Origin of the sequence: Rhodococcus sovatensis, from assembly GCF_037327425.1 — a bacterium.
Taxonomy (GTDB): domain Bacteria; phylum Actinomycetota; class Actinomycetes; order Mycobacteriales; family Mycobacteriaceae; genus Rhodococcoides; species Rhodococcoides sovatense.
In genome coordinates this window covers 2,991,257-3,048,927 of record NZ_CP147846.1, presented here as the reverse complement: position 1 = coordinate 3,048,927, position 57,671 = coordinate 2,991,257, and the positions used below count along the sequence as shown (strand labels likewise).

13 protein-coding genes (2 of these 13 running past the window's edge) are annotated in these 57,671 nt (G+C 63.4%); 6 read left to right on the top strand and 7 right to left on the bottom strand.

Features of this window, described 5'->3' with window-relative positions:
* From WDS16_RS14105 to WDS16_RS14095, 3 genes are all read left to right on the top strand, one after another.
* Positions 1–618, top strand: partial view of a non-ribosomal peptide synthase/polyketide synthase gene (locus tag WDS16_RS14105; RefSeq protein ID WP_338885886.1) — the 3' portion only. 20,349 nt of this gene lie to the left of the window's left edge; the window shows 618 of its 20,967 coding nt (coding positions 20,350–20,967); its start codon lies off the left edge, out of view; the stop codon is at positions 616–618.
* Positions 619–743: 125 nt separating this feature from the next.
* Positions 744–22,766 carry a non-ribosomal peptide synthase/polyketide synthase gene (locus tag WDS16_RS14100; protein WP_338885885.1) on the top strand — a complete coding sequence of 7,341 codons (22,023 nt, stop codon included), beginning with the start codon at positions 744–746 and terminating at the stop codon, positions 22,764–22,766.
* Between the two features lie 311 nt (positions 22,767–23,077).
* Positions 23,078–30,466 carry an amino acid adenylation domain-containing protein gene (locus WDS16_RS14095; protein ID WP_338885884.1) on the top strand — a complete coding sequence of 2,463 codons (7,389 nt, stop codon included), beginning with the start codon at positions 23,078–23,080 and terminating at the stop codon, positions 30,464–30,466.
* 274 nt (positions 30,467–30,740) lie between these two features.
* On the opposite strand, the gene WDS16_RS14090 is transcribed toward WDS16_RS14095, so the two are convergent.
* Complete coding sequence (locus WDS16_RS14090; RefSeq protein ID WP_338885883.1) at positions 30,741–31,016, bottom strand: hypothetical protein; 276 nt, start codon at positions 31,014–31,016, stop codon at positions 30,741–30,743.
* On the opposite strand from WDS16_RS14090, the gene WDS16_RS14085 reads away from it, so the two are divergent.
* The 3 genes from WDS16_RS14085 to WDS16_RS14075 all read left to right on the top strand — a co-directional run bounded on the left by WDS16_RS14085 (position 31,000) and on the right by WDS16_RS14075 (position 52,021).
* Entirely contained in the window at positions 31,000–36,687 is a 5,688-nt protein-coding gene (locus tag WDS16_RS14085) for an amino acid adenylation domain-containing protein (protein ID WP_338885882.1), read from the top strand. The two genes, WDS16_RS14090 and WDS16_RS14085, sit on opposite strands and share 17 nt — an antisense overlap.
* A 275-nt stretch (positions 36,688–36,962) precedes the next feature.
* Positions 36,963–50,756 (top strand): amino acid adenylation domain-containing protein, encoded by a 13,794-nt coding sequence (locus tag WDS16_RS14080; protein ID WP_338893212.1) that lies wholly within the window; start codon positions 36,963–36,965, stop codon positions 50,754–50,756.
* 188 nt (positions 50,757–50,944) lie between these two features.
* A complete protein-coding gene (locus WDS16_RS14075) occupies positions 50,945–52,021 on the top strand; it encodes an alpha/beta hydrolase (protein WP_422395800.1) in 1,077 nt (358 codons plus the stop codon).
* Positions 52,022–52,117: 96 nt separating this feature from the next.
* Here the strand turns inward: WDS16_RS14075 and WDS16_RS14070 are convergent, their stop codons facing one another.
* The 6 genes from WDS16_RS14070 to WDS16_RS14045 all read right to left on the bottom strand — a co-directional run.
* Complete coding sequence (locus WDS16_RS14070) at positions 52,118–53,086, bottom strand: esterase/lipase family protein (RefSeq protein ID WP_338893211.1); 969 nt, start codon at positions 53,084–53,086, stop codon at positions 52,118–52,120.
* Between the two features lie 200 nt (positions 53,087–53,286).
* Complete coding sequence (locus tag WDS16_RS14065; RefSeq protein ID WP_338893210.1) at positions 53,287–54,138, bottom strand: ABC transporter permease; 852 nt, start codon at positions 54,136–54,138, stop codon at positions 53,287–53,289.
* Entirely contained in the window at positions 54,135–54,992 is an 858-nt protein-coding gene (locus tag WDS16_RS14060; RefSeq protein WP_338893209.1) for an ABC transporter permease, read from the bottom strand. Before WDS16_RS14060 ends, WDS16_RS14065 begins: the two co-directional genes overlap by 4 nt.
* Positions 54,989–55,996 (bottom strand): ATP-binding cassette domain-containing protein, encoded by a 1,008-nt coding sequence (locus WDS16_RS14055; RefSeq protein ID WP_338893208.1) that lies wholly within the window; start codon positions 55,994–55,996, stop codon positions 54,989–54,991. The genes WDS16_RS14060 and WDS16_RS14055 overlap by 4 nt, the downstream gene beginning before the upstream one ends.
* A 125-nt stretch (positions 55,997–56,121) precedes the next feature.
* Entirely contained in the window at positions 56,122–57,075 is a 954-nt protein-coding gene (locus WDS16_RS14050) for a diiron oxygenase (RefSeq protein ID WP_338893207.1), read from the bottom strand.
* On the bottom strand, positions 57,072–57,671 hold the 3' portion of the coding sequence (locus tag WDS16_RS14045) for a prephenate dehydrogenase dimerization domain-containing protein (RefSeq protein WP_338893206.1). The gene runs 411 nt beyond the window's last position; 600 of the gene's 1,011 nt are visible here — the last part of the coding sequence; its start codon lies off the right edge, out of view; its stop codon occupies positions 57,072–57,074. The genes WDS16_RS14050 and WDS16_RS14045 overlap by 4 nt, the downstream gene beginning before the upstream one ends.

Here is a 57,671-nt window from a genome sequence, read left to right as displayed (position 1 = left end):
TTCCAGAACCTCGCCACCGGCACCTTCGCGCTGCCGGATCTGGAGGTCTCGGCGTTGGAGAGCGGTCTCGAGCAGGCCAAGGTCGACCTACAGCTGACAGCGACGGAACGCTTCGACGACTCGGGTGATCTCGTCGGAATCGATGCCGTGTTCAACTACGCCACGGCGTTGTTCGAGCCCGCGACGATCGAACTGTTCGCGCAGCGTTTCGTCCGCCTTCTCGATCTGCTGACATCGGATCCGGGCAGCATCCTGCGTGGCGTCGACATGCGTTCGGAGGCCGAGCGGGCACGGCCGGCACCGAAGCCGAAGACGATCGACGACCTGCCCGAACTGGTGTCGGCTGCGGCCGTCGCTGCCCCCTCGACCGTCGCGGTCTCGTTCGGTGACAAGAGCGTGACGTTCGGCGAGCTCGACGAGAAGCTGTCGGCCGTGTCCGCTTCGACGGGTGGTGCGCTCAAGCCCGAGGCCGTGCTGTCGGTTGCCTTGACGGGCCTGTTGCCGGGGATTTTGCCTGCCCTCGGTGCCGACGGCTTCGCCGCGACCGTGGCCTCATTGATCGAGGAAGCACAGGCCCTTGCGGCCGAGCCCGGAGGAGCCGGTGCTTCCATGCAGTGACCTACATACGCTCGATCGTGAATGTGGAGTCGAAGCCGGTTCGAGTCGCAGCGTTTCGTAGTGTGTCTCGTGTACGCGATGCATTTCGGCGCGTACCGCGGCGGTAAGTAGGAGGAACACCGAAGATGTCGAATGGTCGGCCGAACACTCGGAGTCAGGGCGCTGCTGGCGGCGTAGCAGTGGAAGAACTTCCGGGCGTGATCGCTTCAGTCGTCGATGCTGCGCCTGATCGCATCGCCATGACCCATGGCGAGACGGCTGTGAGCTACACGACTCTGCACGCCGAACTGACCGCACTCGAAGCGGCCATGGGAGGTGCACTCGGAACCGAGGCTCTCGTCACTGTCGTGCTGTCGAACGTCGTTCCGGGCGCTCTCGAATCCATCGGTCTCGCAGGCATCGTCGATTCGATCGTCGCCGACGCGTCAGAGGTGTTGGGAGATCTCACTCCGGCAGGTCCGCCGACTCTCGTGTCCAGGTTCGAGGAACAGGTCGCTCGTACCCCGGATTCGATCGCCATCGAGTTCGACGGTGAATCGCTGACGTATGCGGAATTCGATGCGCGTGCCAATCGACTCGCCCGACACCTCGTGTCGATGGGGATCGGCCCCGAGTCTCTCGTCGGGCTCGGTATCCGACGCTCAATCGACCTCCTAGTCGGCATGTACGCGATCGTGAAATCCGGCGCGGCCTACGTTCCTCTCGATCCTGATCACCCGGCCGACCGGCTCGCCTACGTACTCGACGTCGCACAACCCGCCGCGGTACTCGGAGTTTCCACACAGCCGCTCGATCTTCCCGTCGATGTCGAGGTGCTGTCGATCGACCTACTCGACCTGGACGATCTCGAGTCGACCCCACTCACCGACGACGACCGGGTCCGGACACTCACCGACGACGCCCTGGCCTATGTCATCTTTACTTCCGGGTCCACGGGACGCCCCAAGGGGGTGGCGGTAACCCATCGCGCGATCGTCAGCAATGTCCAGTGGCGTCAGGACGAGTACACCCTGACCCCGCACGACGTCGTGCTGCAGAAGACACCGTTCACGTTCGACGTGTCGGTGTGGGAATTCTTCTGGCCGTTGCAGATCGGTGCGCGGCTCGTCGTCGCGGCACACGACGGCCATCGTGATCCGGCGTATCTCGCCCGGGTCATGACCGAACGCAACGTGACCGTTGCCCACTTCGTCCCGTCGATGCTGGCGGTCTTCGTCGCTGAACCGACGATCAGCGAAATCCGCACTCTGCGCTACGTGTTCGCGTCCGGTGAGGCCCTTCCCGCCCAGACCACGACACGATTCCATGCCGTCAGCTCCGCCGAACTGCACAACCTGTACGGTCCGACCGAAGCTGCCGTCGACGTCACCTACTACGAGACCGCTGCAGTGGAATCCGGGTCGGTACCGATCGGCAGGGCCGTGGTCGACACGCAGCTCTACGTGCTGGACGACGGCCTGCGTCCGGTGACAACCGGCGCCGAGGGTGAGCTCTATCTCGCGGGCGTGCAGTTGGCGCGCGGGTACGTGGCCCGACCGGACCTCACCGCGGACCGCTTCGTGGCCGATCCGTTCGAGAACGGCCAGCGGATGTACCGGACCGGCGACCTCGTACGGTGGGTGCCGCGCGCGGGCGTCGAAATGCTGGAATACGTGGGACGCACCGACTTCCAGGTGAAACTCCGTGGTCTGCGCATCGAGCTCGGTGAGATCGAGACTGCGATTCTCGAACACGAGTCGGTCTCGCAGGCGGTGGCTCTCGTCCACGCGGATGCGACGCTCGGTGACGTCCTCGTTGCGTACGTGGTACCTGCGTCGGGTGCGGACGTCGAGCAGAACAGCCTCGCCGAGGTCGTGGCGGCTCGGCTACCCGAGTACATGGTTCCCGCGTTGTTCGTTTCGGTCGGGGAGTTTCCACTCGGTTCGAGCGGAAAGCTCGACCGAAAGGCACTGCCGGCGCCCGAGTTCTCGTCGCTGGCAAACGAATACCGAGAACCGTCCACCGAGACCGAACTGGCTCTGGCAGCTGTGTTCGGTGAGGTGCTCGGCTCCGAGACCATCGGCGCCGACGATGACTTCTTCGCGATCGGCGGCAACTCGCTGATCGCCACCCGGGTCATCTCTCGCATCAATGCGCGCTTCGACATCCGCACCGATGTCCGCGACTTCTTCGATGCGCCGACTATTGCCGGACTCGCAGTGCTCGTCGACAAGGCGGTCGCGCAGGGCGAGGGAGGCGCGGCGCCTCTGGTACCGCAGGAGCGGCCGGAGATCATTCCGTTGTCGCTTGCGCAGCAGCGTATGTGGTTCTTGAATCGGTTCGATACTGCGTCTGCGGTGAACAATATTCCGGTGGCGATTCGTCTGACGGGTCAGCTCGACGTGTCGGCGCTCAATCTTGCTATTCGCGATGTTCTCGTCCGTCACGAGTCCGTGCGAACGATCTATCCCGAAATCGACGGCGTCGGATCGCAATTGGTCCTCGACGCGGACGCGGTCGCCCCGACGTTGTCGGCCGAGCCGGTGTCGGAAGCCGACGTGCTCGGCCGTGTCGTCGAATTCGTTTCCGTTGGTTTCGATGTGACTGCGGAGGTGCCGTTTCGGGCTGGTTTGTTCGAGGTGGTGGGTGCGGGTTCTGGTGTTTCTGAGTTTGTTGTGGTGTTTGTTGTGCATCATATTGCGGCTGATGGTTTTTCGATGGGGCCGTTGACGCGGGATGTGATGGGTGCGTATGTGGCGCGGGTTGGTGGTGAGGAGCCGGGGTGGGCTCCTTTGGCGGTGCAGTATGCGGATTATGCGTTGTGGCAGCGTGCGGTGTTGGGTTCGGAGTCGGAGCCGGATTCGTTGTTGTCGCAGCAGGTGTCGTTTTGGCGGTCGGCGTTGGATGGGTTGCCGGATCAGTTGGATTTGCCTGCTGATCGGGTGCGTCCGGTGGTGGCGTCGAATCGTGGTGCGAATGTTGTGTTTTCGGTGGATGCGGGTGTGCATCGTGGGTTGGGTGTGGTGGCTCGTGAGTTGAATGCGTCGTTGTTCATGGTGGTGCATTCGGCGTTGGCGGTGTTGTTGTCGCGGTTGTCGGGTGTCGATGATGTGGCGGTGGGTACGCCGGTGGCGGGTCGTGGTGAGGCTGCTCTCGATGATGTGATCGGGATGTTCGTCAATACGTTGGTGTTGCGGTCGGTGTTCGGGTTGGATTGGTCGTTTGCTGATGTGGTGCGGGATGTGCGGGAGCGTGATTTGGGGGCGTTCGGGCATGCGGATGTGCCGTTCGAGCGGTTGGTGGAGGTGCTCAATCCGGCGCGGTCGCAGGGGCGTCATCCGTTGTTTCAGGTGATGTTGTCGTTCCAGAATTTGGAGCGGACGTCGTTGGAGTTGCCGGGGTTGTCGGTGTCGGCGGTGGAGTTCGATGCTGCGGTGGCGAAGTTCGATGTGCAGGTGACGGTGACGGAGTTGTTCGATGTCGATGGTGGTCCTGCGGGGTTGTCTGCGACGTTGACGTATGCGACGGATTTGTTCGACGAGTCGACGATGGTGTTGTTCGGGGAGCGGTTTGTTCGGGTGTTGGAGTCGGTGGCTTCGGATTCGTCTGTGGTGGTGGGTGATATTGGTGTGTTGGGTGAGGTGGAGCGTTCGGTGGTGGTGTCGGGGTGGAATGACACTGTGCGGGTGTTGGATTCGGGTGTGGGTTTGGGTTCGGGTGAGGTGTCGTTGGCGTCGTTGTTTGTCGATCGGGTGGGTGTGTCGTCGGATGCGGTGGCGGTGGTGTTCGAGGGTGAGCGGTTGTCGTATGGGGAGTTCGGTGGGCGGGTGTTTCGTTTGGCTCGGTGGTTGATCGGTGAGGGTGTGGGTCCTGAGGTGTTGGTGGGGTTGGGTATGCGGCGTGGGGTGGATTTGTTGGTGGGGATGTATGCGGTGGTGGTGGCGGGTGGTGCGTATGTTCCGTTGGATCCTGATGTGCCGGTGGAGCGTAATGGGTTCATTGTGTCGGTGTCCTCGCCGGTGTTGGTGTTGGTTTCTGGTGGTGTGGATGTGGGTGTGTTCGGTGAGGTTGTGGGTGTTGCTGGTGGTGGTGTGCGGGTGGTGGATGTGTCTGGGGTGGATGTGTCGGGGTTCTCGGGTGGTCCGGTGGGTGATGGTGAGCGGTTGTCGGTGTTGCGGGGGTCGAATACGGCGTATGTGATTTTCACGTCGGGGTCGACGGGTCGGCCGAAGGGTGTGGCGGTCTCGCACGAGGCCATCGTCAACCAGATCGCTTGGCTCACCGATAGATTCGAGATGGGACCTCAGGATGTGGTGTTGCAGAAGACACCCGTCACATTCGACGTGTCGCTGTGGGAGCTGTTCGGCACCCTGCTTACCGGTGGACGAATGGTGCTGGCTGCGCCCGACGGGCACCGCGATGCTCGGTACCTCGCCCAGGTGATCGCGGACGAAGCGGTCACCATGACGTCGTTCGTCCCGTCGATGCTGTCGGTGTTCGTCGCCGAAACATCAGGATTCGACACCGAGTCGTTCCGATCGTTGCGTGTCGTCCTTGCGGCAGGCGAAGCGTTGTCGATGTCGGTCGTGCGCGCCTTCGAGCGCGCCCTGCCGGGGGTGGCGTTGCACAACCTCTACGGCCCGACCGAGTTCACGGTGCATGCAACCGAGGGAATGGTGCACTCTGCACAAGAGTCGATCACCATCGGTTCGCCCGTGTGGAACACCCGAGCTCTCATCCTCGATCAGCGTCTGCACCCGGTTCCAGTCGGTGTCGCAGGTGAGCTGTATCTATCGGGCCCGCAGGTCGCGCGGGGATACGCGTCGCGTCCCGACCTGACCGCCAGCGCATTCGTCGCCGACCCGTTCGCGGATCAGGGTGCATCGACGCCGTCGCGTCTCTACCGCACAGGTGACCTCGTGCGGTGGACGAAGAACGGTGAGATCGAATATGTCGGGCGTACCGACTTCCAGGTCAAGGTGCGTGGCCTGCGTATCGAATTGGGCGAGATCGAAGCTGTTCTGACGGACGATGACTCGGTCGCGAGCGCTGTCGTTCTCGTGCGCAACGATCGCCTGGTCGGGTACCTCATCCCCGAGCCCGGTACCACTGTCGAGCTCGACGAAGTCACGGCTGCGGCTGCAGCGAAGTTGCCGGCGTACATGGTGCCGTCGACCTTGTTGGTGCTCGAGAAGTTTCCGCTCGGTGCGAGCGGAAAGCTCGATCGAAATGCTCTGCCAGACCCGGTGTTCGAGGCCACGCAGTTCAGGGCACCGACCACGCCTGTGGAAGAGATCGTCGCCGACACCTTCGCCGGAGTCCTCGGACTCGAACGAGTCGGTCTCGACGACGACTTCTTCGAACTCGGCGGCAACTCGCTGATCGCTACGCAGCTGGTGTCCCGACTGGGCACGGCACTCGAGACGCAGCTTCCGGTGAGGATTCTGTTCGATGCGCCCAAGGTGAGTGCCTTGGCTTCGCTGGTGGAAACGCAGGTCGGGCGGGGCGCTCGCCGTGCGCTCGTGGCGCAGGAGCGGCCGGAGATCATTCCGTTGTCGCTTGCGCAGCAGCGTATGTGGTTCTTGAATCGGTTCGATACTGCGTCTGCGGTGAACAATATTCCGGTGGCGATCCGTCTGACGGGTCAGCTCGACGTGTCGGCGCTCAGTCGAGCTGTCGACGACCTGCTCACCAGGCACGAGTCGCTTCGTACCGTCTATCCCGACATCGACGGTGCAGGAATGCAAGAGATCCTGCCGACCGCCGTCGTCAGTCCCGATATGTCGGCGCGCTCTATCGACGCGGCCGACCTCCCGGAGACGCTGCGTCGCTTCGTATCGTCCGGTTTCGATGTGACTGCGGAGGTGCCGTTTCGGGCTGGTTTGTTCGAGGTGGTGGGTTCGGGTTCTGGTGTTTCTGAGTTTGTTGTGGTGTTTGTTGTGCATCATATTGCGGCTGATGGTTTTTCGATGGGGCCGTTGACGCGGGATGTGATGGGTGCGTATGTGGCGCGGGTTGGTGGTGAGGAGCCGGGGTGGGCTCCTTTGCCGGTGCAGTATGCGGATTATGCGTTGTGGCAGCGTGCGGTGTTGGGTTCGGAGTCGGAGCCGGATTCGTTGTTGTCGCAGCAGGTGTCGTTTTGGCGGTCGGCGTTGGATGGGTTGCCGGATCAGTTGGATTTGCCTGCTGATCGGGTGCGTCCGGTGGTGGCGTCGAATCGTGGTGCGAATGTTGTGTTTTCGGTGGATGCGGGTGTGCATCGTGGGTTGGGTGTGGTGGCTCGTGAGTTGAATGCGTCGTTGTTCATGGTGGTGCATTCGGCGTTGGCGGTGTTGTTGTCGCGGTTGTCGGGTGTCGATGATGTGGCGGTGGGTACGCCGGTGGCGGGTCGTGGTGAGGCTGCTCTCGATGATGTGATCGGGATGTTCGTCAATACGTTGGTGTTGCGGTCGGTGTTCGGGTTGGATTGGTCGTTTGCTGATGTGGTGCGGGATGTGCGGGAGCGTGATTTGGGGGCGTTCGGGCATGCGGATGTGCCGTTCGAGCGGTTGGTGGAGGTGCTCAATCCGGCGCGGTCGCAGGGGCGTCATCCGTTGTTTCAGGTGATGTTGTCGTTCCAGAATTTGGAGCGGACGTCGTTGGAGTTGCCGGGGTTGTCGGTGTCGGCGGTGGAGTTCGATGCTGCGGTGGCGAAGTTCGATGTGCAGGTGACGGTGACGGAGTTGTTCGATGTCGATGGTGGTCCTGCGGGGTTGTCTGCGACGTTGACGTATGCGACGGATTTGTTCGACGAGTCGACGATGGTGTTGTTCGGGGAGCGGTTTGTTCGGGTGTTGGAGTCGGTGGCTTCGGATTCGTCTGTGGTGGTGGGTGATATTGGTGTGTTGGGTGAGGTGGAGCGTTCGGTGGTGGTGTCGGGGTGGAATGACACTGTGCGGGTGTTGGATTCGGGTGTGGGTTTGGGTTCGGGTGAGGTGTCGTTGGCGTCGTTGTTTGTCGATCGGGTGGGTGTGTCGTCGGATGCGGTGGCGGTGGTGTTCGAGGGTGAGCGGTTGTCGTATGGGGAGTTCGGTGGGCGGGTGTTTCGTTTGGCTCGGTGGTTGATCGGTGAGGGTGTGGGTCCTGAGGTGTTGGTGGGGTTGGGTATGCGGCGTGGGGTGGATTTGTTGGTGGGGATGTATGCGGTGGTGGTGGCGGGTGGTGCGTATGTTCCGTTGGATCCTGATGTGCCGGTGGAGCGTAATGGGTTCATTGTGTCGGTGTCCTCGCCGGTGTTGGTGTTGGTTTCTGGTGGTGTGGATGTGGGTGTGTTCGGTGAGGTTGTGGGTGTTGCTGGTGGTGGTGTGCGGGTGGTGGATGTGTCTGGGGTGGATGTGTCGGGGTTCTCGGGTGGTCCGGTGGGTGATGGTGAGCGGTTGTCGGTGTTGCGGGGGTCGAATACGGCGTATGTGATTTTCACGTCGGGGTCGACGGGTCGGCCGAAGGGTGTGGCGGTCTCGCACGAGGCCATCGTCAACCGGCTGCTGTGGATGCAGGACACGTATCGACTCGCCGAGAACGACGTAGTGCTGCAGAAGACGCCGTTCACGTTCGACGTATCCGTCTGGGAGTTCTTCTGGGCCCTGCAGGTTGGCGCATCGGTCGTCGTCGCCATACCCGACGGCCACCGCGATCCGCACTACCTGGCTCGCGTCGTGGCCGAAGAGTCCGTGACCACTGTGCACTTCGTCCCGTCGATGCTGTCGGTATTCGTCGCTGAGCTCGAAGCTCGCCAAGTTCAGTTGCCCACGGTGCGACAGGTGTTCGCGTCGGGCGAGGCACTACCGGCGGCCACTGCTCAGCGCCTGTTCGGAGCTCTGCCGAACGTCCGGCTGCACAATCTGTACGGACCGACCGAAGCTGCCGTCGACGTGACGTTCCACGAGGTGCTGGAGGGGGAGACGGTCGTTCCCATCGGCGCCCCGGTGTGGAACACCCGAGTGTTCGTCCTGGATCGTCGTCTCGCTCCTGTCCCGGTCGGTGTCGAGGGTGAGCTGTATTTGGCGGGTGTTCAACTTGCCCGCGGCTATGTCGGTCGTCCGGATCTGACGGCCGACAGGTTCGTCGCCCACCCCGTGCCGGAAGCGCGTTCCCGCGGTGAGCGGCTGTACCGAACGGGCGACGTCGTCCGTTGGACCGCGAGCGGCGAGCTCGACTACGTGGGCCGCAGCGACTTCCAGGTCAAACTCCGTGGTCTGCGTATCGAACTCGGCGAGATCGAAACGATCCTGCTCGAGCAGGATTCGATCGCCCAGGCAGCGGTGCAGGTTCGCGACGAGCAACTCGTTGCATACGTCGTGGTGAACACCGAGGACTTCGACAGAGCGGCAGTTCGCTCTGCACTCGGCACGAAGCTCGCCGAGTACATGGTGCCGTCCGTCTTCGTCGTGCTCGAGGAGTTCCCTCTCGGCTCGAGCGGCAAGCTAGATCGCAAGGCGCTGCCTGCACCCGTGCTGGCGGCGAAGGAATTCCGAGCACCTACTACACCGGTCGAAGAGATCGTCGCCGACACCTTCGCCGGGGTCCTGGCACTCGAACAAGTCGGTCTCGACGACGACTTCTTCGAACTCGGCGGCAACTCGCTGATCGCTACGCAGCTGGTCTCGCGGTTGGGGCAGGTCCTGAACACGAAGATCGGCGTGCGCGAACTGTTCGAGGCATCCACGGTCGCAGAACTTGCGGTGCGGATCGCGAGCCAGGTCGGTAGCGGCGGGCAGCGAGAACTTGTCGCCGTCGATCGGCCCGCACGCATTCCGTTGTCGTTGGCGCAGCAGCGGTACTGGTTCCTCAACCAGTACGACACGACCTCCGCCGTGGACAACATTCCGTTCGCTGTGCGACTGAGTGGGCAACTCGACGTCTCCGCACTGGAAGCAGCGGTGGCCGACCTCATCGCACGCCACGAGTCTCTTCGAACGATCTACCCCGACTCGATGGACGGTCCGCATCAGGAGATTCTGCGCGTCGACGATGCCGATGCCGTCCTGGCGGTCGACGACGTCGAGGAGGCGGACATTCGTCGGCGCGTCATCGATTTGATGATGACCGCGTTCGATGTCACGACCCAGATTCCACGAGCCGCGCAACTGTTCCGGCTGGCCGACGACGAGTACGTGCTCGCGTTCGTCATCCACCACGTCTCGGCGGACGGCGCGTCCATGGCACCGCTCGTGCGTGATGTGATGGTGGCCTACGCGGCGCGTTCGGCTGGTGAGGCGCCTGGTTGGGCTCCGCTCGAGGTGCAGTACGCGGATTACGCGTTGTGGCAGCGTGAGGTTCTCGGTAGTGAGGACGATCCGGATTCGATTGCTTCGCAGCAGGTTGCGTATTGGAAGAGTGCGCTGGCCGGTCTACCGGACCAGCTCGACCTGCCCTCGGATCGACCTCGGCCGGCGCATCAGAGCTTCCGAGGCGACTCGGTTCGCTTCACGATAGACGCGAATCTGCACAGTGCTCTTCTCGATCTGTCACGTAAGCACCACGCGACGTTGTTCATGACGATGCATGCCGCGTTCGCGGTCTTCCTGTCCCGCATGTCCGGAGTCGACGACATCGCAGTCGGAACCCCTGTTGCCGGTCGCGGAGACAAGGCGCTCGACGACATGATCGGGATGTTCGTCAATACGTTGGTCTTCCGTACGCGGGTGGATTCGTCGATGACATTCGAGGAGTTGCTTGCGCAGGCACGGGAAGCGGATCTGCAGGCGTTCGCTCATGCGGATGTGCCGTTCGAGCGGTTGGTGGAGGTGCTCAATCCGGTCCGATCGACGGCACGGAACCCGTTGTTCCAGGTGGGGCTGTCGTTCCAGAACATGACACGGGCCAGCCTCGAGCTGCCCGGTCTGACGATCGCTCCCGTCGATGTCAACTCACCGCTCGCGAAGACCGATCTTCAGCTGACGATCTTCGACGGTACGACAGCGGATGGTCGACCGGCAGAGATCCATGCGGAGTTCACGTTCGCGACGGATTTGTTCGATGTGGTGACGGTGGATGGTTTTGTGGAGCGGTTTGTTCGGGTGTTGGAGTCGGTGGCTTCGGATTCGTCTGTGGTGGTGGGTGATATTGGTGTGTTGGGTGAGGTGGAGCGTTCGGTGGTGGTGTCGGGGTGGAATGACACTGTGCGGGTGTTGGATTCGGGTGTGGGTTCGGGTGAGGTGTCGTTGGCGTCGTTGTTTGTCGATCGGGTGGGTGTGTCGTTGGATGCGGTGGCGGTGGTGTTCGAGGGTGAGAGGTTGTCGTATGGGGAGTTCGGTGGGCGGGTGTTTCGTTTGGCTCGGTGGTTGATCGGTGAGGGTGTGGGTCCTGAGGTGTTGGTGGGGTTGGGTATGCGGCGTGGGGTGGATTTGTTGGTGGGGATGTATGCGGTGGTGGTGGCGGGTGGTGCGTATGTTCCGTTGGATCCTGATGTGCCGGTGGAGCGTAATGGGTTCATTGTGTCGGTGTCCTCGCCGGTGTTGGTGTTGGTTTCTGGTGGTGTGGATGTGGGTGTGTTCGGTGAGGTTGTGGGTGTTGCTGGTGGTGGTGTTCGGGTGGTGGATGTGTCTGGGGTGGATGTGTCGGGGTTCTCGGGTGGTCCGGTGGGTGATGGTGAGCGGTTGTCGGTGTTGCGGGGGTCGAATACGGCGTATGTGATTTTCACGTCGGGGTCGACGGGTCGGCCGAAGGGTGTGGCGGTCTCGCATGAGGCTGTGGTGAATCAGTTGGTGTGGAAGCGTGCGGAGTTCGGTTTGGGTGTGGGGGATGTGGTGTTGCTCAAGACTGCGGCGACGTTCGATTTGTCGGTGTGGGAGTTTTGGTCGCCGTTGGTGTCGGGTGCGTCGGTGGTGGTGGCGTCGGTGGACGGTCATCGGGATGCGGCGTATTTGCATGAGTTGATGGTGGCGGAGTCGGTGACGACGTTGCATGTGGTTCCGTCGTTGTTGTCGGCGTTGTTGGCGGTGTCGGGTGGGGTGTTGTCGGGGTCGTTGGTGCGGGTGTTGGCGATCGGTGAGGCGTTGCCGGGTGCGACGGCGCAGTGGTTCCGTCGGGGTAATGCGGGTGCGTTGTTCAATTTGTATGGTCCGACCGAGGCTGCGGTGTCGGTGACGGTGCATGAGGTGGGTGCGGGTGATGTGTCGGGTGTGCCTATTGGTGTGCCGGAGTGGAATACGGGTGTGTTGGTGCTCGATGAGCGGTTGCATCCGGTGCCGGTGGGTGTGTCGGGTGAGTTGTATTTGGCGGGTGTGCAGTTGGCGCGTGGGTATGTGGGTCGGGTGGATTTGACGGCGGAGAGGTTTGTGGCGAATCCGTTTGTGGGTGTTGCGGGTGTGGGTGTGGGTTCGCGGTTGTATCGGACGGGTGATGTTGTGCGGTGGAGTGGTTCTGGTGAGTTGGAGTATGTGGGGCGTAGTGATTTTCAGGTGAAGGTGCGTGGGTTCCGGATCGAGTTGGGGGAGATCGAGTCGGCGTTGCGTGGTGTGGCTGGGGTGGGTGATGTTGCGGTGGTTGCTCGGGTGGATGAGTTTGCGGGGGATCAGTTGGTGGCGTATGTGGTGGGTGTGGAGGGTGTGGATGGGTCGAGTGTTGCGTTGGATGTGGGTGCGGTGAAGGCGGAGTTGGGTGGTCTTGTGCCGTCGTACATGGTGCCGTCGGCGTTCGTTGTGTTGGATGCGTTGCCGTTGAACGCGAATGGGAAGTTGGATCGTGCGGCGTTGCCGGATCCGGTGTTCGAGGCTGTGGTGTTTCGGGCTCCGTCGACTCCGGTGGAGGAGGCGGTGGCGCGGGTGTTTTCCGAGGTGTTGGGTGTGGATCGGGTGGGTGTGGATGATGATTTCTTTGCGTTGGGTGGTAATTCGTTGATTGCGACGCAGGTGGTGTCGCGGTTGGGTGTGGCGTTGGATGCGGTGGTGCCGGTGCGGTTGGTGTTCGAGGCGCCGTCGGTGGGTGCGTTGGCGGTTCGGGTGGAGCAGTCGGTGGGGTCGGGTGTGCGGGTTCCGTTGGTGGCGCGGCAGCGTCCGGAGATGGTTCCGTTGTCGTTGGCGCAGCAGCGGATGTGGTTCCTCAACCGCTTCGATTCAGGTTCTGCCGCCTACAACGTGCCGGTGGCGATTCGGTTGACGGGTGCACTGGACGTGGCGGCGGTGCAGGCTGCCGTGTCGGACGTGATTTCTCGGCACGAGTCTCTCCGCACGATGTACCCCGAGACCGAGAACGGTCCGATACAGCTCGTCGTCCCGGTGGAGCGCGTCGTACCCGACATCCAGATCATCGACGTCGAGGTTGCGGATGTCGAAGATCGTGTCCGTGAGCTGGCGTCGACGACGTTCGATGTCACGACGGAGATTCCTCTGCGCGTGCGCCTGTTCACCTTGTCTGCGACCGAGCACGTCTTGGCTCTCGTGGTCCACCATATTTCCGCAGACGGATCGTCCATGGGTCCGCTGACCCGCGATGTCATGATCGCGTACGCGGCGCGTTCGGCTGGTGAGGCGCCTGGTTGGGCTCCGCTCGAGGTGCAGTATGCCGATTATGCGTTGTGGCAGCGTGAGGTTCTCGGTAGTGAGGACGATCCGGATTCGATTGCGTCGCAGCAGGTTGCGTACTGGAAGGGTGCGCTGGCCGGTCTGCCGGACCAGCTCGACCTGCCGACAGATCGTCCGCGCCCGGCCGTGCAGTCCTACGCCGGTGGTAGAGCCGACTTCGTCGTCGATGCCGAGCTGCACGCACAGTTAGTCCAGCTCGCACGCCGGACGAACAGCACGTTGTTCATGGTCATGCACACGGCGATGGCGGTGTTCCTGTCCCGCATGTCCGGTACCGACGACATCGCCATCGGCACCCCGTTCGCCGGCCGTAGCGACAGGGCACTCGACGACATCATCGGGATGTTCGTCAATACGTTGGTCTTCCGTACGCGGGTGGATTCGTCGATGACGTTCGAGGAGTTGCTGGCGCAGACGCGAGCCAGTGATCTGCAGGCGTTCGCTCATGCGGATGTGCCGTTCGAGCGGTTGGTGGAGGTGCTCAATCCGGCGCGTTCGACAGCACGGCACCCGTTGTTCCAGGTGGGGCTGTCGTTCCAGAATCTCGCGCAGAGTTCGCTCGAGTTGTCGGGGTTGTCGGTCAGCGGTCTGGATGCGGATACCGGGATCTCGCAATTCGATCTGCACCTGATCGTGACGGATCGCTACGACGACGCTGGGCGTCCGCTGGGTGTGGGCGGATATGTGTCGTTCGCGACGGATTTGTTCGATGTGGTGACGGTGGATGGTTTTGTGGAGCGGTTTGTTCGGGTGTTGGAGTCGGTGGCTTTGGATTCGTCTGTGGTGGTGGGTGATATCGGTGTGTTGGGTGAGGTGGAGCGTTCGGTGGTGGTGTCGGGGTGGAATGACACTGTGCGGGTGTTGGATTCGGGTGTGGGTGGGGTGTCGTTGGCGTCGTTGTTTGTTGATCGGGTGGGTGTGTCGTCGGATGCGGTGGCGGTGGTGTTCGAGGGTGAGCGGTTGTCGTATGGGGAGTTCGGTGGGCGGGTGTTTCGGCTTGCTCGGTGGTTGATCGGTGAGGGTGTGGGTCCTGAGGTGTTGGTGGGGTTGGGTATGCGGCGTGGGGTGGATTTGTTGGTGGGGATGTATGCGGTGGTGGTGGCGGGTGGTGCGTATGTTCCGTTGGATCCTGATGTGCCGGTGGAGCGTAATGGGTTCATTGTGTCGGTGTCCTCGCCGGTGTTGGTGTTGGTTTCTGGTGGTGTGGATGTGGGTGTGTTCGGTGAGGTTGTGGGTGTTGCTGGTGGTGGTGTTCGGGTGGTGGATGTGTCTGGGGTGGATGTGTCGGGGTTCTCGGGTGGTCCGGTGGGTGATGGTGAGCGGTTGTCGGTGTTGCGGGGGTCGAATACGGCGTATGTGATTTTCACGTCGGGGTCGACGGGTCGGCCGAAGGGTGTGGCGGTCTCGCATGAGGCTGTGGTGAATCAGTTGGTGTGGAAGCGTGCGGAGTTCGGTTTGGGTGTGGGGGATGTGGTGTTGCTCAAGACTGCGGCGACGTTCGATTTGTCGGTGTGGGAGTTTTGGTCGCCGTTGGTGTCGGGTGCGTCGGTGGTGGTGGCGTCGGTGGACGGTCATCGGGATGCGGCGTATTTGCATGAGTTGATGGTGGCGGAGTCGGTGACGACGTTGCATGTGGTTCCGTCGTTGTTGTCGGCGTTGTTGGCGGTGTCGGGTGGGGTGTTGTCGGGGTCGTTGGTGCGGGTGTTGGCGATCGGTGAGGCGTTGCCGGGTGCGACGGCGCAGTGGTTCCGTCGGGGTAATGCGGGTGCGTTGTTCAATTTGTATGGTCCGACCGAGGCTGCGGTGTCGGTGACGGTGCATGAGGTGGGTGCGGGTGATGTGTCGGGTGTGCCTATTGGTGTGCCGGAGTGGAATACGGGTGTGTTGGTGCTCGATGAGCGGTTGCATCCGGTGCCGGTGGGTGTGTCGGGTGAGTTGTATTTGGCGGGTGTGCAGTTGGCGCGTGGGTATGTGGGTCGGGTGGATTTGACGGCGGAGAGGTTTGTGGCGAATCCGTTTGTGGGTGTTGCGGGTGTGGGTGTGGGTTCGCGGTTGTATCGGACGGGTGATGTTGTGCGGTGGAGTGGTTCTGGTGAGTTGGAGTATGTGGGGCGTAGTGATTTTCAGGTGAAGGTGCGTGGGTTCCGGATCGAGTTGGGGGAGATCGAGTCGGCGTTGCGTGGTGTGGCTGGGGTGGGTGATGTTGCGGTGGTTGCTCGGGTGGATGAGTTTGCGGGGGATCAGTTGGTGGCGTATGTGGTGGGTGTGGAGGGTGTGGATGGGTCGAGGGTTGCGTTGGATGTGGGTGCGGTGAAGGCGGAGTTGGGTGGTCTTGTGCCGTCGTACATGGTGCCGTCGGCGTTCGTGGTGTTGGATGCGTTGCCGTTGAACGCGAATGGGAAGTTGGATCGTGCGGCGTTGCCGGATCCGGTGTTCGAGGCTGTGGTGTTTCGGGCTCCGTCGACTCCGGTGGAGGAGGCGGTGGCGCGGGTGTTTTCCGAGGTGTTGGGTGTGGATCGGGTGGGTGTGGATGATGATTTCTTTGCGTTGGGTGGTAATTCGTTGATTGCGACGCAGGTGGTGTCGCGGTTGGGTGTGGCGTTGGATGCGGTGGTGCCGGTGCGGTTGGTGTTCGAGGCGCCGTCGGTGGGTGCGTTGGCGGTTCGGGTGGAGCAGTCGGTGGGGTCGGGTGTGCGGGTTCCGTTGGTGGCGCGGCAGCGTCCGGCGATGGTTCCGTTGTCGTTGGCGCAGCAGCGGATGTGGTTCCTCAACCGCTTCGACACGGAGTCCGCGGTCAACAACATCCCCGTGGCGGTCCGGCTGTCGGGATCGTTGGATATCGAGGCTCTCAATGCTGCCGTACGGGACGTGCTGGCGCGCCACGAGTCGCTGCGCACGGTCTATCCGGAGACGGATGGTATTGCCGCACAGGTAATTCTGCCGGTTTCGGCTGCGGCGCCGACCTTGGCGCCCAAGCCGGTCGATCCGGTCGACGTCGCTGCAAAGGTGGAAGCGGTCATTTCGGCTGGATTCGACGTGACCACCGAGTTGCCGATGCGAGGCGAACTGCTTCAGGTCGCTGAGGACGAGTACGTTCTCGTCTTGGTCGCGCACCACATCTCGGCCGATGGATGGTCGATGGGTCCGCTGACCCGCGATGTCATGATCGCGTACGCGGCGCGTGCGGCTGGTGAGGCGCCTGGTTGGGCTCCGCTCGAGGTGCAGTATGCGGACTATGCGCTGTGGCAGCGAGAGGTTCTCGGTAGTGAGGACGATCCGGATTCGATCGCGTCGCAGCAGGTTGCGTACTGGAAGAGTGCGCTGGCCGGTCTGCCGGACGAACTCAATCTCCCCACCGACCGTAGTAGGCCGTCGGTGCGCGACTACGTGGGCGGAAAAGTCCCATTCCGCATAGACGCGGACACCCACCGGGCTCTGGTGGACGTAGCACGGACAACGTCGAGCACGCTGTTCATGGTCGTACACACAGCGATGGCAGTGTTCCTCGCCCGGATGTCCGGGACCGATGACATCGCCATCGGCGCGCCCATCGCGGGTCGAGGGCAGTCCGAACTCGACGACATGGTCGGCATGTTCGTCAACACTCTGGTGTTGCGGACTCACGTCGAGCCCGACCGGTCCTTCACCGAGATTCTCGCGCGAGCGAAAGAGGCAGATCTGCAGGCCTTCGCTCATGCCGACATCCCGTTCGAGCGGCTCGTGGAGGTACTCAACCCCGAACGGTCGACCGCGCGTCATCCGCTGTTCCAGGTTGCGTTGTCGTTCGAGAACCTTCCGTCGACCGATCTGCAACTGCCGGATCTTCATGTCAGCGGTGTTCCGTTCGAGGCTCACATCGCAAAATTCGACCTCTCACTCACGCTGCGCGAGCACGTGCTCGGTGACGGAGGTCTCGACGGTATATCAGCCGAGTTCTCCTATGCCGCAGATATGTTCGACGAATCGACGATCGCTGATTTCGCGGTACGGTTCGTCCGCTTGCTCGACGACGCGATCGCGAACCCATCTCGACCGGTCGGCGATCTCGCTCTCCTCGATGCCGGCGAGGCCGATGCTCTGACTCATGTGTTCGGTGGTGACGCCGGTTCGGCCACCACACTGCATGAGATCCTGACAGCGGGTGTCGCCCTCGCCCCTGACGCCGTCGCAGTTCGGATAGCGGGCAGATCGGTGACCTACCGCGAACTCGACGAGTCGTCCTCGCAGCTGGCGCGGACGCTCATCGAACGAGGCGTCGGGCCGGACACTGTTGTCGCTCTGGCGTTCCCTCGCTCGTACGAGATGCTCGTATGCGTCTGGGCGGTGGCCAAGGCCGGCGGTGCGCACATGCCCGTCGACCCGAACTACCCGACGGATCGAATCGAACACATGCTGTCCGATTCGGCTGCCGTCGTAGCGATCACGGCGTCGATGTACGTCGATGCGTTGCCGGGCAAGTCCTGGATGCTGCTCGACGACGACGCGCTTCGCCTAGAAGTCGACGCACGGTCCGTCGAACCGATCGCAGACGGAGAACGTCGGTCGACGCTGACGACCGATCACCCGGCGTACGTCATCTACACCTCGGGCTCGACGGGACTGCCGAAGGGCGTCGTCGTCACCCACGCGAGCCTGCGCGGCGTGCTCGATTCCGCGGTCGAGTTGTACGGGGTGACCTCGGAGAGTCGCTTCCTGCACATCTGCTCGCCGAGTTTCGATCCATCGGTTCTCGAATGGATGGTCGCGTTCTCCACCGGTGCTCGACTGGTGATCGTTCCCTCCGACGTCATCGGTGGGCCGGACCTGGCTGAAATCCTGATCTCCGAGAAGGTCACGCACTCGATCATCACTCCGGCGGTGCTGGGAACGATGGATGCAGACGGCATGGACGATCTCGAGGTCCTCTCCGTCGGCGGAGATGTGACGACGCCTGAGCTCCTTGCACGGTGGGCGCAAGGCCGACGCTACTTCAACGGCTACGGCCCGACGGAGACGACGATCATCTCGTCCTACGCCGAACTCGAGCCGGGGCGACCGATCACCATCGGTTCACCGGTCCGGGGCACGGCAGCGCTCGTTCTGGACGGACGACTACGACCTGTCCCCGTCGGCGTCGCGGGTGAGCTGTATCTCGCGGGCGAGGGACTCGCTCGCGGTTACCACGAACGCGGCGGACTGACCGCTTCCCGGTTCGTCGCTGATCCCTACGCGGGGACAGGTGCGCGGATGTACCGCACCGGGGACCTCGTTCGGTGGACCATGCGCACAGGTGCCCGTGAGCTCGAATTCGTCGGTCGATCGGACTTCCAGGTCAAGATCCGTGGATTCCGTGTCGAGCTCGGTGAGGTCGACGCGGCGCTGACCGCTCACGACACGGTTGCGTTCGCGGCGACCCTCGGTAAGGATCTGCCCTCGGGTGCAACGGTTCTCGTGTCGTACGTCATGCCGTCGGTCGGTGCAACGGTGGATCAGGCCGTGCTGACGGAGTTCGTCGGGCAGACATTGCCTTCGCACATGGTGCCTGCGTCGATCGTCGTCCTCGACGAGATCCCGTTGACTCCGGTCGGCAAGCTGGACCGACGCGCGCTCCCGGAACCGGTGTTCCAGGAGCAGGTGTATCGCGCAGCGGAGACCGACCTCGAAGAGATCATCGCCGAGGTGTTCGCCGATGTTCTGCGCGTACCGCGGGTAGGTGTGGACGAGTCCTTCTTCGCTCTCGGCGGCGACAGCATCGTGTCCATCCAGCTCGTCTCGCGAGCCAAGGCCCGGGGTGTGTCCTTCACTCCGCGCGACGTGTTCGAGCGACGATCGGTTGCCGGGCTCGCCGAAGTCGCTGTGCGGGTGAGTGATGCGGACCGCCCCGCGGTACTGACCGAATTGCCGGGCGGCGGCGTCGGCTCGATGCCTCTGACGCCGATCATGCGCAAGGTGACGGCAGCGGGCGGGGGCCTCGACAGGTTCTCGCAGTCGGTCTCGGTGTCTCTGCCAGTCGGAATCGACGAAGATGTGCTGACTGCGACCCTGTCGGCAGTGATCGACCACCACGACATGTTCCGGGCGGTGTACGCGGGCGGCGAACTGAGCGTCCGGGCTCAGGGCACTGTCGACGTGGGCGCTGCACTCGAACGGGTTCGCGTCGATGCGTCGATCTCCGGGGCCGACCTGGAGGCCCTCGCCTCCGACCGACTGAACGCCGCGATGGGGCGCCTCGACCCTGCTACGGGAGTAATGGTCCAGTTCGTCTGGTTCGACTTCGATTCCGAAACCGAGGTCGAAGGGGAGGGTCGACGCGGGGTCCTGCTCATCGTTGCCCACCACTTCGTCGTCGACGGCGTCACGTGGCGCATCCTGCTCCCCGACCTTGCGGTCGCGTGGTCGCAGCTCGCTGCAGGACAGGCGGTTTCGCTGCCGGCCGTCGGCACTTCGATGCGTCGGTGGGCGCACGGATTGGTCCAGGCCGCTGCGTCGCCTGCGCGCCGCGAGGAGTTGCCGATGTGGACATCGTTGGCCGACATCGACGACCCACTTCTCGGTCGCCGACCCTTCGATCCGGCTGTCGATGTGTCCCGCACCGTCGAACGCGTCGAGGTCGACATCTCCGCGGATGTCACCGACGCTTTGCTGACCACTGTCCCGCGTCTGTTCCGGGGAGGTGTCAACGACGGCTTGCTGGCAACCCTGGCGTTGGCGCTCGTTCGATGGCGCGAGAACCGCGGGATTCACACTACGAGTTCGCTGTTCGCTCTCGAAGGGCACGGACGCGAGGAAGCGGTGGTTCCCGGGGCTGATCTGTCGCGGACGATCGGTTGGTTCACCAGCGCCTACCCGCTGGCGCTTCGTCTGGACGCCCTGGATATCGGCGAGGCGTTCTCCGGCGGGCCCGCTATCGGTTCTGCGGTCAAGGCCGTCAAGGAGCAGATCCTTCAGGTGCCTGATCGCGGAATGGGCTACGGCATCCTGCGGTATCTCGATGAGGAGACGGCCGCAGCGCTGGTATCCGTCCCGGAGGGGCAGGTCAGCTTCAACTATCTGGGTCGAATCTCGGCCACCGAGATCCCGGCCGAGCTCGCGGATATCGGATGGGCACCCACCGGCACGCTGGGTTCGCTCACTGCGTCGATGGACGACGACATGCCTGCGAACTCGACGATCGACATCAATGCCATCGTCACTGACAGTCCGGACGGTCCGAAGTTGGGCGCCACGTTCGCGTTCCCGACCGGACTTCTCGACCGGGCCGACGTCAGCGAGTTGGCCGATCTGTGGACCGACGCGATGCGTGCTCTGGCCGGACATAGTAGGACCGCCGAAGCCGGTGGATTGACGCCGTCGGATCTGCCGCTGATCGAGTCGACTCAGGCCGAGATCGATACGTGGGAGTCGAAATACCCGACTGTCGAAGATGTCTGGCCGTTGACACCGTTGCAGTCGGGCTTGTTGTTCCACGCGATGATGACCGAGTCGACGGTCGACGTCTACACGATGCAGGCGGTGCTCGACCTTTCCGGAGTCGTCGACACCGAGAGACTGCGCGCATCCGGGCAGGCGTTGCTCGACCGCCACGCCAACCTCCGAGCTGCGTTCGTGTCCGACAGTGACGGACGGCCGGCTCAGGTGGTTCTCGGCGAGTTGACACTGCCGTTCCGCGAGATCGATCTGACGCACCTGGACGAGGCCGAACGCCGTGCCGAGGCCAAGCGGATACTCGTTGCTGCACAAGCGGAGCGCTTCGACATGTCGGCGCCGCCGCTCATCAGGTTCACGCTCATCAAGGTGGCTGCAGATGCCTGGCACCTCGGGATCACCAGTCACCACATCCTGCTCGACGGATGGTCGATGCCATTGCTCATGCAGGATCTGTTGGTGTTGTACGCCGTGCGTGCGGATTCGTCCGTGCTTCCGCGGGTGCGTCCGTTCCGCAACTTCCTGTCGTGGCTCGACAGCCGGGACCGGGGTGACTCGCTCGATCGATGGGCGGACGCTCTGCACGGAGTAGCCGAACCGACATTGCTCACCGAGAGTGTGCGGCGTTCCGATGGGGCACCGGTCATCGACAAGGTCGAGGTGTCGCTCTCGGAAGAGCGGACCGCTGCGCTGAGTGCGATGGCTTCGGATCTGGGCGTCACCGTCAACACTGTGGTGCAGGCAGCGTGGGGAATTCTCCTCGGTCGCCTCACCGGGCGTTCCGATGTCGTGTTCGGTGCCACCGTATCGGGGCGTCCGGCCGACCTTGCCGGCGTGGAATCGATGGTCGGTCTCTTCATCAACACGTTGCCGGTCCGGGTCGACATCGGTGATCGACGTTCGAGGGCCGAGACCCTCGTTCGACTGCAAGGTCAACAGGCGGACCTGCTCGATCATCATTACGTGGGCCTCACCGAGATCCAGCAGCGAATCGGTCTCGACAGGTTGTTCGACACCCTGCTCGTGTTCGAGTCGTATCCCATCGACCGTGATGCGATCGCAGCGGCGAGTTCGGTGGACGGGCTGCAGATCACCGGTGTCGGTGTCAACGACGCCACGCACTACCCGTTGACCGTGCTGACCGTGGTCGAGGCACAGCTCGAACTGACGTTCAAGTACCTGGACACGTTCCTCGACGGGCGGTACGTGAGCGAACTGAGTCGATGGTTCCTGTCGATTCTCGACGCGTTGATCGACGAGCCGAACGGGCAGGTCGGGACGATCGACATTCTCGATGCGGGTGAGCGGGAGCGCATTGTTACGGCCTCCACGGAACCCGAGTCGGGCACGCTCGCCGCCGGAGGATCCTTCGGATCGGACCTGCAGATACTCCCGAAGGTATTGGCGGAGGTCGTCGAGGACGATCCCGAGGCCCCAGCGCTCGTGTCGGGCGAGAACGAGATCAGCTATCGAGCACTCGACGTCGCCTCGTCGAAACTCGCTCGTTCGCTGATCGAACGGGGCGTCGGACCGGGAACGTCGGTAGTGGTGCACCTGACGCGTTCGACGACGGCGATCGAGGCGTTGTGGGCAGTGGCCAAGACGGGTGCGGCAGTGATTCCGTCGCAACCCGGTTCGAATCGCGCGGTCGGTCACGCGCAGTTCGGTGTGACCGTCGGCGCTCACCTGGCAACGGCAGCGGACGGACCGACCTGGGTCGTCGTGGACAGCGTCGACTTCGAGCTCGAAACGGCCGACCGTCCAGGGCATCCGGTGTCGTACACCGACAGGCTCCAACCGCTGTCCGGAGACCACACAGCGATCACGCTGTCCTCGGGTTCGCTCACGCAATCGGAGTTGATGCACCGCCTCGGTGAGTACGCCGAACGGTTCGAACTGGCCTATGACTCACGCAGCTTCCTCTACGGCTCGTTCGACTCGGATGCGTCGATGCTCGAGGCGCTTGCGGTGACATCGCGTGGAGGCGCGCTGATCATGGGCGAACCGGATGTCGGCGCCGACTCGGTGGTCGACCTTCTGTTCGACTCGTGGGCGACGCACGCGTTCGTGCCGATCGAAGTACTCGAGGTATCAGGTCCGGACGACCTGGACGATCTCGTAGTGGTCGTCGTCACAGACGGCCCAGCCACGGGTGACGCAGTCGACACGTGGGCAGACGGGCGCACTGTGACCAACCTGTGAGTGCCTGTTCGTCCTCGGGACTTCCGTAACGATTTCGCCCGAAACCGGGATAGATCCCTGAGGCGAAGAAGCAGATCTCGAGTCTGCTCTTTCGTCCGCGTGGGGAGAACTGAGGACGGCTCGGTAAACTTGGCTGTTCTCGTTCCCTGCCCGGAACGGGCGCCCGAACGTCGCTCGTGGGATCCGATCGTGTGTCCTCGACGGCGGTTACGGGGAACGCGTGGACCGAGACCAACGAATTGTCGACAACGAAGGTGATCCGCATACATGACGTGCCGCACTCCTGGAAGATCGAACACGGACTCGGCGACATGAGTGCTAGTGATTCGCGCGCTCGCGTCCCAGGCGCGACTCGTAGCGCCGGTCGCCGGTCGCGAGGAGAACGTCCGACGCGTCGGCAGGGTGTTCGTACGGAGCTGCTGTCTCAACTGCTGACCGGTGCTGTCGAGACGGCGGGGGAGAAGACTGCGCTGGCGTGTGCGGGCGCGGAGCTGACCTACCGTGAACTCGACGAACGGTCGTCGCAGTTGGCTCGGGCTTTGATCGATCGAGGCGTCGGGCCAGGCGACAGAGTGGCCCTTGCACTGCCGAGATCGATCGAATCGGTGCTTGCGGTGTGGGCGGTCGCCAAGACGGGCGCTGCATTCGTACCGGTAGATCCGAACTATCCCCTCGATCGCATACGGCACATGGTGTCGGATTCGGGAGCGGTCCTCGGCCTCACCGTTGCTCATCACACCTCGGATCTCCCCGGCGGCGTGGACTGGCTTGCACTGGACGATTCGGCACTGTTGTCGGACGTCGACCTACTGCCTTCGCATCCGATCTCCTACGCGGATCGAGTGCGTCCGCTGCTCGAATCGCACGCGGCCTACATCATCTACACCTCCGGTTCTACCGGAATGCCGAAGGGCGTCGTCGTCACCCATTCCGGGCTCGGTCCGCTCGTGGCTGCGGAGCGCCCGCACTACGGGCTCACGTCCGACTCCCGAATGCTGCACATCTGTTCGCCCAGCTTCGACGTCTCGGTTCTCGAATTGCTTCTGGCGTTCACGTCCGGAGCAACGCTCGTCGTGGCACCGCCCTCGATCAAGGGAGGCCAGGAACTGGCCGACCTTCTGCGTGCCGAACGGGTCACGCATGTGCTCATCACTCCGGGGGCACTGGGATCGGTCGATCCCGTAGGACTGCCGGATCTCGCTGTGGTCGTCGTCGCAGGTGACTCGTTCACCGGGGAGCTCGTCGCGAGATGGGTGGAAGCAGAACGCGGTGAGGGATTGCCTGCACGGCAATTCTTCAACGGATACGGGCCCACCGAGGCAACTGTTCTCGCGACCAGCACTGCGCCGCTTCCGGCTGGGGAGTCGCCTGTCATCGGCACCCCGATCGCAGGAGTCGGTGCCTTTGTACTCGACGCCCGGCTTCGTCCGGTGCCGGCGGGCGTCAGCGGCGAGCTCTACCTTGCAGGTGCCCAGCTCGCCGAGGGGTACAACGACCGCGCGGCGCTGACGTCGGAGCGGTTCGTGGCCAACCCGTTCGCAGACACGTCGGCGGCGAGCGCCGGAGCGCGCATGTACCGCACCGGCGATGTCGTTCGACGCGACGTCGACGGCGTCATCCACTACCTCGGCCGGTCCGATTTCCAGGTCAAGATCCGTGGTTTCCGGATCGAGCTGGGTGAAATCGACAGCGTGCTCACGGCACATCCACGGGTACAGTTCGCGGCCACTGTCGGGCACGAATTGCCCTCGGGTGATGCCGCATTGGTGTCCTACGTGCAGTCGATCGACGGCGGCGCACTCGACAGCGAAGCGCTCGATGTCGATGAACTCGTCGACTACTTGGGCCGCACTGTGCCTGCGCACATGATCCCGGCTCAGATCATCGAATTGGACTCGGTTCCGCTTACTCCCGTCGGCAAGCTCGACCGCGCAGCCCTCCCCGCCCCCGTTTTCGCGGCCAGGGAGTTCGTGGCGCCGGCGACCGAGCTGGAACAGACCGTCGCGGACATCTTCGCCGAGGTCCTCGGAATCGAACGCGTCGGCAGAACCGACTCCTTCCTCGACCTGGGTGGCAATTCACTCGCCGCCACCAGGCTTGTTGCGCGTCTCGGCGCCGCACTCGACGTCCGAGTCCCGGTTCCGTTGCTGTTCGGCAACCCTGTCGTCGCAGATCTTGCGCGCGAGATCTCCTCTCGGACTCTCGGCGATGCGCGCGCCGCATTGGCACCTCGGGTGCGCCCCGACGCCATCCCGCTCTCGCTGGCCCAGCAGCGAATGTGGTTCCTCAACAGGTTCGACACCGAGTCCGCTGTGAACAACATTCCGGTGGCGATTCGGTTGTCCGGCAGCCTGGACGTACAGGCGCTGTTTCACTCCATTCGCGATGTGATCGAGCGGCACGAGTCGCTGCGTACCTCTTACCCCGACGTCGATGGTGTCGGGTATCAGGTCATCCAGTCCGTCGACGACGTCTTTCCCGAGCTGACACCGGTAGTCGTCGAACCGAGCGATGTGGCCACGGCAGTACAGGACATGGTGTCGACCGGCTTCGACGTCACAACACAGGTGCCCCTTCGTATTCGGCTGCTGCAGGTGTCGGACGAGGAGCATGTTCTGGTCCTCGTCGTGCACCACATCTCCGGTGACGGAGTCTCGATGGGCCCGCTCACCCGTGATGTGATGACGGCGTATCACGCGCGTAGTCAGAACGCACTGCCGAGCTTTGCGCCGTTGTCGGTTCAGTACGCGGACTACACACTGTGGCAGCGCGACGTCCTCGGTTCCGAGCTCGAGCCCGGCTCGGTCATCGCCGATCAGATCGAGTACTGGACCTCGGCGTTGGCAGACCTGCCGACCGAACTGGGTCTGCCGTTCGACCGACCGCGGCCCGCTGTCGCATCGAACGTCGGTGCTACGCATACGTTCACGATCGATGCCGATACGCACCGACGGCTGAAGGCGTTGGCGACTCAGTCGGGTGCCAGCGTGTTCATGGTCGTGCACGCGGCCCTCGCGGTTCTGTTGTCACGCCTCTCGGACTCCGCAGACATCGCAGTCGGAACGCCCGTGGCGGGCCGCGGTGAGGAAGCACTCGACGACCTCATCGGCATGTTCGTCAACACCCTCGTACTCCGAACCGACGCGTCGCCGAATCTCGGCTTCCGTGAGTTCTTGAACGATGCGCGCACCACCGATCTCGAAGCATTCGCACATGCCGATCTGCCGTTCGAGCGTCTGGTGGAGATTCTCGATCCGGAACGAAGTGCAGCACGCCACCCGATCTTCCAGGTAATGCTGACGTTCCAGAACATGGAACCGACACGGTTCGCCCTCCCTGGGCTGACGGTGGCGGGCGTCGACCTCGATCTCGCGATCGCGAAATTCGATCTGCAGTTCGCGATCACCGAGATGCTGTCGGACACGGGCACGGACGGTCCGTTGGTAGTCGAACTGACCTACGCGCGAGACATCTTCGACGAAGACACCGCGGTGAGTTTCGCTCGGAGACTGACCGCTGTCGTGAACGCGGTCGTCGCCGATCCCGATGTCGTCATCGGAGATATCGACATCCTGGACGCGAACGAGCGAGCACGTCTGAGCGACATCCGCTCCGAAGCCGTCGATTCCGGTGAGCTCACTCTCGCTGCACGTTTCGAGGCCGTTGCAGCCGCGAACCCGGGGGCTCCGGCCGTCACCAGTGGCGACGTCACACTGAGCTACGCCGAACTCGACAGCGCTGCCAATCGAGTTGCACGTGCGCTGTCGCACAAGGGAATCGGTTCCGAAAGTCTCGTCGCGGTGGCCCTCCCTCGATCGGCCGAGCTGATCGCGGCGATCCTCGGCGTCCTGAAAGCCGGCGCGGGATACCTGCCCGTCGACACGAGCAATCCGACCGAGCGCCTGTCGTACATCCTCGGGGATGCGGCGCCGAGCGCGGTGATCACGTCCTCGGGAGAGGCGGAGTCGCTCGGTGCGATCGAGTGCCCGACCATCTTCGTCGACGGTGCCGATCTCGCGGAGTACGACGGGTCAGCGCTCTCCGGTGACGAACTTCCCGCCGGTATCTCTGCAGACAACGTTGCGTACGTGATCTACACATCGGGCTCGACGGGGCAGCCCAAGGGCGTCACCGTCACCCACCGAAATGTCACGACGTTGTTCGCGGCTGCGGCTCAGAGGTTCGAGTTCGGGCGCGACGACGTGTGGACGATGTTCCACTCGTATGCATTCGACTTCTCGGTGTGGGAGATCTGGGGCCCGTTGTTGGCGGGAGGACGGCTGGTGACTGTGGACTACTTCACGTCGCGCTCGCCCGACATGTTTCTCGAACTGCTCGCACGCGAACGGGTCACCGTCCTCAACCAGACGCCGTCTGCATTCGCACAGCTGGCCGAGGCCGAACGGGCCGCGGGAGACCGTGCGGCCGATTTGTCATTGCGCTACATCGTATTCGGTGGTGAAGCGCTCGATTTGGGGTCCCTCGATCGCTGGTACGCCCGCCATCCGGATGGACCGCTGCTGGTCAACATGTACGGCATCACCGAAACCACCGTGCACGTGTCGTACCTGGCGCTTTCACGCGAGCTCGCCCGTCGCGCAACCGCCAGTGTCATCGGCGACGCGTTGCCAGGATTGACTGTGCGAGTTCTGGATTCGAGGCTCGGCCTCGCTCCGGTCGGTGTCGACGGAGAGCTGTACGTCAGCGGTGCGCAACTTGCGCGAGGGTACCTGGGTAAACCCGATCTGACGTCCACTCGCTTCGCCGCCGATCCGTTCGGGCCGAGCGGATCGGTGATGTACCGCACTGGCGACCGCGGCCGCTGGAACGCGTCCGGGCAGCTCGAGTACGCGGGTCGTAGTGATTCACAGGTGCAGCTTCGCGGCTTCCGAATCGAACTCGGTGAAGTCGAATCCGCGCTGCTACGTGACACCGACGTCGCTCAGGTGGTGGCAATCGTGCGTCGTGACGTGCGCGGCCCCGCCGACACTCGTGACGTGAACGGCACAGGGGAGCGGGCAACGGACTCGTTGGTCGCCTACGTCGTACCGTCGGCGGGCGCGAGTATCGATGTCGCCCGATTGCGGTCCGGTGCCGCCGAATTCCTCACCGACTACATGGTTCCGGACGTCATCGAGATCCTGGACGAGCTACCGCTGACGATCAACGGCAAGCTGGATCGTCGGGCTTTGCCGGTTCCGGTGTACGCATCTGCTTCGGCCTTCAGCGCGCCCAGCACTCCCGCCGAGAAAGCGGTCGCCGAGGTGTTCGGCCAGGTTCTCGGCCACGACTCCGTGGGCGCGGACGACTCGTTCTTCGAACTCGGTGGCAACTCGCTCGACGCAACCCGGGTCATCGCGAGACTGAACGCAGCGCTCGGTAGCGACGTGACGGTACGTGAGCTGTTCGAATCACCGACGGTCGCCGCTCTCGCGTCGTGCGCAAGTCGGCGTCTCGGCGTCGGTGGCCGTCGAACACTCGTCGCTGCCGAACGGCCGTCGCGCATTCCACTGTCGCTGGCTCAGCAACGAATGTGGTTCCTCAATCGACTCGACCCTGGCTCGTCCGTCTACAACATCCCGCTGGCGATCCGGTTGACGGGTGAGCTCGATCTCGGTGCACTCGATCACGCCATCGCAGACGTGATCGACAGGCACGAGAGCCTGCGCACGAGCTACCCCTCGGACGAGGACGGGCCGTTCCAACAGATCGGCGACGTGGCTGACGTCGGACTCGATCTGGCGCCGGTCGCTTGTGCGAGCGAGATGGAACTGATCGACCGAGTTCGCGAGACGATCACGCGTGGTTTCGACGTGTCTACCGGCGTACCGGTTCGCGTACAGCTGTTCGCGCTTGCCGAGGCCGATCATGTCCTCGCCGTCTCCGTGCATCACATCTCCGCAGACGGGGTGTCGATGGCTCCGTTGGCGCGTGATGTGATGACCGCTTACGTGGCGCGGACCTCCGGTTCGTCGCCTGCCTGGACTCCGCTGCCCGTGCAGTACGCCGACTACGCGCTCTGGCAACACGACGTTCTGGGTACTGCCGAGGACGTCGACTCCCTCGCGGCAGCGCAGCTTCGCTACTGGACGGAGCAGCTGTCCGGTGTCCCCGACGAGTTGGACCTGCTCACCGACAGGCCGCGTCCGCCGAGGCAGTCGATGCGTGGACGTTCGTGGTCGACCGAACTGTCCCCGGAATCGACCGATTCACTCGGCGCGATCGCGCGAGAGAACAACGCCTCACTGTTCATGGTCGTGCACAGTGCGTTGGCGGTGCTGCTCGCGCGCATCAGCGGCGGACGGGACATCGCGATCGGCACCGCGGTGGCCGGCCGCGGTGATGCCGCCCTCGACGGACTTGTCGGAATGTTCGTCAACACCCTCGCGTTGCGAGTCGATGTCGATCCCGCCGATAAATTCGGGAATCTGCTCGACCGAGTCCGCGACGTGGACCTCGGTGCCTTCGCCAACGCGGACGTCCCGTTCGAGCGGGTGGTGGACGCAGTAGCCCCGGCGCGATCGGTGGCCCGACACCCGATCTTCCAGGTGGTCTTGTCGCTGCAGAACCAGGAGCAGGCCAGCCTCGAACTGCCGGGACTGTCGGTTGCCGTGCTCGATGGCGCCGAACTGGCGGCCAAGTTCGATCTTCAGATCACGGTCGAGGGAGTCGGCGATCGACTCCGCATCGTCTTCACGTACGCGACGGATCTCTTCGACGAAGAGTCGATCGCCCGCCTCGGCGAGCGGTTCACGATGGTGCTCGATGCTGTCGGCCGCGACACCGAACTGATCGTCGGGGACATCGACATGCAGTCCGAGACCGACGCCGACGCCGGGCATGTTCTGACCGCTGCGTCACCCGCCGACGTCGCGACGCCGTCGGTCGTAGAGGGCGTGACTCTGGCCCAGGTGCTGCGTACGGTGGTCGACGACGATCCCGACGCCCCTGCCATCTCGGTCGGTGATGTCGACATCACATTTGCCGAGGTCGACGAAAAGTCGTCACAACTTGCTCGCGAACTGATCTCCCGGGGTATCGGTCCCGGCGATTCGGTCGTCGTGGCCGTTCCGCGCTCCGCGGAGCGCGTCTTCGCGTTGTGGGCGGTAGCGAAGAGTGGCGCTGCGTCGGCAGTCGGGGCGGCCGATAGTGCTGCCCTCGGTATCGCTGCGACCCCAGACGGGGTCGACACGGCGGTCGACGAGTGGATCGTCCTGAACGAGAAATCTGTGATCGACTCGGTCAGCGGGCGCTCGTCACGTCCCGTGTCGTATTCGGAGCGTGTGCGATTGCTTCGGGCCGAGGATCCGTTTGCTTTCTTCGATGATGCTCGTAAACCGATATCGCACGGCGAGGTCGTTACGCTGGCCGATTCACTGCGAGAACACATCGGGTTGACCTACGAGTCCCGGACGTACGGGACTGCGGAATTCGGTAACGTTTGGTCTGCAATGGAATGGGTACTCGCGTCGTCCACTGGCGCCGCAATGGTGATCCCGGAGTCGGAGCACACCGATTCTGTCGATCTTGTAGCTGCCGAACAATGGGTGACGCACGCATTCGTTTCCGGGGCAGAGGCCGACGCCCTCGGTGACAGTACCGACGCAGAGGACCTCGCCTCGGTGGTGCTTGTCGAGCATCCGATCGACGCTGTGCTCCCAGCCAGCCGTTCGACGGCGGGTTGGACAGTATTCGGATGATGGCTGGGGCGTCGCGCAGGAGCTGGACAACGGTCTGCGTGGCGCCCGTAAAACCGTCGAAAAGAATGTTTGTGACGTATTTCTCGTAAATTCACCGATTATCTCGGTTTTATCACGGCGCGTCTGCAATTGTTAATCTTCACGTCATCTTCGTGCGCGAATGTGAATCGTGGGTAATTGCAGATTTCGCGTCCCTTGGTAACCTTCTCGGTAGATCTGAATATGGTTCGAAATGCCTGTTGTGCAGAAATGGGCGTTTTTGTCCGATTTGGATTCAAAAAGTCAGTCCGAATCCCTGACCGACTGCGAGGAAACGCTTACCGATGAATCCGACGAATTCCAATGCGCACCGTGGCGCTTCCGGCGAGACGGCAGTCGAGCGCTCTCCCAGGTCGGGCACATCGAAGAGGCGTAAGAAGGACAAGCGCACTGCGCGCACACGCAGGGTTCGATCGGTCTCGTTGCCGGATGTGTTGGCCGCAGCGGTGGAGCGAAGTCCGGATTCGACGGCAGTGGTCTGTGGTTCGGCGAGCGTGTCGTACCGCGACATGGACGGTCGGTCGTCACGCTTGGCGCGTGTGTTGGTGAACGCCGGCGTCGAGGTCGACGGGTTCGTGGGTGTGGCGCTGCCGAGATCCGTGGAGTCCGTGATGTCGGTGTGGGCGGTGGCGAAGTCGGGGGGCGCGTTCGTTCCATTCGATCCGGGATATCCGGCCGAGAGGTTGGAACGGATGGTCGTGGACTCCGGTGTCCGGATCGGCGTCACTCTGAGCGAGTTCGTGCCGGCATTGCCGACGAGTGTGAAGTGGATCGTGTTGGACGCCCCGGTCGTCGAGGAACAGCTGGCCGGGGTCTCGTGTGAGCCGGTAACCGCGGTGGATCGGATCGGTCGCCTGCGGCCGGAGTCGGCTGCTTACGTTGTGTACACGTCCGGCTCGACAGGAGTTCCCAAAGGCGTGGTGGTGACGCAGGCAGGATTGGCCGATTTCGCGGCCGAGCAGCGCACACGCTACGGATTGTCGGCGGATTCTCGGACGCTGCACTTTGCCTCGCCGAGCTTCGATGCGTCCGTGTTGGAGTTGCTGTTGGCTGTGGGTGCGTCGTCGACGATGGTGGTGGCAGAGGCGTCGGTGTTCGGTGGGGTCGAGTTGTGGAAGTTGTTGGTGTCCGAGCGTGTATCGCATGCGTTCGTGACGCCCGCTGCGTTGGCATCGGTGGATCCGGAGGGTTTGCCGGACTTGCGAGTAGTGGTCGTGGGTGGCGAGGCGTGGTCGCCCGAGCTGCTGGCGCGGTGGGCAGTCGAACGGGGCGACGGTCGGGGTGTCCGTGAGTTCTTCAACGGCTACGGTCCGACCGAGACGACGATCATGTCCAATATCTCGGATGCGTTGGTGCCGGGCGCGGTGGTGTCGATCGGTGCTCCGATTCGCGGGATGTCTGCGGCGGTCCTCGACGATCGGTTGCGTCCGGTGGTCGGCGGCGCGAAAGGTGAACTGTATGTCTGGGGGCCTGGAGTGGCTCGTGGCTACCACAATCGCCGGGGGCTGACCGCTGCACGCTTCGTCGCCAATCCGCTGGTCGATGACGGCACCCGAATGTACCGAACAGGGGATGTCGTTCGTCGCGTGCCCGACTCGCACGACATCGAGTACGTGGGGCGTAGCGACTTCCAGGTCAAGATCCGCGGCTTCCGTATCGAACTCGGCGAGATCGATGCCGTCGTCACCTCCCATCCCCAGGTCGAGTTCGCGGTCACCGTCGCTCGCACGAGTCAGCAGGGTGCCGCCGCGACCGTGTTGGTGACCTACGTGCTGCCGGTGGTGGGATCGGACCTCGACGTGTCGGGGATTCGGGGGTGGGTGAAGGAACGGTTGCCCCGGCACATGGTGCCGGCGCAGGTGGTCGCGCTGGACGAACTGCCGTTGACGCCGGTAGGCAAGCTGGATCGAGCAGCGTTGCCCGAGCCCTCGCCGATCGAACGCGAGTTCCGCGCGCCCGGTTGCGCCACGGAACAGGTGGTTGCAGGAGTGTTCGAGAAGGTGCTGAAAGTCGAGGCAGTGGGCCTCGACGACGACTTCTTCGAACTGGGTGGCAATTCGTTGATCGCAACCCAAGTGGCGGCGCGTTTGAGTGCCGCGCTCGGACGAACGGTCTCGGTCCGAACCCTGTTCGAAAGTTCGTCCGTGGAGTCGCTCGCCGCATCCGTGGCGATGGCGTCCGAAATCAACCTGCGGCCACAGCTGATCAAGGGCGAACGTCCGGATCGAGTTCCGTTGTCGCTTGCGCAACAGCGCTATTGGTTTCTCAATCAATTCGACACGTCGTCGATCGTGGACAACATCCCGATTGCCGTGCGTCTGTCGGGCACACTCGACGTCGACGCGCTTCAAGCCGCCGTCGCCGATGTCGTGGACCGACACGAGGTGCTTCGAACCTCGTACCCGAACGAGATCGAGGGCCCCACGCAGGCAGTGTCACCCACTGCACTGGCAGTTCCCGATGTGACGCCGGTTCGAGTAACTCCGGAAGACGTCCCCGAGCGCGTGCGCGAGGCGGTGACCCGTCAGTTCGACGTCACCGCAGCTCCACCGGTGTTCGTTCGGCTCTACGATGTCGGTGATACGAGCACCGGTCAGGGTGGCGACTACGTTCTCGTCATCGTCGTGCATCACATCAGTGCCGATGGATCTTCTCTGCCCGTGCTCGTCCGCGATGTCATGATTGCCTACGCGGCGCATGCTGCCGGGCAAACCCCGCAGTGGTCGCCGTTGCCGGTGCAGTACGCAGACTTCGCCCTGTGGCAGCGTCAGGTGCTCGGTGACGAGTCCGATCCGAAGTCATTGCTCAGCACCCAAATCGAGTACTGGCAAGAGCAGTTGGGCGGGGTCGCCCCTGTGATCGACTTGCCGACCGACCGTCGGCGTCCCGAACGACAGTCGTTCGTCGGCGCAGCAGTGCGATCGACGCTCCCAGGCGATGTGCATCGTGGTTTGACGACTGTGGCGCACGAACACGGTGCCTCGCTGTTCATGGTGGTGCACACTGCCCTGGCTGCGTTCCTGAGTCGCGTGACCGGTTCCGGCGACATCGTCGTCGGCACCCCCATCGCGGGGCGCGGAGACGAAGCGCTGGATGGGCTCATCGGCATGTTCGTCAATACCCTCGTGCTCAGGACCAGGATGGACCCGTCGCACAGCTTCCTCGACGCGCTTGCCGACGTCCGCGAAGTGGATCTCGCCGCATTCGCGAACTCCGACGTTCCTTTCGAGCGGGTTGTCGAAGCGATAAATCCGCCGCGATCCTCGGCCTACAGTCCGCTGTTCCAGGTCGGCTTCTCGTTCCAGAACATCGCGCACACGGACCTGGAGCTCCCGGATCTGGCTGTCCGGCCCGTCGAGTTCGAATCGAACGTCGCCAAGTCCGATCTGCATTTCACCATCACCGAACGTGCCGACCGCGGCGGCGATTCCGCGTTCGGGATCGAGCTGTCCTACGCTACTGACCTTTTCGACGAGACGACGGCGCAGTCGATGCTCGATCGTTTGGTGCGGGTTCTCGGCTGCGTTGTCGACGATGCAGAGGTGCGCATCGGCGATATCGATCTGATGAGTGCTGCCGAGCAGCGATCGATGGTGCACTCCGCAGATCGGACATCGTATCCGGTCAACGAGTCCGCGACTCTCGTCTCACTGTACGAAGCACGGGTGTCCGAAACGCCGAACGACGAGGCCGTCGTCGCAGACGGACAGCGGCTGACGTTCCGACAGTTCGACGCTCGAGTCAATCTTGTTGCGCGCTACCTGATCGCACGTGGAGTCGGACCCGAATCCGCGGTGGCGCTGTCGATCCCGCGTGGGCTGGACCTATTGGTGACGATGTACGCGGTCGTCAAGACCGGTGCCGCGTATGTTCCCATCGACAGCGGTAATCCAGCGGACCGTAACGCATACGTGGTCGACACGGCCCAGCCCGTGCTGGTCGTCACCGGCCCCGGTGACTCCGGAGTCTGGCAGAGCACGGCGCCGACAGTGGCGGTGGACGAGATGGATCTTGCCGGATTCTCCGATGAACCAATCGACGATTCCGAGCGGATCACGCCACTGCGACCGGACAACACTGCCTACGTCATCTTCACCTCGGGCTCGACCGGCAGGCCCAAGGGTGTGGCGCTCTCACACCGCGCGATCGTCAACCAAGTGGAATGGTTGCGCACCACCTTCGAGACGACGAGCGACGACAAGGTCCTGGTACACACGGCAGCGACGTTCGATCTGTCCGTGTGGGAGTACTGGGGCGCGTTGCTCGCAGGCAACACAGCAGTGATCGCGGAACCACGCCAGCACGCCGATCCGGCGTACCTCCTCGAGGTGATCCGTGCCGAGGGCGTGACGACAATCGGTCTCGTGCCGACAATGCTGAACGCACTACTGACGTATTCGTCCGGCGTGCTCCCCGCGTCGATCCAGCGCGTGTACTCGATCGGTGAAGAGCTCCCGGCCGGACTCGCACAGTGGTACCGGCGCGGCAACACCGGCAAGCTCGTGAACCTGTACGGTCCAACCGAGGCGGCAGTGTCTGTGACCCACCACGAGGTGAACAGCGCAGACAGGTCGATCGTGCCAGTCGGGAGCCCAGCATGGAATACCGGATGTCTCGTACTGGACGACAGAATGAACCTCGTTCCGACGGGTGTCGGCGGCAATCTGTACCTCACCGGCGTTCAGCTCGCGCGTGGGTACACCTCACGTACGGCCTTGACGGCCGAGCGATTCGTCGCCGATCCATTCGGCCGCGGCGGTACACGCATGTACCGAACCGGTGACCTCGCACGGTGGAATCGCGACGGCGAACTCGAGTACCTCGGTCGATCGGACGAGCAAGTGAAGGTTCGCGGCTACCGCATCGAGTTGGGCGAGATCGAATCCGCTCTCCGCTCCCACAGCGACCTCACCGACGTCGCCGTGGTTGCGCGCGAGGACGGTTCGCTCGGCCATCGATTGGTGGCCTACGTAGTTCCATCCGACGGGCGGACGGTCGATCGAGCCGCACTGCAGTCGTTCGTATCCGGAGAACTGCCGTCGTACATGGTCCCCGCTGCGTTCGTCGTTTTGGACCGCCTTCCCTTGAATTCGAGCGGCAAGGTGGACCGTCGAGCTCTACCCGCCCCGATATTCGACGCGGTGCAGTACCGCGAGCCGAGCACGGAGACCGAGGCGCTGGTGGTTCGGGTGTTCACCGAGACTCTCGGCGCCGAACGAGTAGGTGTCGACGACGACTTCTTCGATCTCGGTGGCAACTCGATGGTTGCGGTCCGAATGGTGGGAACGCTGGGTTCGGCACTCGGTCGTGACGTGCCGCTACCGTGGGTGTTCGGTAGCTCGACGCCCGCACAGTTGGCCGCGCGAATCGAGCGCGATCCAGGGGGATCCGAGGCGGGTGGACCGTTCGATGTCCTGGTCACTCTCCGCGAGGGCAGCTCCGAACAGGCACTCTTCTGCTTCCACCCCATCACCGGCACGGCGTGGTCGTTCGCAGGCCTGGCGCCGTACGTCGACTCCGATCATGCGATCTACGGGCTGCAATCTCCCGCTCTGGCCGGCGAGCGAATGCTGCCGACATCGATCGAGGAGTGGGCCGAGCTGTACGTGCGTGAGATCCGCGCGGTTCGACCTACCGGGCCGTACCACTTGCTCGGTTGGTCGATGGGCGGAGTGCTGGCGCACGCCGTTGCCGTTCGGTTGCGCGAACTCGGGCACGAAGTCGACACTCTCGCCGTCATGGATGCGGTCATAGGATCGACGGAAGGCCGCACGACGGCACTGCCCACCATGGTCGATCTAGTGGGCGAGCTCGGCGGCGACGACGACCGTGACCTCGCCGAACTCGACGTGCAGGGCGTTGCCGAACTGGCTGCCACGTTGCCTCCACCGTTCGATGCGCTGACGCGGGAACGTATCGAGATCATCGTCGACGGGATCGGGCACAGCGCACAGGTGCTGGCCGACTACGAGCCCGCCGAATTCGATGGTGACCTGCTGTATTTCACCGCAGGCCTCGACGACCCGTCGGGTGAATCCGGAGTATCGACCTGGAAGTCTGCTGTGAATTCAGAGCGCACAGTCAACTATTCGATCGCGACGTCGCACTGGAAACTGGCCTCTCCCACGGCGTTGGACCGGATCGGACCGATACTGAACAAGTGGATCCTCGGCGGTCGCTGAGAACCAACAGTAGCGGGGCAAGTCCTCTCGGCAAAAGCATTCAGTCGAATGCTTTTGCCGGGTGAAATAGACTTCGATCCTGTTTTTTCTGGGTCGTAACGCCGGACGGTTCGCGACGATGCGGTATACATGGACTCATTTCGTCGTTGTAAACCTGTGCGGGGCGGCAACAGGAACTCGGCCCTCCCGGGTTATTCGAGCTGCCCTCGTATCGAGATCAGAGGGTGCGTCGTGATCGAGTTCAAGCTGCCGGTGACCGTCGAAGGCCCGCGTCGATGAGTGGTAGCGGCCAGGATGTGTCCGCCGATCGAACTCCCGCTCGCGGCTCGGCCCGACCCAGGCGTGCGCCGCGTGTCAGGCGCCCACGCATTCCCCTCCTGCCCGATCTCTTGCTCACGGCCGTCGAACTGGACCCGTCTGCGACCGCCCTGTCCTACGGCGGCACGCTCCTCACGTACGCCGAGTTGGACTCCCGCTCCAGTCGTCTGGCCCGAGCTCTGATCGGGCGTGGGCTCGGACCGGACGATGTCGTCGCGGTCGCGATGCCCCGATCTGATCTGTCGGTCCAGTCTGTGTGGGGGATAGCCAAGGCGGGCGCCACCTTCCTTCCCGTCGACCCGAATTATCCGGCCGATCGGATCGAGCACATGCTCTCCGACTCGGGCACTCGTTTCGGTGTGACGATCGCAGAGCACGTGCACGCATTGCCGTCGACCGTCGAGTGGATGGTGCTCGACGACGATACGACAATCGCCGAGATAGCCGAATTGGACAGCTCCACCGTGTTGCCGGCCGACCGCGCAGGCTCGCTGCACGCGGCACACGGCGCATACATGATCTACACCTCCGGATCGACGGGAAAGCCGAAGGGCGTTCTCGTCACGCATGCGGGTCTGAACGATCTCGCTGCGGAAATGCGCGAGTCGTTCGACTTGACGCCCGCTGCCCGGACCTTGCACTTCGCGTCGCCGAGCTTCGATGCCTCCGTCTTCGAGCTACTGATGGCTATCACCGCGGCATCGACCATGGTGATCGCCCCGGCGTCCGTGTACGGCGGAACCGAGCTCGCCGAGCTGTTGCGACGGGAACAGGTCACGCACGCCATGATCACGCCGGCGGCCATGGCATCGGTGGATCCGAGTGGACTGGACGATTTCGAAATGGTCCTCTCCGGGGGAGAGGCGTGCCCGCCTGAGCTGGTGTCGAAGTGGGCTGTGCATCGGCCCGCAGGTCCGCGCCGATTCCTCAACGGGTACGGCCCGACCGAGGCAACCATCATGGCCACCTGCAGCGGGGCGCTCGAATCCGGCGCTCCCGTCTCCATCGGTAGTCCAGTCCGGGGCGTGTCAGGTGTGGTACTCGACGATCGGCTCCATCCAGCGACTCCCGGTTCGAAGGGTGAGCTCTATCTTTGGGGACCGGCACTCGCTCGCGGCTACCACGGCAGATTGGCTCTGACTGCAGAACGATTCGTCGCGAATCCATTCACGACCGACGGTTCGAGAATGTACCGCACCGGCGACATCGTGCGCTGGCGTCAGTCGAGCAGTGTGCTCGAATACGTGGGTCGCAGTGACTTCCAGGTCAAGATCCGTGGATTCCGCATCGAACTCGGTGAAATCGACGCGGCTCTGTCGATGCACGAGGGTGTCGACTTCGTCGTGACGGTGGCTCGCGAAGGCGTCGGCGGCTCGGCGGGCGCTGGTGCAGACTCCGGTGGAGGGGCCGGCTCGGCCATGCTCGTGTCCTATGTTCGCTCGGTCGAAGGCGAAGTGCTGAGCACTGCCGAGCTCACTCGGTTCGTCGCCGGCAAGCTTCCCCGTCATATGGTGCCGACCGCGATCGTGCTGATCGACGATCTTCCCCTGACCCCGGCAGGCAAACTCGATCGTGCCGCATTGCCGGACCCAGTCCTGCCCGCCAGGGAGTTCCGAGCGCCCGAGAGCGGCACTCAACGCGTTGTGTCCGGCGTGTTCGCCGAACTGCTCGATCTTCCCCGAGTGGGTCTGGACGACGACTTCTTCGAACTCGGCGGGAACTCGCTGATCGCGACGCAGGTGGTTGCGCGAATCGGTGCTGCTCTCGATACGACAGTGTCGGTTCGATCGCTCTTCGACAACTCTTCGGTGGTGGGTCTCGCCGAGTCGATCGATGCGCAGGGCGATGTCGGGCGTCGCACACCTCTGACCGCCGGTCCACGTCCGGATTCGATTCCGCTGTCACTTGCGCAGCGCCGCATGTGGTTCATGAACCGGCTGGAGCCCGAGTCCGCGATCAACAACCTCCCGCTCGCAGTGCGGCTGACGGGCAAGCTCGATGTGAGTGCGCTCGCGCAGGCAGTGGTGGACGTGGTGGAGCGGCACGAGTCGCTTCGCACCTACTATCCCGATACCGACGGTGTCGGTCATCAATCTGTCCTTCGGGCCGAGGACGTCGCGCCACGGCTGGACCCGATCCGGTCGGCGGAATCCGAGATCGCCGATGCGTTGCGCGAGATGGCGCTCACTGCGTTCGACCTGGCAGCCGAAGTTCCGCTGCGAGCCCGGTTGTTCGAAGTCGCCGACGAGGATTACGTGCTTGCACTCGTCACCCACCACATCAGCGCCGACGGTGCCTCGCTGGCGCCACTGACGCGAGATCTGATGACGGCCTATCTTTCTCGCGTCGACGGCCATGAACCGAACTGGGCTCCTCTGCCCGTTCAATACGTCGACTACACGCTGTGGCAGCAGCACGTTCTGGGCTCGAGCGACGATCCGACCTCGCCTATCGCGATGCAGGAGGCGTTCTGGAGATCGGAGTTGGCGTCTGTTCCGGCTCAGCTCGACCTTCCGACCGATCGGCCACGTCCGGCGGTACAGTCCAGTGTCGGTGCCACCGTGGAGTTCGAGATCTCGGGCACAACACACCGAGCGCTCCTCGAACTTGCGAAGTCCAAGAACGCCACGTTCTTCATGGTCGCCCACGCCGCGTTGGCGGTGCTGCTTGCCCGGTTGTCCAACACCGACGACATCGTCGTCGGTGCGCCGATCGCGGGGCGCGGCGACGAACAGCTCGACGATCTCGTCGGAATGTTCGTCAACACCCTTCCGTTGCGTACTCGGTTCGACCCGGCCGAGACCTTCGTAGATCTTCTTGCACGGGTACAGGAGTCGGATCTGGACGCGTTCGGCCACGACGCCGTCCCCTTCGAACGACTCGTCGAGGTTCTCGACCCGGAGCGGTCGCCCTCGCGGCACCCGATCTTCCAGGTCGCCATGTTCTTCCAGAACATGGCGCAGCAATCCCTGGAGCTTCCAGCTCTCGCCGTCACACCGTTGTCGATGGACGGCGCGCTCGCCAAATTCGATCTGCAGTTCACGTTGGCCGGTACCGACGCCTGGGACGGCGAAACGGGCGCGATCGCTGCGCAAATTCTCTATGCGACAGCGTTGTTCGACCAGTCCACGGTCCAGTCCATTGCTCGCCGTTACGTTCGCCTGCTGGACGCGATCGCAGCGGATCCCACTGAATTGGTGGGTGACTTCGAACTCGTCGACAGCGTCGAGAGCCGAGTGTTGCTGCAGGAGTGGAACGAAACCGATCGAGAACTGGACTTCGAGCCGACTCTGCTGTCGGAGTACGACAAGCGCGTAGTGACTCACGCCGACCATGTTGCCGTCGTGTTCGAAGGCCGGTCCCTCACCTACCGGGAGTTCGACGCACACGTCGACGCAGTGGCTCGTGCGCTGATCGATCGTGGAGTCGGTCCCGAAGCTCGCGTCGCTGTGGCGATCCGACGATCCCTGGATCTGGTCGTCGGCATCTATGCCATTCTTCGTGCGGGTGCGGCCTTCGTTCCCGTGGATCCCGACCATCCCGAGAGCCGCGTTCGGTACATCCTGCAGGCCGCGGAGCCGTTCTGTGTGCTGGTGTCGGGAGACGGCGACCGCGACCTCTTCGGCGATGTCGCCGTGCTCGACGTCGCTGGCCTCCCCTCCATCGAATCGAGCCGAGCTTCCCTCGCCGATGCCGGACGCACTGCCTCGCTTCGACCGGACAACACCGCGTACGTGATCTTCACCTCGGGTTCGACCGGCAAACCCAAGGGCGTTGCCGTGTCCCACCGCGCGGTGGTCAACCAGATGGCCTGGATGCGAACGGAATACGGTCTCAGTGAAGCAGACCTGTACCTGCAGAAGACGGCCACGACGTTCGATGTCTCACTGTGGGGGTTCTTTCTTCCTCTGCAGGTGGGGGCGGCACTCGTGCTCGCGACCCCGGACGGACACCGAGATTCGGAATACATCGCCGATCTGATCGCGGAGCATTCGATCACCCTTACCGACTTCGTGCCGTCGATGTTGGCAATGTTCACCGCCCATGCTTCAGCGGCTCGATGCGCAAGCCTGCGCCACGTGTTCGTCATCGGCGAAGCGTTCCCGATCGAAACTGCCGAGGCATTCCGATCGGTGTCCTCGGCTGGGCTGCACAATCTGTACGGCCCGACGGAGGCAGCCGTGTCGGTGACGTACTGGGAGGCGACCGAGGCGGATCGCGGCTCTGTGCCCATCGGCAGACCTGAATGGAATACGACGGCCGTAGTCCTCGACTCACGGTTGCAGGTGGTCCCGGCAGGTACGGCGGGGGAGCTGTACCTCTCCGGGGTGCAGCTTGCCCGCGGGTATCTGCGTCGACCCGACCTTACTTCCGACCGCTTCGTTGCCGATCCCTTCGGCGCACCCGGATCCCGCATGTATCGAACGGGAGATCTCGCTCGGTGGCGTGCGGGCAGTCCCGGCGAACCGGGTGTGCTCGAGTACATCGGCCGCACGGACTTTCAGGTGAAGTTCCGAGGTCAGCGAATCGAGCTGGGCGAGATCGAGGCGGCTCTTCTCGCGAATCCGAGTGTCAACCAGGCGGTCGTGCTCGTGGTCGCCCTGCCAACCGGTGACCACCTCGTCGCGTACGTCGTACCGGCTCCGGGGCGCTCGGTCGACGACGTCGCCGCGCGATCCGATCTCGGTGGTGTGCTCCCGAGCTACATGATCCCGACGGCCGTCGTCGTCCTCGACGAGTTCCCGTTGAACTCGAGCGGAAAACTGGACCGAAAAGCGCTCCCTCAGCCGACATTTGCGGCCACCGAATTCAGAGCGCCGACGACCCTGGTCGAAGAGATCGTCGCCGCGACGTTCGCGGACGTCCTCGGGGTCGACAGGGTCGGTCTCGACGACGACTTCTTCACGCTCGGCGGCAATTCGCTCATCGCCACCCGGGTGGTCGCCAGACTCGGTGACGCCCTCGATGCCCGCGTGCCGGTTCGGCTGTTGTTCGAAGCGGCCGGAGTCGCGGCACTCGCCGAGCGGATCGAAAGTTCGGTCGGCAGTGGCAGGCGCGCACAACTCACGAGACAGGTTCGACCGGCGCAGATTCCATTGTCGCTTGCGCAGCAGCGCATGTGGTTTCTCAATCAGCTCGATACCGCTTCGGCCGCCTACAACCTCCCGGTCGCAATTCGGCTGCAGGGTGTACTCGACGTTCTCGCCCTGAGTGCTGCGGTCGACGACGTGATCGACCGGCACGAATCACTGCGCACCGTCTATCCGGCCGTCGACGGACAGGCCAGGCAGGACATCAGGCCTGCGGCCGGTCTGCACCTGACGCCCGCGGCGGTATCCGAGTCGGACGTCGAGATGCGCCTTCGTGATCTCTTCGGGCGTGGATTCGACGTCGCGAACGAAATCCCGGTGCGCGCCGAGCTCTACGCTCTGGGCGACAACGACCACGTGCTCGCCATGGTCGTCCACCACATCGGTTCCGACGGCTATTCGATGGGCCCGCTCGCCCGCGACATCGTCTCGGCTTATCTGGCGCGGGCGTCGGGTCAGTCGCCGAACTGGTCGCCGCTTCCAGTGCAATACGCCGATTATGCTCTGTGGCAACGTGCTTCACTGGGTCTGGAGTCCGATCCCGAGTCACTCGCCGCGGGGCAGCTGTCCTACTGGACCGACAAGCTCTCCGGTCTCGCACCCGAAATCTCGCTACCACAGGATCGTCCCCGTCCGGCAGTGGCAACCAACATCGGTGGCACCGTGACCACTGTCATCGACGGCGCGAGCGTCGAGGCGCTCGATGTTCTTGCCCGTGAACATAATTCGTCCCTGTTCATGGCGGTCCACACTGTTCTTGCGGTTGTGCTGGCACGACTGTCCGGAACCGACGACATCGCGATCGGTACGCCCGTCGCCGGTCGAGGCGAGGCGTCTCTCGACGACGTCATCGGGATGTTCGTCAACACCCTGGTGCTTCGTACCGAACTCGATCTCGGTGCGAATTTCTCCGAGCTGCTCGCCGCGACGCGTGAGGTCGATCTCGAAGCGTTCGCTCACGCGGACATCCCGTTCGAGCGCGTCGTCGATGCTGTGGATCCCGAGCGGTCCCAGGCCCGGCACCCACTCTTCCAGGTGATATTGGCTTTCCAGAACATGGAGCGACGTGCTTTCGAACTCCCAGAGCTGAAAGTCACGCCGGTCGACATCGACTTCGAGGTCGCCAAGTTCGACCTACAAGTGACTCTGTTCGAGGCGGGCGGTACCGACTCCAATCGGGAACTTTCGGTGCAAATCGCTTTTGCCCAGGACCTGTTCGACCGCGAGACAGTCGTCGTATTCGCCGACCGATTCGTTCGCGTGCTGCACGGAGTTCTCGCGAATCCGGACGCCGCGGTGGCCGACGTGGATGTGTTCGGTCCGGGCGAGCGAGAGTTGGTACTGCAGCGGTGGTCCGGCGCAGATCAGGTGCCGGTCGCCCCACCTGTCGATCGGACCTTGGCCGCCCGATTCGACGAGACGGTAGCGGCGTCGCCTGCGGCGCAGGCACTCGTGTTCGAGGACGTGCGACTGAGCTACGGAGAGCTCGCGCAGCGAGCCAACAGACTTGCGCGAGCTCTCATCGACAGCGGCGTGGGGCCGGAAGCCGTCGTCGCGGTCATGCTGCCGAGGTCCGTCGATCTCGTGGTCGCTGTTCTCGCCGTCATCGCATCGGGCGCAGGTTACGTGCCGATCGACCCGTCGTACCCGCAGGAGCGAATCGACTACGTGCTCGGCGACTCGGCACCGACTGTCGTGCTGACCTGGTCTGGTCGAGACGCAGCGGTTGGGTCGAGCGTCGCGGTACTCGATCTGGACACACTCGAACTCGATGGGTACTCCGCCGGACCTGTCGGCGACCACGAGCGGACGGCGCCTCTGCGGCCTTCGGATGTGGCATACGTGATCTACACGTCCGGGTCGACCGGCCTGCCGAAAGGCGTTGCGGTGCCACACAGTGCAGTCGGCCGACTGCTCGACGGTACCGATCCGTTGTTCGCGTTCGGACCCGACGATGTGTGGACGCTGTTCCACTCGTACGCATTCGACTTCTCGGTATGGGAGCTGTGGGGTCCCCTGCTGCACGGCGGGACTCTCGTCGTGGTCGACTACTTCACATCGCGATCGCCGGATCTGTTCCGGCAATTGTTGATCCGCGAGAAGGTCACGGTGCTCAACCAGACTCCGTCGGCGTTCTATCAGCTGGCCGAGATCGACCGTATCGAAGGTGGATCGGAACTGGCCTGCCTGCGCTACATCATCTTCGGTGGTGAGGCACTCGAACTACGTCGGCTGTCGTCGTGGATCGACCGCTACGGCGATCGGTCACCGCGCTTGGTGAACATGTACGGAATCACCGAGACAACCGTGCACGTCTCGCACCGTGAACTCGACAGTGCGCTCGTCGCATCGGCGTCGGGTTCCGTTGTCGGACGCCCGATTCCCGGTCTCCGAATTCACGTACTCGATTCGCGACTCGCTCCGGTCCCGCGTGGTGTAGCGGGTGAGTTGTATATCGGTGGCGAGCAGTTGGCGCGCGGTTATCTCGGGAAGTATGCGCTGACCGCGACGCGATTCGTCGCGGACCCGTTCGAGGGCAGCGGTTCACGTCTGTACAGATCCGGAGACGTCGCCCGCTGGAACACCGCAGGGGAACTGGAATTCGTCGGCCGTGCCGACGATCAGGTGAAGATCCGTGGGTTCCGCATCGAACTCGGCGAAATCGAATCGGTGATTCTCGAACTCGATCGGGTAGCGCAGGTCGCAGTGATAGCGCGTGAGGACACACCGGGTTCGCCTCGCCTCGTGGCCTACGTGGTTCCTGCTACCGGCTCGTCCCTCGACACCGACGATCTGCGTGAACAGATCTCGGCTGCTGTCCCCGAGTACATGGTGCCCGCCGCGTTCGTGGTCTTGGATTCGATTCCGTTGACCGTCAACGGCAAGCTCGATCGTCGTGCCTTGCCCGCGCCGACAGTGCAAACGACCGAATTTCAGGCGCCTACGACCGAGGCCGAGCGCGTCGTCGGCGACGTGTTCGCCGACGTACTGGGCGTCGACCGGGTAGGAATTCACGACTCGTTCTTCGCTCTCGGCGGAGACAGCATCATGTCGATTCAAGTCGTGTCCCGGGTGAAAGCCAGGGGACTGTCCATCACCGCTCGAAACGTATTCGAGCACAAGACCGTCGCCGCAATCGCCGAGGTCGCCACCGCGATCGACGCAGACAGCTCGTCCGCGCTCGCCGAGATGGCGGGCGGCGGTGTCGGCTCGATGCCGGTGACCCCGATCGTTGTGCAGATGCTAGGGCGTGGCCCCCGTCTCGGGCGCTACACCCAGAACTTGGCGCTCGAGTTGCCCGCGGGAATCGACGAGCGCGGCGTCGTCGCGACGATCCAAGCTGTGATCGATCATCACGATGTCCTGCGCTCGAGGCTGGTCTCGGTCGACGGGATATCGACTCAGCATGTTGCCGAACGCGGTTCGGTCGACGCGTTGGCTCTGGTGCACCGGGTCGGCGTCGCTGCGTCGGTAAACGCGGACGGTATGCGAGAGCTGGCGTTGCGTGAGACCGATCTGGCGATGGACAGACTCGACCCGTTCGATGGCGTCGTGCTTCAGTTCGTGTGGCTCGATCCCGAACTCGTCGACGGTGAGCCGACCAGGACCGGGCGGCTCGTGATCGTGGCGCATCACCTCGTCGTCGACGGGGTGTCCTGGCGAATCATCGTCCCGGACCTGGTGAAGGCGTGGATTGCGGTGTCAGCTGGCCAGGTTCCCGTACTCGAGCCCGTCGGGACCTCCTTTAGGCGATGGGCGCACGGGTTGGCCGACGGGGCGGTGTCAGATCAGCGCCGCAGCGAGCTCGCATACTGGGAAGGCGTGCTGGGCGGCCCTGACACGCCCCTCGGGTCAAGACCGTTCGATGCTGCGGTGGATGTCGTGTCCACCGTCGAGCGCGTCGAATTCGAGCTATCCGCCGGTGTCACCGACACGGTGTTGACCACCGTGCCCAGACTGTTCCACGGCAGCGTCAGCGACGGATTGCTCGCCGCGTTCACGTTGGCGTTGAGTGGATGGCGTCAGTCACGCGGCGTGGTGGACGACCGTGCCGCACTGATTCGGTTCGAGGGGCACGGGCGCGAAGAAGACGCAGTGCCCGGAGCCGATCTCTCGCGCACGGTCGGATGGTTCACGAGCATCTTCCCGGTTCGATTCGACCTCGCCGATATCGACCTCGACGACGCCCTGTCCGGTGGCGCGCATCTGGGTCGAACCGTCAAAATCGTCAAGGAGGCGTTGCGCGGTGTGCCCGACCGTGGAATCGGCTTCGGTCAACTTCGCTACCTGGACCCGGAATCAGGTGCCCGGCTTGCATCCGAGAGTGCAGGGCAGATCCTGTTCAACTACCTCGGACGGGTCGGCCAGGAAACGGTGCCGAACGAGTTCAGCGGAATCGGATGGTTGCCTGCAGGCGATCTCGGAGATCTTGCCGGAGCAGCGGAGCCCGGCATGTCCGCGATGGCGACGCTCGACATCAACTCCGTCGTCATCGGCGACCGACTCACCGGCTCATTGGCATTCCCGTCTGGGCTGCTGGCAACCGAGGATGTTCGCGAACTTGCCGATCTATGGGTCCGCACGCTGGGGCGCCTCGACGAGTACTGCCGGAACGAGGGCGTCGGTGGGCATACCGCTTCGGACTTCGACCTGGTGCAGGCCTCGTCCTCCGACATCGAGCGATGGGAGGGTGAGTACAGCTCGGTGACCGACGTCTGGCCGTTGACTCCGTTGCAAGCCGGGTTGTACTTCCACGGCGGCCTCGATGACGTGACGAGTTCGGACGCCTACACCGTGCAGATCTCGCTCGACCTCGGCGGCAGTGTCGACTCGGATCGGCTGCACCTCGCGGCGCAGGCATTGGTGACCAGGCACGCAAACCTCCGAACCGCGTTCGTTCAGGACGAGACCGGTATTCCGGTTCAGATCGTCGTCGACGGGGTGTCGCCTCAGTGGACGGAAATCGACCTTACCGGGGAACATCCCGACTCGATGGCGTCGCATGCCGACGTCATCATCGCGGAGGACAAGCTTCGCGGTTTCGACCTCGCTGCGCCGCCGCTACTTCGATTCACACTCATTCGTCGTAGCAACGATCCCGAGGGCGTCACCGCAACACTGGTAGTGACCAATCATCATGTGCTGCTGGACGGTTGGTCGATGCCGTTGCTCATGCAGGAACTGATCTTCCTCTACGCCACGAGCGGTGACTCCGCGCATCTACCGAGGGTCCGTCCGTTTCGGAACTACCTCGCATGGCTCGGACAACGTGACCGCCGTGCATCCGCCGAAGCGTGGAAGCTCGCCCTCGCGCCGGTGTCGGAACCGACGATGTTGTTCGCCGGCCATTCCGCCGAAGCCGGAGTTGGTATGGGGGAGTACGCCCTGACGCTCTCCGAGGAGACCACCACGCGGTTGTCGTCCGCTGCCTCGCACATCGGAGTCACGCTGAACACGATGGTCCAGGCCGCCTGGGGAATTGTGCTGAGCCGATTGCTTGCTCGACGTGACGTCGCATTCGGGGCGACCGTGTCCGGCCGTCCGGCAGACCTTCCCGGAGTCGAATCGATGGTCGGGCTGTTCATCAACACCGTCCCGGTTCGCGTGTCGGTAGATCCCCAATCGACGGTGTCGCAACACTTGTCGTCACTGCAAGCGCAGCAGGCGGACTTGCTCGACCATCACTACACCGGATTGACCGAGATTGTCGAGGCGGCGGGTGATGGAGCGAACTTCGACACGCTCGTGGTGTTCGAGTCCTACCCGGTCGATCGATCCGCGATTGCCGAGGGTGGTTCCATCGACGGCCTTCGGTTGTTGGGCGTCGACACTGCTGACGGAAGCCACTATCCGTTGACCTTGGTGACGACGGTGGACACGCGGATCCAGATCCGCCTCAAATACCGTCGTGACACTATCGACGATGGATCGGTCACAACGCTGGCCCAACGGCTTTCGCGCGTCATGGAGCAGTTGTCCGAGCCCGAGGTGAAGATCGGTTCGATCGACATGCTGGATGCGTCCGAACGCATCGAGCTGACCACGAAGTCCAGTGGGCCGGCTGTGCCACCGGTTCTGTTGCCGGATCTGCTGGCAGAGGCAGTCGAACGTGGCCCGGATGCGACGGCGGTGGTGAGTGGGTCCGAGACGGTCTCGTACCGGCAGTTGGACGCACGCTCGTCGCAGTTGGCTCGGATGTTGCTGTCCCTCGGTGCCGAGGCCGACAATCTGATCGGTGTTGCGTTGCCGCGGTCGGTCGATTCCGTCACGTCGGTGTGGGGTGTCGCGAAGTCGGGTGGCGCGCTTGTGCCGCTCGATCCGGGCTACCCGGCCGACAGGGTGGAACGAATGGTCGTCGATTCGGGTGTGCGAATCGGTGTGACCTCGACCGAGTTCGTTACGCAGTTGCCGTCCGGGGTGCGGTGGATCGTGTTGGACGACCCGGTTGTGCAGGAGTCTTTGGCGTCGCTGTCGGCCGAGCCGGTGTCGGCCAGGGAACGGGTCGGGTACCTCTCGCCGGACTCGGCGGCCTACGTCGTCTTCACGTCGGGATCGACCGGTGTACCGAAGGGCGTCGTGGTCACCCAGGCCGGATTGGCGAATTTCTGCGCGGAGCAAGTGGATCGCTACAGCTTGACGGCGCAGTCACGAACGTTGCATTTCGCTTCACCGAGTTTCGATGCATCGATGCTCGAGTTGTTGCTGGCGGTGGGTGCGTCCTCGACGATGGTGGTCGCAGACGCGTCCGTGTTCGGTGGAACCGATCTGTGGGATCTGCTGGTGACCCAACGTGTCTCGCACGCTTTCGTGACGCCTGCAGCGTTGGCATCGGTGGACCCGCTGGGGTTGGTCGACCTACAGATGGTGGTGGTGGGCGGCGAGGCGTGCTCGCCGGAACTGGTTGCTCGGTGGGCCGTCGAGCGTGGTGAGGGCAGGGGCGTCCGCGAGTTCTTCAACGGATACGGTCCGACCGAGACCACGATCATGACCAACATCTCCGACCCATTGGTACCGGGTACAGACGTGACGATCGGCGGTCCTGTCCGAGGGATGACCTCACTGGTGTTGGACGCTGATCTGTCGCCGGTCCCAGTCGGTGTCACCGGCGAACTGTATTTGGCCGGTCTGCAATTGGCGCGTGGCTATCACCGACGGTACGGGCTCACCGCCGAACGGTTCGTTGCGAACCCGTTCGGCGTCGGGGGCGACCGCATGTACAGAACCGGTGACATGGTTCGGTGGATCGGCGACGACACGGGTGCGCCCGAGTCGATCGAGTATTTGGGGCGCAGCGATTTCCAGGTGAAGGTGCGAGGCTTCCGAATCGAATTGGGTGAGATCGACTCGGTTCTGACGTCGTATCCGGACGTGGAATTTGCGGTGACCGTGGCACGTTCGGGAGACGAGGGCGTGGCAGGCGCGACGGTGCTGGTGTCCTATGTGATGCCCGCGGCCGACGCGGATCTGGATCTTGTGAAGGTGCGGAGCTGGGTGCAGGAGCGGTTGCCGCGTCACATGGTTCCGGCTCAGGTCATGGTGCTCGACGAGTTGCCTCTGACACCGGTGGGGAAGTTGGACCGTAGTGCGTTGCCTGCGCCGGTGTCGGTGGTTCGTGAATTCCGTGCTCCGGCATCGGAGTCGGAGGTTGCGGTGGCCGGCGTGTTCGCCGATGTGTTGGGTGTCGATCGGGTGGGTGCCGACGACGACTTCTTCGAGTTGGGCGGCAACTCGCTCGTCGCAACCCGAGCCGTCGCTCAGCTACGCCGAGAGGTTGCGCCCGATATTCGGGTCCAGTGGTTCTTCACCGACCGGACCGTCCATGATCTGGCCAGGAGGATCGACGAATCCGGTTCGGCCGCAGCAGGGTCGGTCGACGACAGTCTCGCCGTGCTTCTCCCGCTTCGTCGCGGCGGGGACGCAGCGCCGGTTTTCTGCGTACACCCGATGCTGGGATTCGCGTGGCCGTACGCCGGTGTCGTGGCATACCTCGACGAGAACCGTCCGGTCTTCGGACTTCAATCTCCGGGGCTGACAACGCCGGAGGCCGTTCCGGCGTCGATCGAGGAGTATGCGAGCCGCTACGTCGACGAAATTCGCCGTGTGCGTCCTTCGGGCCCTTACCATCTGCTCGGATGGTCGCTCGGCGGTGTCATCGCGCACGCGATGGCAGTGATGTTGCGCGCCGCAGACGAGCGGGTCACGTTGACGATGTTGGACTCGGTCCTGCACATCGGCTTGGACGAGTTCGAGGAGGAACTGAAGGCGCTGTTGGTTCCGGCGGGTGTCCTCGCCGAAGGCGCGCCGGTGCCGGCCGTCCTGACTGCCGAGCAGGCGGAAAGAGCTGCCGCTGCACTCGTCGACGGCCCGGTCGAACTCACTGCCGGACAGTTGCATTCGATTTATTCGGGTGCGGTGGCTGCGCCTGGGCAGATCAACGACTACGCACCTGCCGAGTTCGATCGGCCGCTGTTGTACTTCACTGCAGGCAGTACTCACCCCGAGGGCGTCGAGGCCGCCGTCCAGTGGACCGATCATGTCAGCGAGATACGAGAGGTCGTCGTCGCTGCGGCACACGAGGATATGACCGGCCCGAGCGCTCTCGCTGTAGTCGGGCCCATTCTCGACGAGTATCTGAACGCGAACGACGAACGCAATGGGTAAGGGGTAACGGGCAGATGAAGGGACGCGATAAACTGCTCGGTGTGCCGTCGCGGCTGGGGGAGTCCGATCACGCGCCGTTCCCGGCGTCGGCGAGCACGTACGAACCGACAAATGACACGTCCCAACTGCAACACTTTTCAAGACTGCGACACTTTCAAATTTTCCGACGAGAAAAGGTGACCCGATCTATGCGCAGACTCCGTCCACGTCCTTCGGTCCGGGGGGTCCGATTCGCGGGCAAGTATGCCGTGGCAGCGGCGTCATTGGCGATGCTGCCGATGGCCGCAGGTGGTTTCTCGGCCTCCGCTGATCCCGTCACCGACAGTGGTGACCTCTACGCGTACCCAACCACGTCCAACGGGTCCAAGATCACCCACACGAAGGTGATGGACGATCAGCATCTGATCGTTTACGTCTACTCCGCAGCGATGGACAAGGAAGTTCCGCTCGATGTGTGGCGTCCAGCGGACACAAGCGTTCCTCGGCCCACCCTGTACCTCCTCAACGGCGCGGGCGGTGGCGAAGACAGTGCTACTTGGCGTTTCCGAACGGACGCAATCGACTTCTTCGCCGACAAGAACGTCAATGTGGTGTCACCCGTCGGTGGCAAGTGGAGCTTCTACACCGACTGGAAGCAGGAAGATCCTGTTCTCGGCGTGAACAAATGGTCTACGTTCCTCACCGAGGAGCTACCGCCGCTGATCGATGCCGGTCTCGGTACCAACGGGGTCAATTCGATCGCCGGTCTGTCCTCTTCGGGAACCTCGGTGCTGCAGTTGGCGATCAACGCACCAGGACTGTACAAGGGAGTCGCCGCCTACAGCGGGTGTGCCCAGACGAGTGACCCGATCGGGCAGCAGTTCGTCAAGCTCACTACCGAAACCTGGGGTGGTGGCAACACAGTCAACATGTGGGGGCCGCCCACCGACCCGCTGTGGGTGGAGAACGATCCGTACGTGCACGCCGAACGCCTTCGAGGCCTCGAGCTGTACATCTCCAACGGCAACGGACTGCCAGGACAGAACGACACCCTGAACGGTCCCGGGATCGACGGCGATCCTGCTGCGCTGGCCAATCAGGTCGTCGTCGGCGGAGTCATCGAGGCCGCGACGAACTACTGTGCTCATAACTTGGCGAACAAGTTGGGTGAGCTCGGTATACCCGCGACGGTCAATTTCCGTGATTCCGGTAGCCACTCGTGGGGCTATTGGCAGGACGACCTGAAGAACTCATGGCCGGTGCTGGCACGATCGCTGGGAATCTGAGCGTTCTCGATCTACGAGTAAGGCCCCATCTGCGAGTGACTGCAGATGGGGCCTTACTCGGTCAGGAGGCGCTGACGCTGGTTTGCCTGCTGCCGGCTAGGTGCACGGAGCGGTGTGAGTGTCCGCATAGGACGGATCGAGCGCCGTCTGGACGATGTAGGTCACCCGGTCGTCGTACGTCAGTTCCTGGTGGGGAACTGTGTTCGACTCGCAACCATCCTGAACCCACATGTTGCGAACTTCAGCCGATCCCGTCCCGTCGAGGAACGTGCGCTCGGGTGGTGTGACCACCTTGTCGAACTTGGTGCCGACCACGGTGTAGCGGACTCCTGGCTCGACTTCGCCGCCTGCGTTCAGACGCTGCAGAGTGGGAGATCCGATGAGTTGCTGACGACCCGCAGTGCCGAGCCCTGTCAGACCGAACAGCAGCTCGGAGATGATGGTCTGGTCGAGTCCCGCAGCTGCGAGGACGAGGTACATCTGTTGGATACCGCCGAAGTTGGTCCCATGATTGGTCCCACCCAGCGTCACGAGGTTCTCGACTTTGCTGGCCGATGGATCGGCGTCGTTCACTCCACCGTTGAACTTCAGGTATTGGCGCGCGACCGTTCCGCCTTGAGAGTGACCGACGATATCAACCTTCGCGGCGCCTGTCTGGGCAAGGACGACATCGACGAAGTCGCCCAACCGCGCTGCCGACACCGGGATGTCACCGAGACCCCAGATGACCTTGTTCGGGTCGAGCAACGTGCGGACAGCGCCGTAATCCAGGGCGTAGACGCAGTATCCCTGCTCGGCGAGAGCCGGAGCCATCGTCGTCCATGTGGTGGCCATGTCCGAGCCAGTTCCGTGCACGAGCACCACCGGTCGCGGATGAGCCTCGGACGGCACGCACGACCAGTCGTTTGCACCGGCCGGAGCCGCTCCCATATCGGAGAACTCGGACGGTAGCGGCGAGTCCACGGTGTCGGCGCCTGCGGACGGAGTGGACACCACTGCACTGCCGAGCGTGATCAACGCCGCGGATGCCAGAGCGATGGCGACCCTGCCTCTGGGTTTCGGCACGTACAAACGACCCTTCGTTTCGACTCAACCGTTCCGACTGGCGGACCGGCAGCAAAAAACCGGGGGCGAGGATCGTCTCCGGTCTGCCCACAACGATAACAGCGCTCGAGTGTGGTAAAGCAATTCCGAAGCTCGAACCGGTGAACTTTTGCCTACTGTTCGGTCTCGATTTCCTCGGATTGCCGGACCTCGAGGCGGGTCTACCCGGTCTCGGCAGCGCGCCTGTAGCCACGAATCGCGGGATAAAGGAAGACCGCGACCATGCCCAGTGCCCAGGCCAGAGTCTGCAGCACCGGGACCAGAACAGGCCCACCCAGCGACAGTCCGCGCATCGCATCGACCGCACACGACATGGGCTGCGCCGCGACGATGGGCTGCAGCCACGGTGGGTACGCCGCAACCGGAACGAATCCGGAATTGAAGAACATCAACAGGGTGCAGCCGATGGACACGACTTCGACGAGGGGAGACTCACCGGCAATCGTGGCGAGGAAGGTCACCATGACCGCGAATCCGATCCCGAAGGCGATCGGCAGCAGCAGCAGCGCGATGGCCGACGGAATCCCCTGGTTGAACCGGAATCCGATGGCCATGCCCACCGCCACGATGACGATCGTCGTCGCGAAGACGCGAATTGCTTCGGCCATCATGCGGCCGAGCAGCCCTGACGCACGATGCGTCGGCGTCGTCGCGAACCGGCTGAGCAGACCGCTCTTCTTCTCACCCTTCAAGCCCACCGCGCTGACGATCGAGCCGAACATTGCGCCGACCAGTGCGATCATCGGCACGGTTCCGTAGACGCTCGGCGATCCCGTCGCAGCCGAGATCGAATTGCCGAGCACGATCCTGAACATCAGAAGCGTCAACGCCGGGTACAGGAGAGCCTGGATCATGGTCGACGGATCGCGGGCCCATCGCTTGAGCAGTCGATTGCACTGGATCAGGCTGTGGGTCCACAGCGCACGTAGGGAGTTCTCGGCAAAGTGGAGGTTGGGTTCCGGGAAGTCCAGGCGGCTCACTTGTCCGCCGGTTTCCACTGTCGGGGTGCTCATGATCGCCTCGAATTCGCCCACAGGGCCAGAGGCACAAACAGCACCAGGAGGCCGACTATCCATGCAAGCGACGGCCACAGCACGTGGAAACTGACGCCACCCTCGGCCATGTCACGCATGGAGAACGAGAACTGCGAGATGGGCTGGTTGCGGACCCATGGTCGGATCCACTCCGGAAACCCCGATTCGGGAACGAAACCGCACGAAGCCATTCCCAGGATCAGCTGGGGAAGCGTGAGCATCTGGCTGGTAGATTCCGGACTCTTCGAGAGCGTTCCGATCGCGTCTGCACCGACAGAGAGCATCGTGCTGATCGCGAGCGCGAAGGCGCAGAACAGTACCGCCTGGCCTATACCCGCGCTGAATCGGAAACCGATGACGTACCCGAATCCGAGCGCCGCCGTCAGCGACACGACGGATCGGACGACACCGGCCGAGATGCGGGACACCAGAGGCACCGCACCGACAACAGGCATGGTCTGCAGCCTCGTGTTGAACCCACTCAGTGATTCGGCCGAGGCGCGCTGCGACGCCGAGATAGCGGTGAACGCCATCGCCTGAAGCACGATGATCGGCATCAGGAACTGCGCGTAGTCGATCCCCTGCAGCTGCATGACGAATTTGAGCGGCAGATAGAAACCGACCGTGAAGATCAGCGGAGCGATGACCGCGACCACCAACTCGCCGTGACGCACCATGGTCCACACAGAGCGGGCCGTCAGAACCTGCCATTGCACGAACCCCGATGGGCTGCGCTTGCGGTGGACAGCGCGGGTGGCAGACCTGGTGTTCGACGCCGAATGGCCACCGACGGAGTTGGACTCGACGCGCACTCGCGGACTCGTGGCCGTCATCGGGCATCGACACCTGTGTCGGCCGGCGCGGCGCCCGCACCGTCGGTCGAGTGCGAGTGCCCGGTCAACGTGAGGAAGACGTCGTCGAGAGAAGGGCGGCGTAGTGCGATGTCGGCGAGGTCGATTCCCGCGGCGTCGATGCGGCGCAAGATCTCGGACAGCGTTGCTGCACCTCCCGGCGCGGGGACGGACAGTCGCACCGAATCAGGTGCGATCTCGGCGCGATTGGCGGGCGGCAACAGTTCGCCGAGCGCGTCGGCCACTCGTCGAAGCTGCGAGGGATCTAGGGGGACCACCTCGCAGTAGCTGCCACCGGTGCGTGCCTTGAGTTCGTCGGATGTCCCCTCGGCAATGACCGTGCCCTTGTCGATCACGATGATGTTGTCGCTGAGCACGTCGGCTTCTTCGAGATACTGGGTGGTCAGCAGCACCGTGATGCCCTGGGCCTTCAACGCCTGTACCAGCGACCACACACCCTGGCGGCTGCGCGGATCGAGTCCGGTAGTCGGTTCGTCGAGGAACACGACCTGGGGTCGGACGACGAGACCGCACGCGATGTCGATGCGGCGGCGCATTCCACCCGAGTACCCACGGACCGGCCTTCTGCCGGTGTCCGCCAGGTCGAATTCCTCGAGCAGGGCGTGTGCACGGGCTTTCGATGCCTTCTTGTCCAACCCCATCAGACGTCCGAACAGTTCGATGTTCTCGCGCCCGGACAACGTGTCGTCCAACGCCGCGTACTGGCCCGTCATCATGATCGATCGCCGTACGGCGGGAGCATTCGTCGCGACATCGTGACCGGCGACCTGGGCGCGCCCGGAGTCTGGCTTCAGCAGCGTCGCCAGCACCTTGACCATCGTGGTCTTGCCGGCTCCGTTGGGGCCGAGAATGCCGAGGACGGTACCTCGCGGCGCTGTGAAACTGATGCCACGAAGGGCGTGGACGTCGTCGAACGATTTGTGGACGTCCTCCACCAGAACTGCTGCGTCCTCGGACAGTGGCATCGATTCTCCGTGCGGTCGGTGTTGAAAAGTGCGGTAAACGGTCTGGACGGGTTTTCGTACCCGTAGTCAATCCATGCGCCCGCCGGAAATGTTACCTGCAGTAAAAGACGCGCCCTTCGGACTGCTTATGTCCAGGCGATACCTATTTCATCCTCGACGTCGAGTTTCCGGCACAAAGACCGGATTCCGGTGTAATCCTGGACCAATTGCCGACGCGTGCGGTCGTTCCGTGTGTCGTCGAGCATTCGGTCTTTCTCCGCCACACCTTCGCTCTGGAGAATGGCCTCCCAGGTGGAGAAATCGGTGGCTGAGAATGCATCCATTCCCGCCGCCAGCCCGTCGAGGAAGAATCGCCTTTCGGTCGACTTCAGCTTTTCGAACACGATCACTGCCATTTCGTCGGCAATCGACGCGTGGCAGTACTCGTCTCGGTTGTGCAGCTTCACCGTCGCTCGATTGACCGGCTGAATACTCTCGTTGTCCTCGATCAGATCGAGATACGACGTGATCGAGATCTCCGCGACCGTCATGTATGCAAGAGCGCTCAGTGCTGCTTCGGTCGCGTTTCCAGCCCCGAGTTGAGCTGCGGCCCGGCGCCGAACCGTCGCGCTGAACGGGAGCGCACGCTCGGGCATGGCCCACCCTCGCTGGCGTCGAGTGAGAGCGCTCGCGTTGAGGTGCATGAGGGTGTGGTATTGCTCGTCGACCATCGCCTGCGTTACGGCGACTGCCAGAACGTCGCCCATACCGGTGTCGAAGGCGTCTTGGGCAAGAAGCGAGAAGCCTGGGTTGACGACATGCTGTTCGACGTCCATGACGTTCTTGTTGAAGGCGATCCACCCCCACGCCCTGATCCTGTCCTTCGTGGTCTCGGGCAGGCCGACGTAGACGTCGTGCTCGGCGAACGGGATGAGAGCCTCGGGGTAGTCGTGCTTGGAGTGATCGAACAGATCGTCCAGGTCGGGCTCAGGCTTCTTCACCGTCGCCCGGTTGCTCCAATTACCGGCCAGACGTGACACGACCGCGCTCTCGACGAGATCGTCCGGATCGTGCGCGGGCAGCGCGGGGATGTCGATCACAGTCGATCCTCCTCCCGTGCTGGTTCTCGCACGATACCGAAAAGTCGAGCACACAATGCTCGGTACTCGTCGCCGTCTGGAACAGATTCTCCAGCGTGGAGCAGATAGCGAGTGAAATTCGATTCCTCGCCGGAGGTAACTGCGGAATCGAGATCAGCCAATGCCGTCGCCAACGCGTGTCGCGCGGACTCGGCGTAGGGATTGCCCGCCTGCACGTCCCAGTACACCTCCGGTTCGCCGCCTGAGATTCGAGCCAGCAGCGCGAGCGCGGTACGAGCAGGCGGCGGCGCGACGGCTTCCACGAGTGCAGGGTCGACGTCGAGCGATGCGAGCGCCGACCCGAAGGCCAGAACCGCAGCATGAGTCAGGGCTTGGGTTGCAGCGGCCACACGGTCATGCTGGTCGACGTCGACGGACACGACGCGGCCGCCCCACGTGCCGATGCGGTGCAGGAAGTCGTCGACTCGGGCACCAGCACGGTGTGCGACTGCGGCGACCGGTCGGCCGTCCATTCCCAGTGACGGTGCGAACATCGGGTTGATTCCTAGGATTTGTAGACCTGCAGGCGCTGTAGACGCCACTGCGGCGAAGCCCGA

What these genes read in the sequence shown, in the direction of transcription:
- WDS16_RS14100 (WP_338885885.1), top strand. Translation starts at nt 744, where the DNA reads ATGTCGAATGGTCGGCCGAACACTCGGAGTCAGGGCGCTGCTGGCGGC.
- WDS16_RS14095 (WP_338885884.1), top strand. Translation starts at nt 23,078, where the DNA reads ATGAGTGCTAGTGATTCGCGCGCTCGCGTCCCAGGCGCGACTCGTAGC.
- WDS16_RS14090 (WP_338885883.1), bottom strand. Translation starts at nt 31,016, where the DNA reads ATGTCGCGGTACGACACGCTCGCCGAACCACAGACCACTGCCGTCGAA.
- WDS16_RS14080 (WP_338893212.1), top strand. Translation starts at nt 36,963, where the DNA reads ATGAGTGGTAGCGGCCAGGATGTGTCCGCCGATCGAACTCCCGCTCGC.
- WDS16_RS14075 (WP_422395800.1), top strand. Translation starts at nt 50,945, where the DNA reads ATGCGCAGACTCCGTCCACGTCCTTCGGTCCGGGGGGTCCGATTCGCG.
- WDS16_RS14065 (WP_338893210.1), bottom strand. Translation starts at nt 54,138, where the DNA reads ATGAGCACCCCGACAGTGGAAACCGGCGGACAAGTGAGCCGCCTGGAC.
- WDS16_RS14060 (WP_338893209.1), bottom strand. Translation starts at nt 54,992, where the DNA reads ATGACGGCCACGAGTCCGCGAGTGCGCGTCGAGTCCAACTCCGTCGGT.
- WDS16_RS14055 (WP_338893208.1), bottom strand. Translation starts at nt 55,996, where the DNA reads ATGCCACTGTCCGAGGACGCAGCAGTTCTGGTGGAGGACGTCCACAAA.